Source organism: Ruegeria sp. CDSB113 (genome assembly GCF_059611045.1).
The window spans coordinates 173,014-227,832 of the sequence record NZ_JBXWOU010000006.1 but is presented as its reverse complement, the minus strand read 5'-3'; the positions used below and the strand labels follow the sequence as shown (position 1 = coordinate 227,832).

The window sequence follows — 54,819 nt, the reverse complement described above, 5'->3', positions numbered from 1 at the left end:
GCAGTAGATAACAACTGCACTTTGGCACGTTCGATGCCGGTGGTGCAGGAGCCATCCACCTCATCCAGATTGGGCCGCCCTTGTTGGTGCGGATAGCTTTCCACGAGTCAGATAGTGCGGTGCATCCGAGGTCTGGAAAGAGCACAATCTACCGGATGCTGCGCCTCGAACGAATGTCCGCTCAAAGGCCATGAACGATACCAACGCCCATGGCTTACCTAATGAAAGCTGTGGTCGATTAACTCGCAGATTTGGCGAGCTCCGCTGCCGTATCGGCGAAGACTCCAGCGAAGTCTGTTGCTTCGCGTTCGGTCTGACCGCCACTTTTCAGGAAGGCCTTGATAATCGTTTGAGTCTTTTCTTCGGCCGCCCGCTCAAGGAAATAGCGCAGCTCGATTGAGGCACCCGCTGCTTCGTCACGGATCGACGCATTCACAATGTCCTTGTACATGGCCACATCGCGCAGGTCTCTGGCTCGAAGAGTATTCAGGATGCCTTCAAGATACTCATCAAGTTCGGCTTTGGGCACATACTTCGTAATGATCTTCAGCGCTTCTGCTTCCGGCGCAGAAATGTCTTCACCAGTCAGCAGAACCTGCATCGCCTTCTTACGACCCAATCTACGGGCGAACTGGACACCGCCTTGCCCACCGGTTGGAATGTTGACGCCGATCTCGGGCTGGGCAAACGCCGCATTTTCTGTGCCATAGGTGATATCGCAGGCCATAGTAAACTCGTTGCCGCCGCCCCGCGCAAAACCGTCCACGACGGCAATCGACAACTGTGGAAGGGCTTTGACGTTATTGATCATTTCAGCGAACGCGTGGATGCCTTCTTGACCTTCGGGAGTGCCGTTAATCGTGTTCAGGTCCAGATGGGCCACAAAAAACTGCGGGTTTGCCGATTTGAAGACTATGGCTTTGGTCTCATTGTCATGTTTCAGCGACTGAAAGAAGTCGTTCATCTCATTGATGACATCCATCGTCCAGATGTTGGCCGGAGGGTTGTCGATGATAACGGTTTTGATGCCGTCTTCGGTCGTAATGTGCAGCTTGCTCATGTCTGAGGCTCCTTAGAAACAAGTTCGATTACGTCGGGCTTGGCACAAAATGTGACCTGATTCCCCAACCAGTATCGCCTGTACGCGGCAGGCATATTCAAAAATTATACAACTGTAAAGATTTTTATTATACGTTTGGAAGCATACCGCCAACCGTTACGTTTAATGCTATGGCCGCGGAGGTAGTTGAAATATCTGAGACTGACTTTACTACGATAGGGAAAAAGGGACTGGCCTATGGCTGAAGCAAAGAGTCGACTGGGTGCTGCAAGCGAACGCGCACAGGCAAAAGTCGACAAATTTGAAGCACGAAGAGTGGAACTCGCCGGCGCAGCTTTGTCGACGTTGTCGAGCTTGGGTTACGCCCGGACTTCGCTGCGAGACATTGCAGAGAACACGGAATTCTCCCATGGCGTGCTTCGATACTATTTTGATGACAAGATAGACCTGATCACCCAATGCATCAGGCAATACAAAGCCGTGTGTGTTCGGCGCTATGACGTCGCGACAACAACCGCTGCAACACAAAATGAATTGCTTTCTGGTTTCATAGAGCAGCTTTCCGAAACGCTGTTGACTGAAACTCATCTACATCGGCTTTGGTATGATCTGCGCTCACAGGCGTTGTTCGAGATAGCGCTGCGAGAAGATGTGCAAAAAATTGATGGCGACCTGGAGCAAATGATCTGGCGCGTCGTCGCACGATATGCCGAATTGGGAAACAACTCACCAAAGCTCTCACCTAAAGCGCTCTATGCTCTTTTTGACGGAATATTTCTGGCCACGTTGGCACAGGTGATCGCGGGCGAGGACAAAGCGGTATCGGAAATGGAAAAGGAGTTACGCGCGCTGTTTCCAACTATCGCGTGAGCCAGTCGCTGCCTTGCCTTGCGGTGCAAAGAAGATGTTCCAACTGACCGGCTGAATGGTAGCTTTGTCCCACATTGTGTGAGTTCAGCCAGCCGTTGAATTTGCGCTTGCAGCGAACGGCAGGTTCGACGGGCCGCGTCGCAGCACCGGTTGCCGACGGTCAATGGCAGCTTTGGGCCGTCCGTTTCAAAAAGAATTTGTGCTCAAGATGCTGGCGGGTACACAACTTCGATCAAGAAAGGGCCGTCACGTGATAGCCCCGCAGAAAGGGCTTTTACAAAGCCATCGGTGTCTTCAATTCGTATCCCGGGAACACCATGCCCTTTAGCAAGCGCAACCCAGTCAAGCGTTGGGTTTTCCACATCAAACATTGCCTCCGCATTCTTGCCAAAACTCTCAACACCGACATTTGCCAGCTCATCCCGAAGTATTTGATAGCCGCGGTTGGCAAATACAATCACCGTAACATCCAGGCTTTCGCGCGCCATCGTCCACAAAGATTGCAATGTGTACATGGCGGATCCATCGCCTGTTAGTGCAATTACTTTTCTGTCTGGACATGCAATTGCTGCGCCAGTTGCGCACGGTAGGCAAAGCCCTATCGCCCCACCGGTTCCCCCAAGCAAGTCATGTGGTCGCGCTGCTGCAGTCGGAGGAATGACGTGGAACCCGGACGTCACGGATTCATTGCAAACGATAGCATTTTCGGGAATGAGGGCCGCTAACGTCTGGCCGACTTTTGCTAAGGTGAGATCTCCGGTTGGGATTGGAGGCAGGTCGAGAGCGTATGTGTTCAGCTGTGTCTTGCTCGAAACACCAACCGCGTCTGCCAGTGATTGAAGAGTCCATGCAATATCATCCCTCGGAGCGCACAGGCTTGAAACCGTGCAACCGGCGGGCTCAGGTGTGCTCGGTTTCCCCGGGTATGCAAAGAAGGCAACGGGTTGGTCGGCGCCGATCAAAGTGATTGACGATGTCTGTTCAAGCTGAGCGATCTTGGGTGCAATTGGATACACAAGTTGATCCAATTTGGCAGCCCCGGCCCCCTTCGAAATTCGAGGGATTAGAGTATCCGCCAACAGGCGGCATCCGGTTTTGACGGAAATTTTTCCAGCCAGTACATGAAGTGAACCAAAAAGCGCGGACCCACCTATCATCAAAGCCGCGTTTGCAGTCTTCAGACGCATGGCTGCGGCCTCGATGTCTTCCAAAGACGGACGATAAAGTGGTTGGGCCAGAATGCTATTCGTCGCAGGGCCAGTCGCTGCATCCCAAGCAGTATCGGCGGGAAGAACAAGAGTGGCGATCTGGCCGTTTTGAGATCGGGCGACCTGAATGGCTGCGGCCCCGTCCGATGCGACGCTTGTGGCGTGATCAGAAACTCGTGTCCAATGGCTTATGGCCTGACTTACGCCAATAATGTCCCCTCTGAGTGGGCTTTCATAACGCAGGTGATGTGTTGCGTGATCTCCCACCACATTCACGATCCCGGACCTTGATTTTCGGGCGTTGTGTAGATTGGCAAATGCGTTGCCTAGCCCCGGTGCAAGATGCAGCAGAGTGCCGGCGACGTCCCGTTTCATGCGGTAGTAGCCATCAGCGGCGCCCGTCGTTCCACCCTCGAACAGGCACAGAACACAGTTCATCTCGGGATGTCTATCAAGAGCCGCAACAAAGTGCATTTCAGACGTGCCTGGATTGGCGAAAACTGTATCCACGCCGTTGTGAAGAAAGGTTTTGACTAAAGATTCTGCGCCGTTCATTCGATCACCGCCAACTCTGATTTCGACGAACTTTATGGGAGAGACAATCCAAAAGTAACTGAAAAAGCTTTCGATGATGTGCAGGTCGTCAATCGTCATCGATGCCCTCGCCCGCAAGACTTGCCATGTTGAACAACGCGGGATCGTGGTGGTTTTCGGCCAGTTCAAGTAGAACTCGGGTCGCCCAGACATGCTTGGGTTTTAGCCGCCGCTTCTGACCGACGATACGTCCTTTGTTCCAGGTTGGGCGAAGCGCGCGAATGGCAGGTAAGTTTGGGTTTCTATGACTGATCCTCCGATCCGCCATACCCTCCCACAACGACAACCCGACATTGACGAGAGGCAATATCACAGGATGCTGAGACCCAATGAGGCATTTCAATTTCAGAACGGGCCGTTGGTAGTCTGTGCTATCGTTCAATTGCCTGCGATTGATGCACAGATTGGATTTGGGGGATTATGTGATGACGAGCGACATTACGGTTGTAGGTTTAGGTGCCATGGGATCTGCATTGGCGGCAGCCCTTTTGGACGCCGGGCGAGGCGTGACTGTCTGGAATCGTTCGCCAGACAAAATGAAGCCTTTGGTGGAGCTCGGCGCACGAGACGCCTCCGACTTGGGTGAAGCAATTTCCTCAAGTCCGAAGACGGTCATCTGCCTGTTAAATTATTCAACCACGAATGCCATGTTTGGAACACCTCAGGTCTCGAAAGCCGTTTCCGGTCGCAGTATCGTTCAGCTTGGTACGTCATCTCCTCAGGAATCCGAGGACAGTAAAACCCAATTCAATGACTGGGGTGCCGCTTACCTTGACGGGACCATTATGTGTTGGCCCGGAAATATCGGAACTCCGTCAGGCCGGATCGCGGTCGCGGGGGACAAAGCCGCCTTTGATGAGTTCGAAACTGACTTGAAGATACTCGCCGGTGATATGCGTCATCTGGGTCCGAATGTACGTTCGGCTGCGACTTTGGAACTTGCGTTTTTGTCGCGCCTCCTTGGTATTATTTTCGGGTCAATCCACGGCGCATTGGCCTGCGAAGCCGAAGGCGTGCCCGTATCGGAGTTCACGTCCATCTTACCACCAGGAGACAGAGCTATTCCGTTGACAGAGACAATACACGCCGATTCATTCGATCAGATTTCCAAAGGTGGTGCATCAGTCGACGTAGCCGCAGAGGCAGTCACTGGCTTATATGACCATGCGGTTTCAATGGGTATCAATAGCGAGCTTCCGTCCTTGATGCGTGATTGGGTGAAGAGGGCGCAAGATGCAGGTTTCGGAAAACAAGAAACCGCAGCGGTCATCAAAACACTTAGAAAGCAATGAGGCCTGTGCGGCCGCTCTGGAGGCAACTGACCGAAAGGTGCTGCAAAGGGAATTGTCACTGGGTGACTGGAGCACCGGGGCGTTCAGCCAGACTCTGTCTCGACCACTTCGCCAATTAGATCTTGTCTAAGACAAGCGAGCGGCCAATCATACTCTCCACAGAGACCGGCAGCGCTGAGCCGAGGGCGCCGTTCTTGGTGATCTTGCCGAACTTTTCCATTCCACCGCTGGACTTGTTGAGTGGCGTCAGGCCTTCGCTTTGTCCGTTTGTGAGTTCGAACGTACCAAGAGCTTGGCAGCGCAGCGAATGGCCGCTAAGCGGGCTGCGTCCGCAGCATTGGCACGACAGGCTGAGAGTCCGGAATGGGCCGCAATAGCGGGAACCCTGCCGAGGTCAGGAACGAGCGGATTTCAACTGGATGCGGTGAGGCTCTGGTCAAACCATAAGTTAATTGGCAGCCACGTGGGCAAGGTCACGCAGAAATTTGGCACTTTGGTCGTCGGCCGGAAAAAACAGCTCAATCTTCAAATCGTCCAGCGTGACATCCGTGACCGTGCTGAATTGTGCAATGACTCCAAACAGGGAAAGCCGCTGACCACCAAAGCGGTAGATCGTAGAAATTGTCGGCCCGATCACCGCGTCACTTCGGGCGTGCCCCTGTTGCGACAACGTGCGCGCTGCGGCGTCCAGTGCGGGTATGCCGCCTGCGTTGGCGCTTTCAGCGCGCAGCCGCAACATCGTGTGATGCGCGACCTCGGGCCAGTTTTCGACAGGCTCAGGCATCAGCGGACTGGTCAGCAGATCCAGCAGGCTTTGCCCCTCGCCGATCCCCAGTGGTTTGAACAGCCTTTGGGCACCGCTGTTGAGCATTACAACCGTCCAGAGCCGGTCCAACACCATTCCAGGGTAAGGGGCATGTTGCTGCAGAGTCCATTCGACCGCATCCCGAATGGGCGACATCGCCGCGTCATCAATCGGCGTTGCCGCAAAACGCGGCGCGAACCCTTCGGCGCGCATCATCTGATTTCGGGTTTCGACCGGAAGGTTCATGACCTCGGATAGGTGAAGGATCATGTCCGGGCTGGGTCGGGACCGCCCGGTTTCAAGAAATGAGATATGGCGCGCACTGACCTCAGCTTCGACCGCAAGGTCCAGCTGGCTCATCCTGCGCCGTTTTCGCCACTCTTTCAGCATGCCGGGATAGGGTGTCATGACATGAGTTTAGCAAGGGTCCGAACAGAATTCACTTACCTCTGAGGTAATTGATTTGCGTCCGCCGCAAGCTGCATGAAGAGCACTTATCGAAAGGAGAAGCTCATGACCCACCAACAGTCAGCAATGCGAATTTCAGGCGGTGTTCTAGTTGCAACCGGGGTGCTCTTTGTTCTGGCCGCGCTGCCGTTTCTGCACCCGGTAGCGCATATATTTCTGCAAATCGCGTATTGGCCAATTCACGCCGTTCCCTCGGAACTGACGGTTCCAGTGCCTTTACTGCTGGTGATCACCGGTGGCCTGACGGTTGGCCTGGGAGGAATGCAATGGGCTCTGGGAACATACGTTGCCCCGGTATCGGCGGTGGCCGCGACCAAGACCGCTCAGATTACGGCTTGGTCCTGGTTTTGCGTCGACAGTTCAGGCTCAATTCTGGTAGGGGCGCCATTCAACGTCGTACTAAACCTGTCCTTTCTGGTCCTGATCCTGTTGTCTTGCCGACCCGGCACGACAAGCAAACACGCAACATCCTGACGTGAAGTGGAATTCACTGGTTTTGAAAAGAATGACTGGCTATTCCAGAAAACTTTCAATGGTCGCGGCGACTTCAATGGCAGTTTTTGCATCGGACATGTTGGCGCTATCAAAGGCGCTGCCGCTTTCGACACATAGCCTGAGGCGTTCATGAATGGACAGGACTCACTCTTCCAGTTTGGCCGGCTTTTCTTCGGGCCAGCCGACCTTGGTATTCGCAGGTTGCAGGACGAGTACGAAAAGATTTCTCCGGCGGCCTTGAACACGCGTCTAAAGAAACTGCAGGCCGCAGGGTTCATTCATCGCGCGGAAAGAGGATATGCATCACTCCGAACACGGAACGATTGTTAAGAGCAAGGGCAGCTTAATGCCCTTGCTTGGTCGGTTCCTTAAAAGGGGAACCGATAATGCGAAGGAGGTGGGTGTACAACCTCCGGCGGAAGGCCGACGTCCCTCCTCAGATGAGCCGGCAACTCGGCACTTTTGCGCAGAATAGGCCGTTCCACACCGGGTCGCCGGGCGAAGATAGCTGCCAGCCGCAGTAAGATGCCCCGCGACCGGCTGATTGGTATGTAAAGTGATAAGCTTGGCATTGTTCTCTCCATAAAATGATGGAAAGCCGCCACATGAGGAAAACACAAAAAAGGCCGCTCACGAGGCGGCCTTCAGATTGGAAACCTGTCAGACCGCTTTAACGGGCTACTGCGCCTACCGCGCGAAGCATTGAGGTCTGACAATTCAGCATATCTGATCTCTCCTGTATCAGGGTTTCCGGTTCGTCTAGCTACCAGACGAGTGGTCTCAATTCAACAACCCAAACATGTATTGGTCGAATTCCGCCGGATAGTCAGCTCACAAGCGTTGGGAATAAACCAGCGTATTGTTCTATTTGCAACCAGTGGCGACGGTGGCGGCATTGGCATTTCTCAAACTCTGCGTTCGCAGCGAACGGCAGCTGTGCGGGCTGCATGCGCAGCATATTGACTAAGCAGTGATGGGCAGGTTTGGGCCGCTACCGATCTGGTGTTGCAAACAAGGCGGGCCCGCGCACGTGCTTTTGCCATGGAGAAACTCAGGTTTGTTTGCCAGCTAATCATTACCGATGAATTGGAACTCCACCTTTCAATCGGTGGCTGAAGCCCAATTGGATATCTGCATTGCGTTTGCTGGTATTGCCTCGTGTTGGCTGTAACTCCGTGAATTCGGCAGCCGGCTTTGTTTTTAACCGTCGAGCATCGCAAGAACGGCGTCGCGATCGGATAGCACTAGCAGCAAGGCAATATCGCCCGGCTCCAGCATTTCAAGTATCATTGAAGCAGCCTGTGAGGGTGACGTAGCTCTGAGTATTTGTTTCGCATCATACCTATGTTCCAACGCTGTTCGTTCGATCAGATCCGAAATTTCTCCTAATTCGCGACCTCTTAAATACGCTTCTAACTCGGTTGCGACGACCACGTCGGGTTGGAACTTCAGCGCTGTCGCAGTTACCTCCCGGATTTCCTGATCCGATCTGTCCCCAGCATGGCTAAGCATTATGAAACGCCGTTTTGCTGGCAGGCTCGACAACGCATCGCAAACTGCCGAAATCGAATGCGGATTATGTGCGAAATCCACGAAAACCCGGGCTCCGTTGTGCTGAAACTCGTTGCAACGACCTGGGTTATCTTTGGCGTCTGGCTTGAACCCGGCTAATCCATCCCGAGCCGCCTGAACGGGTAAATCCAGTGCCAAGGCAAGGCACAAGGCCGCCAGCGCGTTCAGGATATTGTACTTCGCAGCGCCGCCCATGGTCAGGGGAACATCGGAAACTGCGATCACCACCTGTTCCGCTACGCCGTCGAAAAAGACGATATCTCCCTGCCGTACATACGCGCAGCACTTGCCCGCGTCACGAGCCTGACGGATCAGGTCATTGTGTGAGTCCAGCGAAAACCACCAGATATTCGCAGATGTATTCTCCGCTTCGGCGCGGACATAGTTGTCATCGGCATTCAGGGCCAGCACGCCACCCTCGGCCAGTGTGCGATGTACGGCGAACTTGGCCTGAGCCAGTTCTGGCACCGTGTTGACCCCGTATTGCCCTAGATGGTCGTTCGCCACATTGGTGACCGCCGCTGCCGTGGCCGCGCGAGTCGGTAGACCCCGACGCAGAATGCCTCCCCGTGCGACTTCAAGACAGGCAACCTCCAGCCTTTTGTCGCGCAGCAACATGCGCCCGCCGCCGGGGCCTGAGTAATCGCCACGGTCCAGAATATCTTCACCCACGCGCACAAATTCGGTTGAGGTCAGCCCGGCGACCTTGCCCGAGGCGCGTGCAATCGCCTCAAGCAACCGGGTAGTGGTGGTTTTGCCGTTGGTTCCGGTGATGAACGCGACGGGGATATTGTGCAGAGCAGACCAGCCCACCTCATCAGCGGCCGGCAGCGCATCGACCGGCCAGGTCTGGCTGCCAGTACCGTGCCCGATCGACACCTCGTCATCATCGCAGAGGATATCCACACCACGCGCCTGTGCTGCTGCGATCAGGGCGATCAGCGCGGGGTTGGCTTCTTTCTCCATTACGCCTTTGACATCCGGAACAATCTGATCGAAATCTCCGGGCTCGGATGCAAGCAGGTCGGCGGCACAGAAATGCCAGGCGGTTTGCGCCGCGAAGATCGCGGAATAGAGCTGATCCATTGGCGCCGAGATCGCTAAATTGACGCCACCGGTAAAGATGCGATGGGTCAGGTCCTGATCCTGCCAGCCAAGCGCATCCAGCACACGACGCGCGTGTTTCTCCCACAGAGCGGTGACCTGCGTGGCATCAATTTCGGTGAAAAACACGTCCATCACTGCGCCGGGTCGATCCCACAGCAGGCCCGGCCCGGTTAGACGCCGGACGTCATCCACCTGAATATGGTCGACAGTCGCGCTTGCAATTGTCAGCGCGGTCTCAAGCTCATCAATCCGGTCCATTTCCGAGCCTCCGCTCAATCCGCGTCTTCGCTGATTTCACGGGCCAGACGCACGCCACGCTCATCCCGGATCAAGTTCTGATCGCCTTCGAACATGTCTTCGAATGCGGGTTCGGCAGGGCTTGCCACCGGCGCGGCTTCGGGTGCTTCACCATCAGAGTTGAAATAGATGATCTGTTTCCAGCAACGTGTCGTGTCGTCACCAAAGATCACCAGCAGATCGCCCTGTGCAGCCTGCTCCAACGCGGCGCTCACCGCTTCGACCTCGTCCGGGATTATCGTGATCGCTGCGGCGTCCACACCGTTGTCGATCATCGCCTGACGCATCAACTGCGGCACCTCGTCATGCCCGCGGCCGCGGCGGCGGTCATCCGCCTTGCAGATGTAATGATCAAAGTGTCCGGCCAACGCGGCGGCCCCGTCTACAATGTCCTCATCGCGTCGGTCGCCGGGCATCGCGACAACACACGATCTGCGGCCTTTGACCTCCAACTGATCGGCCAGCGCCGCCATCGCCTTCAGTGCGGCTGGATTGTGGCCATAGTCCAGGATCACCTTGAAGGGATGTTCGTCATAGACATTCATTCGCCCAGGTGCCTGGAAATAGCTGGTGTCGAAGGTCCGCAGCCCGTGACGAATATTGTCCAGGTCCACTCGGACACTATAGGCCATCGCGGCGGCGAACATGGCATTCTGGACGTTGAAAATCGCTTTGCCTTCCAGCGTCGCCGGGATCAGATGTGACCACAGAACCGGGATATGAAGCCCGTTGTCATAGATGGTCAGCATGTCACCATTCATGCCCTTTTCCAGCACGATGGCCTTGCCGCCGGCCTTGATATGTTCCTTGACCAGACTGTGCCCGGGATTGGTGGTGACATAGAATATCTGATCGGCTCCGGCGTAGTCGGCCATTTTCAGACAATTGATATCATCGGCATTCAGCACCGCCGTATCTGTGGCGCTTTCAACCACCACGCGCTTGACGACAGCCAGTTCCTCGACCGTGTTTATGCCACCAAGACCCAGATGATCTGCCGAGACATTCATACACGCCGCCACGTTTGAGCGTTGATAGCCCAGACCTGACCGCACAAGCCCGCCACGCGCGGTTTCCATCACCGCGAAATCGACCGCCGGATCGCGCAGGACGATCTGCGCGGATTTGGGCCCTGTCATGTCGCCCTTGACGCTCAGCTTGCCGTCCACATAAACGCCGTCGGTCGAGGTCATGCCAACCGTGTTGCCGCTGGTTTTCATGATATGCCCTAGCATCCGTGACGTCGTTGTCTTGCCGTTGGTACCCGTGATCGCCGCAATCGGTATGCGTGTCTCCTCGTTGGTCGGGAACAGCATGTCGATCACTTTCCCGGCCACGTCGCGCGGCTGACCTTCGGACGGGGCTACGTGCATCCGAAAGCCTGGGGCTGCGTTCACTTCGACAATCGCGCCGCCGATGTCTTTGTAGGATTTGGTGATGTCATCGATCAGAAAATCCACACCGCCTACATCCAACCCAACGGCCATGATAGCGCGTTCGGCCATGTCACGGTTGTCAGGATGCACCACATCCGTCAGGTCGATTGCGGTGCCGCCAGTGGAGAGGTTCGCCGTCGACCGGAGATAGAAAATCTCGCCATCCGGCAACACGGTCTCTGCGCTCACGCCCGCATTTTCCATCAGGCGTGTGGCCTGATTATCGATTTCGAGCATGGTCAGCACTCTTTCGTGCCCGATACCTCGGCGCGGGTCCTGGTTCACGATGTCGACCAGTTCGGCAATCGTGTGCGTTCCGTCGCCAGTGACATGCCCGGGAACGCGCTTGGCCACTGCAACCAGCTTGTTGTTCACCACCAGCATTCGGTGATCGAAACCGGTGATGAAACTTTCGACCAGAATGGCCCTGCTGCGGGAGTGCTCCTTCGCTTCGGCAAACCCGGCCTCGACCTCGGATTCTGAATTCAAGTTGATCGAAACGCCGCGTCCGTGATTGGCGTCGAGCGGCTTGACGACAACAGGAAACCCAATACGCCCCGCCGCTTTCGCTGCCTCGCGGGCCGAGTAAACCATGCGCTGCTGCGGCACCGGCAGGCCCAGATCGTTCAACAGATTGTGGGTATCTTCCTTGTCGCAGGAAATCTCGACCGAGATATGCTTGGTCTCAGAGGTAATGGTTGCCTGAATGCGTTTCTGATACTTCCCATGCCCGAACTGCACCAGCGAGCCTGAGTTCAGCCTGATCCAGGGGATGTCCCGCTCTTGTGCGGCCTTGACCAACGAACCGGTTGAGGGGCCAAACTCCTTGCGCTGCGCCCGCAGCACAAAGCTGCGCAGTTCGTCGTCCCAGTTAAAATCCGGGTCAAAATCATAATCCACCTGATCCTTCAAGGATTGTGGCAGCAGATGCATCAACAACCGCATCCCCAGCTTACCCGCGGCCAGGCCGACGTCGCGCTGCCGGTATTCATAAACCATGTTGTAATGGCCAGGTTCACCCGTACTGCGGGTCCGGCCAAAGGTTACATCCGTGCCGGCGACGTTCTGTACCTCGATGGCGCAATGTTCCAGTACGTGACCCAGCCAAGTGCCTTCATCTTCGCGCAGGCGTCTGATGAAACCGCCGGGTTCGCGATAGGAACACCCATGTTCAGCCAGACCGGGAAGTGCCGCGATCAATGCGTCAATATAATCGGAACCAATTTTTGCAGAAGGCCATTCTTCAAGAATACCCAAGTCAATAACGTGGCGAATAACCGGAAAAATTGCCCATACATTCGGGCCGACAAAGACGTTGGTCGAAATTATTTTCATGAAGTTCCCCGTTGGTTAGCTTTTTGTTATCCCCCGCCGGCAACGTCATCCCCGGACAGGTCCGGCAGTGTACAAAACGCCATATGCTCGTCGGGAGGGAAAGCTTGGCGAGCCGCCAGATCATAACGGCACCCTTCGCCCAGAACGTCAAGCCGAAGACCCAGAAGGCTCAGCGCCTCGCCGCGGCGGGCATCCCACATGGACGAATGGGTCAGATGGCTGGCATCCACTACAGTCACTGAACCGGTGCCGATCACTTCAAAGACATTGTCGGGACCGATGAAGGCAGCCGTGTCTTCGTCAATTCCCAAGCCAATCAAGAAAGGGTTGAAAGATGAGGCGGTTAGCAGGCGTCCAAGCCTGTTTCTCTGCGTGAAATGCTGATCGATGATGACGGCATTGGTCAGACCCATGCCTGGTGCAAGTGTGATGTTGCCTTCAGCCGGGGCTGAGTTGCTGCTGCCGCCCGCAACCATATGCTCGGACATGATCGAAGCACCTGCCGAAGTTCCTGCAACCGGCACACCGGTCGCATTCCGGCGGCGTATTTTCTGGGCGACTAGAGTACCACCAAGAATCGCTGACAGGCGCAACTGGTTCCCACCGGTCATAAAAATCCCGGTCGCGCGGTCCAGCATCTCGGCATAGTCAGGGTTGTCGCAATCGGCCCTGCGTGAGATCGGCAGGAATTCAACCTTGCCCGCGCCCAGTTCGGAAAAGATACGGTTATAGTCGGGCCCTGTTTCTTCCAGCATCGAGGCTGTTGGTATCACGACAATATCGGCTTCGGCACCGCCGGACAGTTCTACAAACTTTCGATGAATCTGCATTTCCTTAACGCGATCTTCACCGCCGCCAATCGGGATAATGAACCCGCGCGGGGTCTCTGCATCTACGGGTGCAGGGCACATGTCTCAACTACCTTCCGGTGCTATAGCGGGCAGCCACCGGGGACCGCGCGTACGCTCAAACCTGTTCATACATACCGCGCTGAACTATCAGGCCATCGCGGACATGCCATTCCCCCCGGGCCATCACATGCCGCACAGCCGTGTTTTCGTCAAGAACCACCAGATCCGCGTCCATGCCAACTTTCAGACGCCCTTTTCGGCGTAACTTCAGCAGATCGGCGACATTCGAGGTCAACGGAGCCAGCGCTTCGGGCAGGGATACTCCCCGATCTGTAAGGTCGCGCAGGGTTTCGGGCAAAGTGTCCGTCAATCCCACACCGAACCGTGTCAAATTGCCGTCACGGTCAAAGGCAGGCAGGCAACCGCCACCGTCAGAGCTGATCGTAAACCGGTCCGCATTACCGCCTAAATCGCGGAATTGGATGTAGGCCTCGGAGGCAGAGATGCCCGGTTCGATATGCTCACAGGGGAACGCGGTAGCGTCGATGTAACATCCGTGCCGCGCCAGCGCGACGGCCTGTTCGAAAAGTGGTCTATTGCGATTGACATGGGTTGGATTGAAGACGCGTGCGGGGATTTCGCAAGTCGCGATAGCCTGCTCCAACATTGACAGTCCCCGCTCGCCATCTCCCATATGGCAATGTACAATCCCCGCTTTTCCAGTCATCAATCCCGCGACATGCGCCTCGCTTGCAATCCGCAAGAACTCATCCAATGTCGGTTGGCTCGACCGATGATCACTGATCGCTAGTTCCCCAACACCGATGACCGGATCAAGGAAAACGATATCTCCACGGGCTGAACCTGTGAGAGTGGTTAGCGGGACATGATAGCCACCGGTGTGACACCAAGCCGAAAGCCCCTCTTCGCGCAACCCATAAGCCTGCTGCACCAGCGTCTGCGTGTTGCGGGTCAGGTCGTCGGTGCCCAAGACTCCAATGACCGAAGTGACGCCGGCACGGGTGAAAGAAGACAGGACCATCGGTGGCACCCGACTGGCTGGTCCGGTTTCACCACCGCCGCCAGTGATGTGCGCGTGTCCGTCAATCAATCCCGGAACAACCGCTGCACCGTCGACGTCAATGACCTCGGCCTGAAGCTGATCCGGCAATTCGGGCACTACGCTACCGAGGTAAATGATGCATTCACCTGCGGTGAGAATATGGCCCAAACCAAAAGGTGCAGGCGAATAGAGGTGCGCATTCTTGATAAGTTTCAACACGTTTCATATCCGTCGGTAGGAGCGAAGACATCCTTTTTTGCACTAAAAGACAGCAAAAGAACCATCCCCTATTTTGGAGAAAGCACGAATGCCGGAGTCTAAGCCCTGGCGGATATTGAGGAAGAGGACGGAAGAATTGTTGCGCAGATTGTGAGTTCGCCTAGCCTTGCGTCTTGCTGTTGCAGCGAATGGCGGCTTTACGGATTGCGACCGCAGCAATTCTAGAGGGTGTTGAGAGTCCAGTTAGGGCCGTCTGCACGATCAGCTGACGGCGGGGCAGGGGCCTGTGCATCTTCTGCACCGAGGTCTGCAGTGAGCCCAAAGTGACAAACGAGGTGATAGCCACGAATTGGAAGAAAGGGCGGAAAGCAGGACATATGATCTGTGACAACGCATGAGACGTTCACGGTGGTAAAATGCTGCGGTGACGCCACAGCAACTTCACCGTCCTTAGTGGACTCTTTAGTGACCTGTGTACACATTTTGCTTTGAACGAACCAAGGAACAACCCTATGCCAAAACGACTTTCCCAATCCGCGCCGTTTGTTACAGCCCTTTGCGTCGCCGCCTTGGTCTCTGGTGGCGCCGAGGCACAATCCACAAGCGCCGCGCTTGACGCGCTTGTCGACAGTCGGGAAATTCCGGTTACGGTTGATAACTTTACCCGTGCAGCGACGGATGCAGAGCTGGACAAATACGTCTCACTGGCCGGCGGCGTGAATGAATTTTTCCATTTCCGCACACCAACACCGGTGGAAAACCAGCCGACGATCCGCATGAACCGTGACACGCTTTACAGCACGGCCGTCGTCGACATTAGCGAGGGCGCGACTCTGACACTGCCCGAGGTGGGTGAGCGCTATATGACAGCGATGATTGTGAACCAGGACCACTATATCAACGACGTCATTTTCGGCGGTGGCACCTACACGCTGGACACAAAGACATTCGACACCCCTTATGTCATTGTGTTCATGCGCATACTGGTGGACGCGTCTGATCCGGAGGACGTGGCTGCCGTCAATGCGATCCAGGATGCGATGTCGATCAATGCGGCGTCGTCCAACCCCTTCATCGCTCCAGATTACAATGAAAAGGATCTGGAGGACTTGATCTCAGAGACCCTGAGATTGGGCCGATTTGCGCCTGATGCGACGCGCGCCTTTGGTGCCAAGTCCGAGGTTGATCCCGTGCGCCATTTCATCGGCACGGCGGCCGGCTGGGGTGGCTTGCCGGAAACCGAGGCCTTCTATGTAAGTGTCGAACCAAACCTGCCCGTCGGCTCCTACAAGATCGACGTCCCAGCAGACGTGCCGGTTGGGGCGTTCTGGTCTGTCAGCCTTTATAATGCGGCAGGTTTCTTTGAGGAGAACGCGAGCGATGCTTACAGCGTCAACTCGATCACCGGCACACCCAACGATGACGGCAGCATGACGGTACATCTGGGCGGCTGTGACACGGATACAGTAAACTGCCTGCCGGTCATGGACGGGTGGAACTATACCGTGCGGCTCTATCGTCCGGGGCTCGAAATTCTGGATGGCAGTTGGACATTTCCTGCCGCTCAACCCGTGAATTGATTAAAAAGGAACAGACCATGAAAGCACTATTTGCCTTCGCCTTGTGTGTGCCGACGTTGGTTTTGGCCGAAAACGTCACTGTTGAAAACTTTGTACGCGCCGAGTCGGATTTCAATATCCTGGGCAACATGCAGACCTTTGGCTTTAGCGTGGGTGAGTTGCATCACCTGCGCGAACCTACGACCACCGAAGACCAGCCAACCATCCGGATGAATCAGGATACCCTGTATTCCGGAATTGTGCTGGACCTGTCAAAGCCTGTGGAGATCACACTGCCCGACCTGGGCGGGCGGTATCAGTCTCTGCATTTGGTCAATCAGGATCACTATATGTTCGCTGAGGCCCAACCCGGAACCTACAGGCTGACCGAAGACAAAGTCGGTACCCGCTTTGCCCTCGTGGCCTTCCGCACATTCGTTGATGTCACCAACCCAGACGACATCGCAAAGGCCCATGCAGCGCAGGACGCGATCGTGACAAGCGGCGGCGGCAAAGGACCCTACGAGGCACCGGATTGGAATCTGGACAACCTTGGGATCGCGCGCAAGGCGCTGAGTGATGTCGCGGTGCTTGGCTTTGATTCAAGATATGCGTTTGGAACCAAAGACGAGACACGGCCCATTGACCACCTTGTTGGCGCTGCCGCGGGTTGGGGCGGACTGCCTTTCACTGCCGCGTCTTATGTAATCGCCAGCGTTACCGAAAATGATGGCGAAACCCTGCATGCTGTGACGGTCAAGGATGTACCAGTAGACGCGTTCTGGTCCATCACCATCTACAATGCCGACGGTTATCTGGAACCCAACGATTTGGGTGTGAACAGTTACAACAACTTCACTGCGACACCAGACGATGATGGGGCCTACCCGATCCATTTTGGTGGCTGTGACGATGGCCGCGTCAACTGTATCCCGATTTCGCCCGGCTGGAACTACACCGTCCGCTTGTACGAGCCACGCGCCGAGATCCTGGACGGCAACTGGACGTTCCCGGCTTTCGAATCTGTGGATTGAGAAAAGCTCGGCCCAAAGTCGTAGCTCAATGCTGACATTTTCGGCGTTCATCACCATGATCGGCCTTGGGCCGGAAGTGGTAGTTGGACTGGCTTGAATGAATGTCCGTTCCGTCCGCATTGCAGGCCTTCGACGTGTTTAGTTGCTCGCAGATGCAGCGAAAGGCAGCAAAGTCCCGCAGACAGTGAGTTTCGATCGTTCGAGATTTTGCACTTGCAGCGAATGGCGGCTCTGACGAGCCGCGCCGCAGCATCTCGACCGGTTGCCCAATGGCAGCAAAGGGCCGTGTGCGAATTCAAAACCATCTAGCCTAAATGGCCGATGCTGTGAGCGTGACGATTACCCTCAGGCCAACCTGCACTCGTTATGCTGTACAATCTAGGGCAAGATCGCTATTCAGCCTGTTCCTGCAAATCATTGCAAACTTCAGACTAGAAAGGTGGTGTAAACCACATGCAGGTTAGTGTTCGCGACAACAATGTCGATCAGGCCCTTCGGGTTCTTAAGAAAAAGCTCCAGAAGGAAGGCGTTTTTCGTGAAATGAAGCTCAAGCAACATTTCGAGAAGCCGTCCGAGAAAAACGCGCGCCAGAAAGCTGAAGCGATCCGCCGCGCCAGAAAGCTGGCACGTAAGAAATTGGAACGCGAAGGATGATGTAATCATTCCTCGACGCTGAAAAACAGCCCCCGTTGTCCGATGGCAGCGGGGGTTTTACGTTTCAACGGGCTATTCGAAATGAGAGCGCTACAAATTAGCTTCATGCAGCACGCGTTGCACATTGCCGAGAACGCAGACTGTGTTCACGGATGAAGCGCCATCCGCGAAAACACCCCACTTGCCCAGTCCTTTCTGCGCAGAGTCAGTCGAAGTAGTGCACCAGCGGGCGGGCGGCGCGGAAGATCTCAATCAGCAGAGCGTCTGGCAAGTCTTTACGGCATCCTAGGCCAGCCATTTTCAGATAGGGAACGGCGGTGTCGTTACTTGAAAAGCCTTCCGGCACAGTACCCAACGCCTTTCGCGTAACAATTCCGTCTGGGAAAGTCTTCTTAAACTCAAGGTCGTCCAAGATGGCTGTCAGGCCGCTCGGATCATCGATCAAACGCGTTCGCATTCGGACGAGCGCGGCCTTGGAAGGTTTGAAAAGCGCAGCTCCTGCGTAGCAGTTTTCTGGCTCTATGTGGAGATAGTATCCGAAGCTTTCTTCGGGATCACCAGCATTGGCAAAAACATCCACGTCCGAGCGGTATAGAGCACGCCCGATGCGGTCTCGTGGCTCCTGAAAGAACTTGGTGTAGCTTCGCTTCGGTTTGATCCCGGCCTCAGCGACGAAAGGATCAAAGCGATCAGCATAGTCGTGAAGTGTCATTGCGATACCAGTGAAATTGCGCAAGGCGTTGTCGCGTTCTTCGCGATGCTGGTCCATCCAGGCTTTGCGGTTGTTCATTCCGAGATCCGCAAGGAACGCAAATGTTTCTGGCTCTACCACGGGCGCAACTCCTGTTTCGCAGTTGCCAAGAGGCTCGACTGCGTTCCCATCGCACTCTTGTAAGGCTTATTCAGAGTAAGCACCGGTGCCAGTGAACTCGTCAAACGCTTCCAGCGCTTTTGCGCCAAAGGCGATCGAAGGGCCGCCGCCCATATAGCCGATCATCTCCAAGGCTTCGCAAAACTCCTCGCGGGTGGTGCCGAGCCGGACAAGCGATTTGGTGTGAAACCCGATACAACTGTCGCAACGCGTCGAGATCGCGATACCCAGGGCGATCAGCTCCTTGGTCTTTTCATCCAGCGCACCATTGCGTTTGGCGGCTTTGGACATCGAGTTGAACCCCTCGAACATACCTGGCGCCTGTTTCTGCAAAACGCCTATAAGTCCCATTGTTTCAGTGAGAAATCCGCTCCAAGACATCGTGTCTTTCCTTTTCTTGACTGGTTCTGTTAGCTGGCGATATGCGATTGGAAGAGATGACCTGGACCGAGGTTGAGACATACCTCAAGACCCGAAAGGGAGTTATTCTGCCGACCGGGTCCGTCGAACAGCACGGGCCCATCGGTCTGATCGGTACGGATGCCATTTGCGCGCGCGAGATCGCATGGGCTGCGGCCGATATCGCCGGCGCGGTCGTGGCACCCGAACTGGCTTACGCCCCTGCGCCGTTCAACATGAGCTTTCCGGGCACCGTCTCGCTGAGCACTGGCCTGTACTGCGATCTGGCGAGAGAGGTTATGCAAGGGCTGGCCCATCATGGATTCTCGATGATCTATGTTTTGAACGGCCACGGTGCCAACCTTGAGCCTTTGCGGAAAGCGGCACACGACGTAGGTGCGACAATCCGAATTCGGAGCTGGTGGGACTTTGACCGGGTCAACAAACTCCGACGTGGCTACTACGGCGACTGGGAGGGTATGCACGCCACCCCATCCGAGGTCGCGATCACGCAGGCCACCCATCGCGTTGTTCAGGCCGAAGACACGAGTCCTCCGCGCAAGCTTTCTGCCGAGTACATCGCGGCCCACGCGGGTGATCGCCATGGGCCGCCCGATGAACATCGGCGCGACTTTCCCGATGGACGCGTTGGGTCCTATTCTGAACTGGCCCGACCCGAACACGGGCGTGAACTTGTCAATGCCGCGGCGCAGGCCGTCGCCGCGGATTTCGCCAGCTTTGTTCATTGATCAGCGGCTTTCGTCCGATCTCATTTTTCGTTCCAGCCAGCGTACGAAGAAGCTGATGATCAGGACGAGAACAAGATATTCAAAGATCAAAAGCGTATAGATCTCAAGCGGACGGTATTCCGTTACGACCAACTCGTTGGCACGGCGCGTCAACTCCTGCATCCCGATCACCGAGGCAAAGGCGGACATCTTTACGATATAGATGAACTGGTTCGCCAACGGTGGTAGAATCCGCTTGATCGCCTGCGGCAGGATTACATACAGCATCGTCTGGCGGTAATTCAGGCCAACAGTCTTTGCTGCTTCGGTCTGGCCCTTGTCAATCGACTGGATGCCCGAGCGGTAGATCTCGGCGGTGAAGGCACTATCCGAAATGGCCAGCGTGATGATCGCGCCCCAGAACGCGTCGATGCTGATACTGATGCCGATTGATTTCAGAACAACCGGGAATCCGTAAAATACCCAGAACAACATCGGCAGGAGCGGTATGGCGCGGATGAATTCAATGTAGACCCTGCTTGGTAACCGCAGCCATCGGTTTGACGACATGCCCGGCAGTGCAACCAGAAGCCCGATGGCCATTGATAGAACGGCGGCAATCAACGACAGGCTGATCGTCGACCAGAAGCCCGACAAAAGAAATCGGATGTTGTTCTGACCCGTTTCTGTCGAGGGGTTGACGACGTACCATCCCCAGTTGCCCGAAGAACTACAACCGGCGAGAATAACAAGCGCACAAAGAGCGACAAGCGTTGTACGTTTCATGTGATACCCCTTAGTGCTGAAGGATCTGGCTGAGGAAAAGCTTGCAACGTTCTGATTTAGGTGCCTCAAAGAAATCTTCGGGTGTACCTGTTTCAATCACTTCGCCCTGATCCATAAAGATCATCCGGTCCGCTGCCTTTCGCGCGAATCCCATCTCGTGGGTAACGCAGATCATCGTCATTCCCTCTTGGGCAAGATCCACGATCACGTCGAGCACTTCCGAAATCATTTCGGGGTCTAGCGCCGAGGTGGGCTCGTCAAAAAGCATGATCTTGGGCTCCATGCAAAGTGAGCGTGCGATGGCGACCCGTTGTTGTTGACCACCGGAAAGTTCGGTTGGCCGTTTGTGCGCCTGATCAGGAATCCGGACCCGTTCGAGATATGTCATGGCGCGTTCTTCCGCGTCCGATTTCGACAAGCCACGCGCCTTGATTGGTCCTAGCGTCAGATTTTGAAGAATTGTCAGGTGGGGGAACAAGTTGAACTGCTGAAACACCATGCCAACCTCGGATCGGATTTCCTCGGCGGCCTTTTTGTCCGTCATTTTGATCCCGTCGACCGTGATCGAACCGGAATCATGCTCTTCCAGAGAATTCACACATCGGATGAGGGTTGATTTGCCGGATCCCGAAGGTCCGCATACAACAATTCTTTCCCCAAGCGCGACATCCAGATTGATGTCTCTGAGCGCGTGATAGTCTCCGTACCACTTATTCAAGTCGCGGATTGTGATGACCGGCGATGCATCTGACATAGACCTGCCCCTTTGAGATTGTTAGCGTAAGACTAGCTTTGCCTTCAAATTAAAACTATACAAAATATGATAAATACAGACATAAATCTGGTTGCGAACGCGCGAACAAAAGGGGAGGAAGCGATGAAGCTGTTGAAATCAATGGGCCTGGCCGCGGGTCTTGTACTTGGAATGCTCACAGGGGCGGCCAATGCCCAATCGGCTCTGAATGACATACTGAACAATGGGGTGCTGAAAGTCGGGACAACCGGCGACTGGAACCCGATGTCCGTTCGGGATCCGGCGACCAATTCCTACAAGGGATATGATATCGACGTCATGACCCAACTCGCCGAAGATCTGGGCGTGGAGCTTGAATTCGTGGCAACGGATTGGAAGACCTTGGTAAACGGTGTCGTTGCCGGGAACTATCACATTACAGGTTCGGCCTCGATCAGCCCGCCCCGCCTGAAAGCTGCCGGATATTCGAATAGCTATATCTCAGTTGAAATCTATCCCTTTACCACTGAAGAAAACGCCGAAAAATTCTCGGATTGGGACTCGATCAACAACGGGGAAGTCAAAGTTGCGACCACCTTGGGGACGACATTCGAGAAAAGCGTCCGCGAGTGGTTCCCTGACGCTGATATCAAGGTCGTTGAGGCACCGGCACGTGGGTTCCAGGAAGTTCTGGCAGGGCGCGCTGATGTTTTCATCACATCGAATATCGAAGGTTCGACCTTGCTCGAAAAATTCCCGAACCTGCGTCAGATTGAAGTAGCCGAGGCGCGTGCACCGACACCGATTGCGATGCTGATGCCCCAAAGCGATCAGGTATGGATCAACTACGTGAACAGCTGGATCGAACTGCGTCAATCGCAGGGATTCTTCGCGGCGACCGCCGCAAAATGGGGCCTGTAACGTTCTGACTTTGACATTGTAAAAGGCCCGCTGCGATAATCAATCGGTGGGCCTTTTCTGTGCGCTACGTCAGTAATCGAGATGTCAGGAGAGACCAATATGCGCATTGACATGCATTCCCATTACTACGGTGGTGGGCTGGTCGAGACTTTGCGCGCCCGAAAGTCGCATCCTCGCCTCAGAACACGCACAGATGGTGTCACTGTGATGTCAGCGATGAATGGAGAATTTCCGTTCACCGATGCCTATCATGACCCGCAAGTGTGTCTGGCCGAAATGCGAAAGCAGGGACTGACGCACCGCTTGCTGACCTTCCCCGGAGCACTTGGCGCTGATCTGTTGCCCGCCACGGAAATTGCACCGGTTATCTCTGCCTTTAACGATCACCTTGCCCAGTTGGGAATTGATAGCGATGGTGCCCTGATCGGGCTGGCCGGAGTGCCGCTGGATGATCTTGATATTGCCTGTGCAGAGCTTCGCCGTGTTCGTCGCGATCTGGGTTTGCCGGGAATTATTTTGCCGTCGAACTATTTCAACTCTCTGGCCGAAGCTGTCTCATTGCGACCGCTATTTGAAGCGGCAAACGAATACGGCTGTCACATCATGCTGCACCCTGGTCTGAAAGTCGGGCAAAACCCGCCGTCGCGCCCCGCGGACCTGATGCAATACCGACTGTCCGCAGTGGAATTGCAATCCAGCGCTTCTCAGGTCGCTTTGACCATGATCATGTCAGACCTGTTGGATTCTTACCCGGCTGTTTCCTTTCAGATAGTCAATTTGGGCGGCACGCTCCCCTTTATTTTTGAGCGGTTAGAAAGCATTGCGCGGCATCGCAACCCGGATGATCCGTTCCCGACCCAGCGTCTGCGTCGGCTCTGGTACGATTGCGCTTCGCTTGGGCCACGTGCGTTGGAGGCAGCTGTTAAGCTTTTGGGCGCAGACAGAATTATGCTGGGATCGGATTATCCGATCTTCACGGACGATCCTTATACGCATGCGGTTGTTCCGGCAGCACTGACGGGCAAAGAAAAGGAGCAGGTGGCCTGGAAAACAGCGAACGCATTGCTGAGCCACCTGTCGGAACTTCGCGCGCAAAAAATGCACTCCGGGTTAATTTCAACGCGAGACGGCTAAGTAACTTCCCATAGTAGATTGAGGTTCTCTTACCCGCTATCGATACGCGAGGCGCGCCAATAATGTAATGCTGTCCTCAAAGCCGATGGCTGTGAAATTGCCATCCCTGAGGACCGCTGCCTCAGTGGGCTCAACCCTATGTCCGTCGATGGAGCAGCCTTTGTACACTGAAAACAGACACATAATTTCGTTCGGACCCGCTTGGAGCTTATGAGTATTCTCACCGGTCAGGCAATCTACGGATGCAGCACACTGAACAGGATCAAAGATTACATTAAAATTGCGCACTGGACCCGCTTCCAGCCGGCACCACAATTCCAGATCGCCTGAAAACCTGAGTGGATCGGAAAGCCGCGCGTTCAACGGTGTCGCAGGGCCAACCAGATCAAAGCCATCTCCCTCGACAACGGTCAGGATACGAGACATGCCCGGAAATGTGGAAAATGGCCCGTCAGCCTCCACGTCAGCAAGGCTCACACGCCAGATGACGCTCTGCTCGCCACTTGCCCGTGCAATTTCTCGCGTGGTCCCCATGCCGTTTTTCCACGGGATGGGCTCCAGGGTTCTGGTTCGGACATGTTTCATTGCAGCTCACATTTCGGATTGGTCATAGGAAGGTTGCGTATGCTTGCGGTTGTTCGAATTAGGCGCGCCGGCGGTTGCAATTCCTCGCCGCATACGAGTACAAACATTATGCAATTAATTTAGACATATTATAGGCCATTTGTCGTGCGGGTGAGCTATCAGGATATAAAATCAAACATCCTAGGCCGCATCCGCGATAACACCTGGCCGCCCGGCGCGGCAGTGCCTGGTGAGATTCAGCTTGCCAAGGAATTTGGCTGTGCGCGGGCCACGGTAAACCGTGCAATGCGCGAACTGGTTGATGATGGCGTTCTTGAGCGTAAGCGCAAGGCAGGAACACGGGTTAAAACAGCCCCGACGCGCCAGGCCCGGATCACAATTCCGCTTATTCGGGAAGAAATCACCAACCTCGGGGCCGCCTATCGATATTCGCTTGTAGAGCGCGAGGTCATCGCCGCCCCCGGCTGGTTGCGCGCTCAGGTCAAAATTCCAAAAGGGGGTGAGGTTCTGCATCTCAGATGTATGCACTTTGCCTCAAACAGAGCCTTTCAGTTCGAAGAGCGCTGGATCAATCTTGCGACCATCCCTCAGGCACGCGATCAGTCGTTCGAAGAAATTGGGCCAAACGAGTGGCTTGTCCGGAAGGTTCCGTTTACCGAGATCGAACTGACGTTTTCAGCGACCAACGCCAATCTGGAGGTTGCGGAGTTCCTGGGGGAAAACGAAGGAACGGCCTTGTTCACCGTCGAAAGAACCACTTGGCTGGAGGAGAACAACGTGACTCACGCCAAACTCTATTTTCCTTCTGGTTACAAAATGACGACCAAGCTGTGACGGCATTCGCATTGGGTTGGTTGGCAACCTCGGAAAGGTATCTGTTGCAAACTTTAGACCATTGACCTGGATCTGTTGCAAAGTTTCTTGCTAAATGCCGGTATCGCGCAGCAGCTAAGCTTTAAGCGGCCAGTTCCGCGAATTGGCGAAACGGACAGGTTCCAGGCAGGAACTGACCTGCGATGAAAAAATCAGTAAGTTATCAACCATACACGCGCGACTGACCTCTTGCGGTGAAAGAACTGCGCGCCTGCAGCGAATGTCTGGATTGTACGAACTGTGAGTTCGATTGCCGCTGAATTTTACACCCGCAGCGAACGGCAGGTTCGACGGACCGCACCGCAGCAATATGAGTGGTCGTTGGACGGCAGCTATGGGCCGCCCCTTACCCAGCAGGGCGATCAGAAACCAGTAGATGCTGCAGTGCATCCGAGGTCGGCGATGAGCTCATTGATTTAAATGCTGCATCTTGATCGAACGACCGCACGGTACGCAAAGTCGAAATTTTCGGAGAGATACCACCAGCCCAGTCGCACTCCACCTCGTCGCATTTCAATTCCGCGATGCCTTTGTACAGCGAACAGGGCGTGGTTCTTTGTCTGTCGGGATTCAGCGGATCAGAGGCGCTCTCATCAGCTTCTTTCTCTCGATGTCCAGCTCATCGATTCCTGCATCTCGAAGCAGTCGACGCGTCAGGTGGACCGGGTCGTGACCCGCTTGTATCGACGGCTTGAGAATGCCCAGAAGCTTTGCCTTCAGATCAAATTGGCCAAAGTGCTTTGGAGCAGCCTTAGCTTCGTGAATCTCAAACTCGTTTTTATCAATGGGTTTCATAGTCGCCTCCAGAAATTGTCTTTCCTCGACCATGCATCGCTGCGACCTTCGCCCTCAAACGTTGATACTTGACACCTATTGTTCCAAAAAGTCACAAAGGGTCGTGCCGAGACTTTTGCCCCCCCTAAACGCATTGCGCGCCTTTGAAGCGGCGGGTCGATTGGGCAGTTTCACCAAGGCCGCCGCAGAGTTGGGCGTCTCCCATTCCGCTATTTCCCGGCATGTAAGAGGGTTGGAGGCGCGTTTGAACGTTCATCTTTTCCGCACCCAGAACAGCGGCGTTGCACTGACCGATCAAGGTCAAACATACCTGACTGAGATTACGCCGGCCTTTGACCGGATCGCTCTGGCAACGGAGGTACTTTCGGTCCCACCCAAAGGCACCGTTACGCTGACGACAGAAACCACCGTTGCTCAGAAATGGCTAATCCCACGACTTGCGAGCCTTAAGGCCCGTCACCCCGAAATCGATCTGAAACTGTCTGTAACCACTAAGGTCATGGATATTGAGGCCCATGATTTCGACATAGGGGTGAGATATTTGAGAACCGGATCGGTTGATGGATACCAACTGCTGTTTCAATCTGAAGTTCGGGCTTATGCGGCACCTGGCTTTGCGCCGAATTCAGATGGCAAGTTGGATATCGAGGCGCTTGCTCGCGGCCCTTTGATTGAAGAAGCTACATTCAGCCTGTGGTTTGATTGGTTCAAGCGGGCCGGACTTAATGAGGTCCCTGAACTCAAACTACCCCATCCACTTGGCGCATTGTTGGCAATCCAATCGGCAGTCGCCGGTCTTGGAGCAGTGCTGATGGACAAGAATTTGTGTGAACCTGAAATTCAATCGGGCGTTTTGGTTGAGCTCGCGGACATCGAAATCCCATTCGGTGGCTATTACCTGGCAGTAAACAATCGCGCCGGACGCCGTAAAGCCGTACGCGCCGTCTGCCAATGGCTGCTCGACGAATGCGCAAGCAATTGAGGAATCGAAGGGCTGAAAGCCCGTGCCAATGATAAATCGCAAACTGGAAAATGGTGAGACGATCCCGTTGACTGGTATTGCATTGTCGATATTCCAACGCAGTCACCCAGCGCCAAAAGCTAACCTTGTGCCAAGTATCTGGAACGCGGGAAAAGTTTCGCTACTTTGCACCTGTGGCGCCTGATAACTCGCAGACACAGCGAATGTCTCCTATGACGGGCCGCGTTGGAGAAGCCATACTATACAGTGATCGGCAGCTCAGGGCCTTCCTCATCGAGGCGGTCCGGGCCCAATTGCAAGATGCTGCGGATGCTCCGATGGCGGCTGCGAGGCCAAAGGGTCATGGGCAACGCCGCAAAAGTCTGCGGAAATGTGCATTTGTACGGCATTCCCAGAAATGTGTTGTGATGATCTTTCCCAAAGTTGAATATGACCTCCTATTCAGAGGTGTCATTCTTGGAACGCAAACTCGCCGCCATACTCGCCGCTGACGTTGTTTCATACTCTTCGATGATGGACGAAGACGAAGACGCAACATTGATGCAGCTCAAAATCCACCGCGAATGTATTTTTGATCCGAAAGTCAAGCAACACAAAGGACGAGTAATCAAACTAATTGGGGATGGTACACTCGTTGAGTTTCCCTCCGTCGTGGATGCAGTTCGGTGTGCCATCGATATTCAGAAGGAACTGGCGGTCCAGAACTCGACGATAAAACTGCGCATCGGAGTACATCTGGGCGACGTCATTGTCGATAACGGTGATGTCTATGGGCACGGCGTCAATCTGGCTTCGCGCCTTGAAGCCGCAGCAAAAGTGGGCGGCGTTTGTATTTCATCTATTGTTTATGAAAGCTTGGGAAACCTGATTGAAGAAATCTTTGAAGATGGCGGTGAACAGCACCTCAAAAACATAACAAAACCTGTCAAAACATACCACTTGGTTCAGGAAGCTTCTGTAAAACCCGAGCCCAAACTACCTGGGCGGGATAAGCCTTCTATCGCGGTATTGCCGTTTACAAACGTGAGCGGCAATGCCGAGCAACAGTTTTTTAGCGATGGGATTTCTGAAGACATCATTACTGGATTGTCCCGCTTTCGGACCTTGTTTGTCGTCGCGCGCAATTCATCCTTTCAGTTCCGGGACCCAGACCTGGCGATAGGTGAAATCGCGGCAAAACTTGGTGTGCAATACCTCGTCGAAGGTAGTGTTCGGAAAGTCGGGAACAGAGTTCGAATTTCTGCTCAACTCATCGCTGCTGCAACCGGAAAACATATCTGGGCGGAACGCTATGACCGTGAGCTTGAAGACATCTTTGCCGTTCAGGATGAAGTGACGCAGAGCATTGTCGCGGTTCTTCCCGGACGCGTTCAAAGCGACGTGGCCGAAAATGTTGTTAACAAGCCAACAGAGAAGATGAAGGCGTACGAACTTTTGTTGCGAGGAAAAGCACTTAGAGACGGGCTGAATGCTGCTGACAATGCCACAGCCAAGGGCTATTTTGAAAAAGCCTTGGCCATCGACCCCAACTACGCTCGGATTTATATGTACTTGGCCGATACATATGTCGTCGATCTATGGCTCGGACTTGCGGACGCCGATGCGCCGTCTCAAGCATTGGAGATCGCACGCAAAGGCGCCGCTTTGGACAACAAGGACGTCTACATTCAGGACCAACTTGGGTATGCGTATTTATGCGCTGGCCTGTGGGATCAGGCCGATACGCAATTCCAAAAAACGTTGTCGTTAATTGAAAATGAAGCTGAATCGATGGCGTGGTGCGGATATGGGTTTCTGCTACTGGGGCAACATGAAAAGGCCCGTGACATTGTTGTTGAAGCAATGCGACTTGACCCTCTTCACCCACCGTCCCTCGATTGGATTATTGGGCAGGTCTATTTCTTTTTGGGCCGGTACGATGACGCCGTCGGCAAGCTTATTGGTGAGGCGCGTCTGAACTCTTTGGCTTCCGCATTCCTAGCTGCCGCATATGCACATTCAGGTCGACAAAAAGAAGCAGAGTCCTCTTTGCAATCATTTGTTCGTCACCGTCAGCAAGAACTCACTAGTCGCGGATTGGCTGCTCCCAATAACACGCTAATGGCTTTGGCGGGTGGCTTTCAGCATATGTGGCGCAATCCGTCAGATTGGGAACACCTTGCTTCTGGTCTTCGCCAGGCTGGTTTGCCGGATTAAGCAATTCCCAGTTCGCTATGTCTTGTTTTCTTTACCATTGCCGATGGCGGCTTTGTCCGCGTGTGAGTTCGAGCAGCGCCAAAATTTGCACTTGCAGCGCATGACCGGAATGCGGGCTGCGTCCGCAGAATGCCAGCAGCGTGTCGAATGTCTCTTTGGGGCGGCCTCATCAACACGCGCTGAGCAAGTTAGGTCGATGCTGCGCCGCCTCTGAGGTCAGCGGTGAGCCCATATTTTGCCCTACACACGTCCGCTCACCATAGGCGCCTACCTAATTAAGGAGCCTTTGGGCACGTTCAACGATATCTACTCGTGAAAGGACACTCGGAGGTTCCAACAAGTGGGTAACACTTACACTTAAGCGGTGAACTTCGGCATCTGTCTCAGCCAGTTTTCGGATTGCCGCTCCCATCTTCCAACGGTTTTCGATATCTGCGGGGCGCTCGCCGACCGTACTTGGGTGTTCCAGGTCACGGGTTTCCATGACAGACCAACCAACTTGATTGAGCGCTTCAGATGCTTCGAAGTAGCGCGGTGCCAGACGATCCAAGCCATCGGTCATCCCGGAACGCAACGCCCGCGCTTGGCCTGCGGACAAGCTTATGCCTTGTCCATACATTGGGTTAAAGCTTGTCACCGCTTCACCCATGGGAATAACCCCCCGAGGAAACCGTTCCATTCGGTCATAGCGAAGCCAAAAACCCTTTGGGATTTTGTAGGAGCGAAAGTCGGAAACCGGCTCGGCTTGGCTCAGCTTTTCGTGGATGATGGGGTGAGAAAGACCCTTCGACCATTCAACAAATCCTTCTGCCTCGCGTGGCGCCATGTCGCCGCCCCGGCCATACATGGTCGCAAGCCAAAGTCCGCCGTCGACGGGTGTTAGGTAGGCCGCGCGCGTGTTGGGCGGTATTGCGAGCATAAGGCAAGCCCAGGTATCATCTGCAAGATCAGGAGGTGGGCGGAATAGTCCGGACGAGTACGACATACCGATGCCCAGTTCCTGACGTTCGACGTCACCATAACCGTGGTCGACGAGCCAGCGCGGAAAGGTCGTCGCGCGACCGGAACAATCAACAACCAAGTCCGAAGCGATTTCCGAACCGATGTCGCCTGTTTGAATTTTCACACCAGAAACATCGTTATTATCATCAATGCAAAACTGCGTAAATCTAGTGGCTTCCTTGATTGATACATTTGGCAACGCTAGAACACGCTGGCGCGTCACGTGCTCCAACAAAGGTCGAGTTACCGACGGTGTAAGGATACCTACATCTCGAATTGGAGTCGGGCCAGCTGCATCGTGGAACCAGACATCCTTGTTTCTGCGAATTTGAACGGCACCCGCCTCATAGAGTTCGTTCATGATACCTGGCAGAAAGTCCTCCATGGCTTCAACAGCATATCCAAGGAACGTATGTACGTGTGCGCCTTGAGGTACTCCTTTTCGAACTTGAGGTGTGCATGGCAGGTCATCCTTTTCGATGATTATGACCTCAGCAAATTGGTCTGCGAGCATAGCTGCTGCCATCAGACCGGCCATGCCTGCCCCAATTACAATTGCTCGTTGCTGTCGTCGACTTGTCATTAACTGTGTCCCACATTTCCGTTCGAAACGAAGACTAGCATATTCTTGATTTTATTCAGCCGCCGCCGTTTTCACTCAAAAGTTGGGTGTTCGAATTTTCTGCCTTGCGGTTTCTCATGTACCCAAAATGCTGCACCGTCGTCCAATGTCAGCTTTCGGGAAACCGGCAGGAGAAAATTGACAGGTGTCGAATGTCTGCTCTGGGCCGTCCTCGAGATCCGACTAAGTTGGGGCAGGGGCAATGCTGCACAGCCTCCTTTGACGGCTACGAGCCCATCATGACCAATGCTGCACCACAGTTGAATGGCAGCTTTCTTTATCACTTGGGAAGGAGCGCCCGGCGGAGATAAAGCCAACTTCCAACCTTGTGAGCAGAAGTCGTGTTCAGTTTGACTTTGAAGCAGCGCTACTCAAACGGGAAGCTGTCCAGCCGTTCAGCCCCTGTTTCGGTCACGAGGACCTGGGTTTCCAATTTGATGCTTTCCGAGCCCTCCTCAGCAATCAGACTCTCCACGCAGACAACTTGACCAGGCTCAAAATGCCTTGACATCGCACCTGCGCCCCAGTCCACATGCAGCGGCACCACCGGCCATTCATCGGCCATGCCAACGCCATGGATCGCCAGTGAATAGCGGTACGGCACATGGGCCTCCGGGATGCGCCAGCTTTTGTCGTTGAATTCATCAAAGCTCACTCCTGGGCGCACAAGGTCCAGATTGTGATGAATCTGCTCCAACGCTGTGTCATAGAGCCGCCGTTGCCTGTCATTCATCTGGGTGTATCCGCAGGTCCAGGAGCGCGACAGATCGGCACAATAGCCATAGGGCCCGATCATGTCGGTATCGAACGAGATCATCTCACCTTCCTGGCACACTCGGTCTGAACATTCCTGATACCACGGGTTGGTCCGTGGGCCGCATGTCAGCAACTTGGTTTCCAACCAGTCACCACCGGAGCGGGCGTTTTCAAAGTGGAGATGCGCCCACAGCTCGCGCTCGGTGACACCGGGATGGGAATGGTCGAAGATTCGGGCCATCCCGGCCTCGCAAACGCGGACGGTCCAGCGCATCAGCTCAATCTCGTCGGCAGATTTGATAGACCGCGCGATTTCGGTCATTTGAGTGCCCTCGACATAGCTCAGCCCGCGTGCCTCAAGCGCGTAGACCCCGCTGCCATCCAGACGGTCACAGGCAATACGCGTGTTGCCGCTGCCAAATTCCCGGACAAGACCGGCAATCTCATCGGCCCAAGCGTCTGTAGCGGCACCAACTTTGTCGCCCGAAGCCATGAACATCCAGGTCCTGGCAACCCGAACTTCATCAATGCCAGACAGGCCCTCGCATTGGTGCAGACAGCCCTTGAATTCGAACATGATAGCCGGACCATCTGCCAAGATAAGCGCGTAGCGCATCGGGTTATGCAGCGTCCAGACCTGCATGTTCGAACAGTCAAACGCATAGCGGATGTTGCAGGGGTCATAGAGCAAAAGCGCCGCACAGCCCGAGCGGTCCAGTGCCGCGCGTAAACGGGCCAACCGATAAGCGCGCGCGCGGGTCAATACATCATCGTTGACCGGGCTTTTCAGTGGTTTGCCTGCGCCCTCGGCGTTTAGATAGGTGAGCTTGCGATCGTCCTTAAAGGCAGTGTTCGGGCTCATGCGGCGCGACCGTAAAAGCCGATGCGTTCCTGTTCGGAGAACTCCACGCCCGGGCGTTCGTAAAAGGAAAAGACGGCAATGATCCTGTCCTGATCGCCTTTCACGGGCGTCACGCGATGGGCCGTGTTCTTACCCTTGAAGATGTTGAGCGTTCCCGGCTTCAAAACGATGCGCTTGGGGCTGCGGTGTCCTTCCAGTAAGTCGGCCACACCGGCATAGTTCGGATCATCCGCACTGCGCAGATCCTGATCATATTCAAACTCACCGCCGACTTCAGGCGCTTGCAACAGCAGGGTGGTGGTGAACTCGGAGCGGTCAAAGTGCCAGTTCAGCGCCTGTCCTTCGTGATACCCCATCACATTCACGCGCGCCAAAGGGTCCTGCATGGTGAATAGCACCGACTTGTCCATCACCGACGCTAGGAATTTCGCAAAGGGCGGCCACTCATATAGCCGGATCACCGCCGCCTGGCCCATCTGATCTGCGCAGATCGTGCGGTTCGAGGTTTCGTATTCGGTCAGCGCCGGATGGTCGGCGGGCAGCCCTTCGATCTCTTTCTGGAAGTAAATGTTGTGCTTGCGGGAGTGAGTGAAAGACTGCGTCTCCAGAACGGGTTTCAGCTCTGCCACAGCCTCGGGCAGCGCATCTGCGTTTATGAACCCCGCCAGGTTGAACAGGCCGTCCTCTGCAAGCTTCGCCTTGCAGTTATCGACTAGGGTCACCCAGTCCGGGCTGCCGGGCCGGTCCAAAGGATAATCCTGCAGATTGATAAGCTCGCGCATGGCAGTCCTCCTCTTGCTCGTGAGCAAGTTACGTCCGTACCCCTTTTCAACAAACAGTATTTCTATTTATGGTGCATAAGGAAAACTTTTGGAGAACCTGTGACTTACAACGCCCCCCTAAACGCTCTCAAAGCCTTTGAAGCGGCTGCCAGAACCGGGTCGTTCACGGCCGCCGCGGCCGAATTGGGCGTCAGTTCCCCTGCAGTCAGCCAGCAGGTGAAGCTGTTGGAAGCGTTTTGGCAGCAGGCTCTGTTTATCCGCCAGGGCAATCGGCTGTCTTTGACTGATGCCGGGCAGACTGCCTACCCGCAGTTGGCCCAGGCCATGGGAAGCCTTGCGGAACTATCGGCCAGAATGCAAAGCGACGAGATCAAGAAAACCCAGCTGGTGCTTAGCGCGCCGCACTCAGTTGTGGAAACCTGGTTGCCAAGGAAACTTGCACCACTGATGCTTACCGATGACTATTCACCGATTGACGTGCGCATTGACGACGACCCCATCGATTTTGTGCGCGACAAGATAGACATGCGGATTTTCTTTGGCCATGATCTGTATGGCGATTTCCAGACCGAAAACCTGATTGCCGACAGCCTGATCGCCGTCGCCAGCCCGGATTTCATTCGCCGTTTCGGCTCCCGGGCGCAGGATCTGCCGGATCGCTACTTGATCCACACACACTGGGGCAGCGGTTTTGCATCATCGCCAAACTGGGAAACCGTGCTGCCGGTCGGCAAAACCGTCAATCGCAGTCTGGGCATGTCGGTCAATTCCAGCAGCACCGCCTTGAACTTTGCGCGCAGTGGTTTTGGCGCAGCCTTGATACCGGCAGAGATGGCGGCGGATGATCTTTATTTGCAGCGAATCCTGCAGATGGATACCGAGGCTAAGGAACTACCCCGAAGCTACCGTATTGCATATCCCAAGCGGCTACGCTCCCACCCAACCATTGTTTGCGTTTTACATGCTCTGTCACACAGGCCAATTCAATCGGAGTGAGCGACAATCTTTATGCTCCAATGACGACAAAGCTGCCGTTCCTAAATCGAAGGCTTAAGTCTGCTTCGTCCGGAGGCTGTGTGAAAACTCTGGACCAGGTTCTCTCTCGTCGCGCTTGTTTTCAACACCTGTGCAAAAGCTCTCTCAGTAGCGCGAGAGAACGCATACAAAGGGTGTTTTGAGCCTATTTCGCGGGACGGCCAGAGTTTTCACACAGCCTCTCCGCGTTGTGTGAGTTCGAGCGGCCTCAGACTTTGCACGCGCGGCGAATGTCGGCAATGCGGGCTGCGACCGCAGCACATTTATCCATTGGCCGACGGCCGCTGTGGGCTGGGCCGTCTTCGATGGTAGCCTTAAGCTCCCACAATGCAGATGCTGTATTGGCTCCAATTACCGCAAAGAGCCCAAACTAACCGATGCTGCATGCAGCACCAATGTCCGCTTCAATCTGAGTGGATTTAGCAGCACACCCAAAGGGTGATTGTCTTGCAAGGCAATATTACTTAGGCATGAAAACAAGTACATTTTGGTGGTTTTTTATGTTCGTAAAATATTCGGCTTCGATCTCAGTCTTAATTTGTGTCGTTGGACTCATTCTCACGTTGGTTTTGTTCTTCGATCCCATTCGTGCGAATTGGATGGGCGCTGAAAACTCCAGCACTACAACTACCGCAAATACAGTTATCGAGGTCGGAGCCCAGCCAGTTGCCGGAAAAGTTGACCCGCATCTAATCGCATATGTACGTTATCGGACGAGTGGCAAAGGAACTCAGGAGTTTTCATACCAGTTACGGATGCTTGAAGACTTCAAACTTGTGGGTGAAAATCCCCAGAGCCTCTGGCTCGAAACAATGCGCCCTGACTTACCCCAACACCCCGATGTTTCGCCCATCATAGGAAATTCGTGTTTAGAACCGCACCGTGGCGAAGCACTGACCAACGATAAAGACCTCGCGCTCGCTTATTCAAATTATGTGGTCTGCCGTGTTGTCGCCGAGAAACCTGATGGGTTTGATGGCGTCTATGACCAAGATGCGTCTCCAAAAGCAGTTATTGGGTTCCTCTGGGGTACACCTAATCATCAACCAGTTTCGTTGTCGCGAGAACGCTGTACTGCTGAAGCACGCGTTTGGGCAACCACGATTGCGCAACCCGATGACAGGTTCATTTTATGTGTCATGGTTGTGGATGCCGCTGAAGGTGTCGTTGAGAGTTATGCCTACGAACTGTCATCCGATTACGTTTTTGCCTTGCCACAAAATGGGTCCGAGATGACATCGCGGTGGCGGCGCAATCCGACCAAGCGGCGAGCTTCGGCCACCCTGCAAACGTATCTTCAGATTCAGGATTGGATCAAAAATGATAGTGGCCGAGAACATGCATTAAAGGAAACTGGTCCAAGCATCTTGACTGCGGTCTCAGAAACGCGACCGTCGCAAGATTTTAGCTTTGTCGAAGGCACCATCTCAGATCAGATGATCACACTGACGATTGAAGTTCGAAGACCAAACGAGTTTCGGACTTGGACAGGCAACATGGCGGCTCGCAAAGCAGCAAGCTGGCTTCGTAAACCATTGTGTAATTCGGAACATGGCGCGGCTCTAGTGGCGTACCAGCAGAATGTAACGAGCTTCCGCGTGACTTTTGTAAAACCGGACCAGTCTCTGCTAAGGGAAACATGGCTACCGCCAATACCCTGTATCTGAGGCTCGATGTCATTACCAGACCTTGAGGTGTTTTAAGCGGACGGCAACTTCGTCCGCCATCTGTGAATTCGCATGGCGAACGATCTTGCGAGCGCAGCGAAAGGCGGGTTTTCACAATTACCAGGTCGTTTGAATTGGCTTTAACTGCATGGATATCTTTGCACTTACGGTTTAGGCACGGAGTTCGGGCAGTTGCTTGACCGATAGAAAATCCTCACTGTCGCTTTTGGAAAAATTGAGAAGCGTCTGCGCTTCGGCAAGCGGAAGATCCAAGTCACGGCATTTTTTAGAAACCTAAGCCGCCCAACATCGTTCGCGAAGTACACCCGTCGAGTGTTCGATGCTTGTTCCGGCTTTGGCACAAACCCTTCACGCAGTATCGGATGGATACGACACCGGCGTCACTTTGCCGTGACTCTTCCCTAGTCGCAATCATGTGATCTTTCCTGTCTTGCTCCTGTAGTTGCTACAGAAGTTATATGAGAGACTGCCATTTCGGCACCTTCAACTGATAAAAGGAACGATATGCAGAAATACCTTAGCCTCAGCTACTTGGGATCGCTTTCAGCACTTGGCGTTGCGGCTTGCTGTGTATTGCCCATCACAATGATGTTGTTGGGAATGGGCGGCAGTTGGCTGGCGATCTTCGGGAAGATTGCGGCAACTAGCTACTACGTTTTGGCGATTTCGACGACGCTCGTCGCGGTATCGTGGCTGGTATCTTATCTGCATGGTTCCTTGCCAAGGCTGAAATGGTGGCTTTCGGGAACGACTGTAATCACCGGCTTTGCTTGGATCGTAGTCTTCTACGAAGCCCGGATTAACGACTACTTGATTATGCGGATGTGAGATTATGACAGATCAAACAGTAGTGCTTGAAAGCACTTTGACTTGCCCAAAATGTGGCCACAGCGAAACCGAAAAAATGCCAACGGATGCTTGCCAATGGTTCTACGAATGCAAGTCATGCAAAACAGTTTTGAAGCCTTTAGAGGGCGACTGTTGTGTCTACTGCTCATATGCCACAGTACCTTGCCCACCAATTCAGTTAGGCGATAGCTGTTGCGGGTGAACTGACGGGCCGTTTTGTCCGCTCCGTAGTTGTGGAGGTGTGGGGAAAGTAACCGGACACCACTTTACTCTGTTCATCCAGCGGATTTTTCCAAAGGGGTGGCTCAGAGATTTGCTGCATAAGTGGCCCGGCTAAATCGCCTCTGAAGGTGAAAAATGTTTACTTGATGAGCGCGCAAAGAAACGCGCAACCAGTGTTGAATGAGGAGACCGGATCGACGTTGCCCGTATTTAGAGGAATCTAGGAAAGCCTCAAAACTTGATCCGAAAACTGGCGCCGTACTTTGGAGTCATTGCTTCGATCTTTGCTCCGGCTTGATTTAAGACGGCGGCGACAATGGATAAGCCCAACCCAGTGCCGCCCTGATCCCGTCTGGTCGTGAAGAATGGGTCTGTGACACGAGCGCTATTTCGCGAGGAAATTCCCGTGCCGTTGTCGGCGACAATCAGGCAGTTTGAAGTCGCATCGTAGGTTATGTCGACACGCGATGCCCCGTGTTGAAACGCGTTTTGAAAGAGATGATGCAGAACGATATGGCCCTGATCTTTGGACAAAGGCAGGTGTGTGTCGGACGGCGCGAGCAACGCGATCTCTTGTTCCGAAAACGCGGCTGACGCAGCTTGAACGATATCCGCCAGTGGCGTTGGGGTCGGATCGGATTGAATGCTGGCCCGAGCAAGTTCGCGAAGACGAACCAGCAGAGCGTTCATGCGCAGACCTTCTTCTTGAATGTTGCGAACCAATTTCTGATTTCGATCACCGGAAACCGCAGACGGCCCATCAGACAGCAACTCTGCCGCACCCAAAATTGCCGTGACCGGCGATTTCAACTCATGCGTGACGTGGCTCGTGTAGGTCTCGATAGCTGTGGACCGTTCCGACAAGGTTGCAGCCATCGAAACCACGTTGTTACCCAGATCCGCCAGCTCCTTCACGCCATAGTGCTGCACGGGATCCGGAATCGGTTTCAATCCGCTGGCGACATCCTGGCTTTGACAGCTGAGATCGCGAATTGGCTTCGAGATCAGCCGCCACATCATCCAGCCGACCACAGCTGCAGACACCAGCATGAACACCACGACAGAGCCAAGCGTGAACCGTTCCTGAAACAGGAACTTCCGAAGGTCCATTGGCGTGCGCGACAGGTAAACGGCCCCGATGACCCTGTCATTCAACACCACCGGGTGGGCGACAAACACGCGGTATGAGGTGTCGCGACTGATCGAGTTCAGCAGGTGCCGATTGGACGTGTCATTCCGGTGCCGCAGCAATGAAACGGTTTCACCATGCAGCGCTTGCGACACTTCGGGTACATGCAGAAAAGACCCGCTGGCTGATCCACTGCTGGCGATGATCCGCCCAGAGTGATCCATGAAAACATACCCCGACAGAGTGGTTTTCTTAGCCGACCTCGCCAGCTGTGACAGTGATTGAGAGATCGCCGAATACGGCGCGTCCAGCGGTTCATCACTTGAAACCGGGTCGGGACGCGGCGGCGAGACCTGACCGCGAAACAGGTCCAAACTGGCTGGGATGGGATGAAAGTCCTGAGTAAGGCGTTCCATCTGCTCAGTGGACAAACTGTGGCCGACATCGGGTGCGGCCTGGATCTCAGAAAAGGCCGTGGCATAGATTTCGGCAAAGATAACGGCCTGAGACAAAAGACTGCGTTCGGTTTCGCGTGCAAACTGGTTGCTGGACAGGCGGGCACCCAAAACACCAATGATCGGAAGGGTCACAAGGGCGATGCAGACCAGCGAAATCACCAGCGCAAGCGGCGGTCGCCATTTTTGCGTTACGGTCAGCACTGGCAAACGCCCAGCTTCACCCCGACCCCGTGCACGGTTTGAATCAAATCTGGATATCCCAAAGTGCGCGCCTTCTGACGGATATTACGGATATGGCTATCCACCGTGCGACCGGACAGATAGGTGTTGTGGCCGTAAACCAGCTCGATCAGTTGCGCGCGCGCATAGACGCGGCTTGGTGTTTTGGCCAGGATCGACAGGACCGCGAATTCGATCCCGGTCAGCTGGACCTCGGCCTCGGCAAGGGTGCAGCGATGCGCGCTATGATCCAGTTGCAGATCCTGAAAGACCGTCACGACGTCGGGCGATTTTGTGTCGGCCGAGCGGGCAAGGATGGCCTTGATCCGCAGCACCAGTTCACGCGGGCTGAAGGGTTTGGTGACATAGTCATCGCCACCAAGCTGAAACCCCAGAATGCGGTCAATCTCATCATCTCGTGCCGTCAGAAACAGGATCGGCACGGTTGAGCTTTTGCGCAATTCCTTGCAGGCCTCCAACCCATCCATTTCGGGCATTCCGATATCCAGCACGACCAGATCGGCCGGGGTATTGCCAAAAACCTCCAATGCGTCCTGACCAGTGGATGCTTCGGTTGTTCGAAAGCCGGAATCTTCCAGCGCAAAGCGTACGACATCGCGAATACGGGCATCATCATCTACGATTAGGATGTTGTTCACTGTATGCGTCCGCCGTCGAAGTTTTACCGAAGTCACGATCAGAGATCATACAGCTATTGTCCGGGTCAAGTGGAGCTTGCACCTGTTGTCTGCGCCAGGTGAAATCATCCCCCAGCCACCAGGCATCGGTGCGCAGTTTGTAGGGTATCGCTCTCATGCCGAAACCCTCCGGCCTTGGCTCAGGCGCAGCGCGCCCAAAGCCATCAGCATTATCAGTCCGAAAATCGTTTGCGGCTCGGGTGTCGAAGACCCGCTGAACGCTGTTTTGGGATATGCTGCTGGGCCAACGCCCGCCACCTGCGGCAAGGCCACCGGCTTGGCATCTGCTGGCGCGTCGTCGGGGTTAACGACCATTTTTGACACCGCAACAAAAGAGGTGAACTGCGTCTGAAGATTGAATTTCAGCCCTAGATCGGTGATTTGCGCTTCAATCGTTCTGGGATCGCCAGCCCGCACCGCCATGGCGCGGTCAAGATCTGCGATTTTGGAACGTGCCCAAGTCAGTGGGATCGCAGTGCCCTGATGCGTATCACTTTCTGGACCGGATTCTGTAGGCAGGACTGTCGAGAGTGGCATCTGTGCTTTTCTACCTTGGACCAGGCCATTGATCGTGATGTCTGCAGGCCCGCCACCTTCATACCGAGCCATAACCCGGATTGAGCCGCCATCGAACAGGTCGGGAATATGTTGTGGCACCACTTCGGTGACATTCAACCCGCCCCAATCAATGGATACATCCGTCAGCACCGGCGATTTCAGATCCCGGGCCAGTGTGTCAGCGACATCCGAGGCGTGCTGGGTCGGATCAACGTAGCGGGCATAACCGCGCCCTTCTTCGGCCATCGCGTCCAACAGATAGCGATTCACCGCAGTGCCCACTCCAAAGGCATAGATACGCGCATCGCCGATCTGTTGCCGGATTGTGCGCAACACGCGGGATTCCTGCCCAATATACCCATCGCTAAGGAAGACGACGATGCGCAATGTGTCGGCAGGTTGCCGCGTTGCAAAGGCATGACGGATTGCGTTGTCGATTTCTGTACCACCCCCGGCGCGTAGACTGCGCACGTAGCGCAAACCGGACTGGATGTTACTGCGTGTGGCAGGAACGGCTTGGGACGCGAACTCGGACGCGCCCGAGGAAAACCGGATCACGCGGAAATAATCCTCGGGGCGCAGACCTTTCAACGCGGCCTCCATAAACCGCTTGCTGGCATCCAAAGGCGCGCCGCCCATTGATCCCGAGGTGTCCAGCACAAAGACCAGCTCTCGTGCAGTTATCTGATCCGACTGCGGGATTTTTGGAGGCTCAACCAGCACCGATACAAAGCCACCCCGGTCATCATGGTGGGCCAGCACTCCGGCTGTCGCTTCATCACCACCAAGCACGTAGCGCAGAACAAGATCGCGGTTGTCGATCACCCGCCCGTGCTTAAAAGTGGCGCTGATTACCCCCTCTGTCTCCTGGACTTGCAGATCATGCGTGGCGCTTGTCAGATTGGAAACGGGAACTGCTCCGCGCAGATTGAGGTTCAGCGAGACCCGCGCGGGTTCAATTGTATCAGGGTTCGTCAGGCGCGGAACCAGAGGGTATTGCGGTAGCTCGGAAACCGTCCAGCCATCGACTTCGGTTACGGTAGAAGTGACCGGTTCTTCACTATGGAAATCAGCCAACTCAACGCCCTGAGACGTTTGGTCAAAATTCACCGCCCCTTGATAGCGCGGCCCGACAATCAGAGGGAGTACCAGCTCAAAAGCCTCGTCTATCTTAGGGACGGCCTGCACATAACTCAGCGTCACAGTAATCGGCTGCCCCGGCATCAGATTGGCGACGTTCTGCGTGAACATGTTGGGACGATGCTGGGTCAAAAGGGCAGCGGCTTTGCCCTCTTGCTTTGCTATCTCAAAGGTTTGTTCGGCCTCGTGCTTTTGTTGGATCTGCGCCTCAATCACTTCGTCGCCCACCTGCATCTGCATCGCGTAGACGGCGGCTTTTTGGTTGAGGGGGAACAGATACTCCGCCGACATCGGACCGTCCGACGGGTTTATGAACACCTGCCGCACCTGAACGGTTGCCATATCGCCCTGAATATCAACGGAAAGGTCTGATTTCAGCAGGGGCAGGTCCAATTGACCAGCCGTTCCATTGCCGATCAATCGACCCGCGATGTCGTCTTCGGGTTGGGCGTACGCAGCCGCGGGGAATAGCAGAAAAACAAAAGCAAAATGCCGTATCATATGTCCGTTCCTTTGATTGTGTGTATGTCGAGCGCTGCAATCGCGGCAGCGTCGAGTTGGGCGCGCAAGCTCGTGTCTAAGGCCCATGGGGTTATCCTTTGCACGCTGCTCCAGGTGCCGCCTGATCCGTTCAGCCAGCGCCAGATCGCTTCGCCCACGCTGGGTGTGACTTGCCCGTTTTGTGAGACGTAGCTAACCGCAACCAGCCATTGGTCCCCGTCCGGGCCGGTGGCCCGGTAATAGGCGCTGGGCGCGCCGTCATAGCGTGTGCCCAGAAACCGAACCTTGTAGCCAAGACCCCGCAGGCAGATTTCAGGGGCGTGCAGATGTCGCAGCGGCGCGCGCGTGCTGACCACATTCAGCCCCAGTGGACCGAATTGAGCCTTTTGCGCGTGTCCGCCATAAGCTTCGAAATAATAAGCTTCCATCTGTGTCAGGGGCACTTTCTGCCCCAGATATCCTTGGATTTGTGCGGGTAGATTCGGGGTTACGACACTGCCTGAAACATCCACTGGGTTTGCCTTGAGAGACACGATCGCAATGCTGCCGATCAGGCATGCAAACCCCGCCAGTGCCCTGATGGGTTTGGGCAAAATGAACTGCTTGGGATGTGTGTGGCTTTTGTGCGTGTTTCTGCTGCGGGGCCGATAGAACAAGGCAAAAGGCGCAACTGTCAGGCCAAGGGTCACAAGCCCGATAAGGCTGTGCCAAGGCTCGGCCATAACATCCAGACCACGTGCAAGCCCAATCGCCAGCAACGAAATGCGCAGGCTATTGCCCAAGGCGGCGCATCCGATCACGGCCAACAGGCTAAGGCCACCGACATGCCGTCGCGGGCGCATAACTGCGTTTTGCGTAACCACGAAAGCCAGCGACAGCAAAAGCCCCGAAGCTCCGGAACACGGCAAATCCACCAGAATATCTCTCTGTTCCAAGGTGATGCGTACGCCGTCGCAGACAACATTCGAGAACAGTGCGCTGAGCATGTGGCAGGACAGTTCCGCGGAAACCATCTGCAACGGGAACCCAAGTGTGCGCTGCAAGACCATTTCGGTCGGTAAGGAAAACAAGAACAGCGTAGCCATCCAAAACGGCGACAGCGCAAAAGGGCGCCGATTCAGCTGCAGCAACCCGACCAGCGCAAAAACATCCAAAGCAAGCGCAAGAGCGCTGAGAATGTTGATCGCCAAAACCTGCCCCAGAAACCGGATCAAAGCCGCCAAGAGCAACAAGGCAATCGCTGGAACGTCAGAGCCTGCCTCTTTCCGACGGCCGCTCAGCAAACTCATCCCGGCCAGACCCAAAATCAGCAGGACATAGACATACCCAAAAGACCCATAAGCCGGGCTAAGCCAGCTTCGAACAAGCCATTGCAAAGGTTGCGCGGCCAGAATTGCAGAGGCAATCGCGAAGGCACCCCATGACAGTGTATCTGCGGTCAAGTGTTTCATGCCGCCAGAAGTGACGGGCAAATGCGCATTTCCTCTGTCCAAGATGTGCAGATTTTGATGAGGTCCTCTTAGCTGAGGTCCTTGCCGCGATTGTTATCACGGCTGAAATGCGAGGCGGTCCACCAGCCTATCAGTCAAAGCGTCATATTTTGAATTAAGTGAACTCTATCGCGTATAGCAAAATACCCCTTTTTTGCCGTTTACGATTCGAGTTCAGGTGCTTTAAAGGTGCAGCTGGATTTAGGCGCTGCCTGTCCGAATTGCCTGAGAGTTTGCTCTTTTGCACGTCGCCTCTTGGATCACTCGTGCCCTGATCCATCAGGTCGACGATCTCAGTACTGATTTCCAGATCTGCCATAGCGCTCTCAACCAAGGGCCTTGTCAGCTCTGCCAGGCAGGGTCGCGCACCTGCATTTACGTTGTCATGTTCTCGCAGGATCGCGCGGCACATGACACCGGGAACAAAAGGACCGTGCCCCTTTTCCGCGATCAGCTTCCATTTTCGGGTCAAGCTATGCCCGGCGCGCTTGCCGGAAACACTCACCTGCATACCGCCTCGGTCACTCCCGAAGGGATAAAGCGCTTTTGAAAGAACGTAGAGCGCCGAATAGGCAATGTCCGGTAATTCAAAGTGCCCGTACTGCCTGAGTTTAGCCAGCAGATGTAATGCCCAGTTCATCAACGGAAGTTCCAGACCCGCACGAAACATGACGCTCTTCGCGCCTGTCTTTTCCGGCAGCAGTGCGATGTCGGGAACGTCGACGCTGTATCCGGCGCGCCTCATACCTGGTTCCAACTCATACAGCTTGCGATCCGTCCATCCGCTAGTTGTTTGCCAGGCACCATTGCGCCACACCTGATGCCGCCGTCCGACACCGCTGACAATACTCTTGATAACGGACATGCCTCGCGGTGCCCGGTTACCTGGCAGGATTGCGATGTCGATAACATCAACTTCATCCATACCTTCGTTCAAGTTTTCGACGATACAGGAGGACAGACCGGGCACGCTGGATGCACCGGAAAGGGCGAAAACACCTGCGACCGTCGCTTCGGTGTTCAAAGCAGCGATACCCTTCGTGAACGTGGCGCTGTCCGACAGATCGAGATAGTGGCAGCCATGAGCGATGCAGAGTTTCGGGACCTTATAGGGATCGTCACCATAGTGTTGGAACGGTCCTGCCGCATCAATCACAACGTCTGGCTTAACCTCGAAAACAGCCTCTGGTGCTTTGCCAATGTCCAACTTCAGGGTTTGCGCCCCGAGGTCCTGAGCCAGAGAGCGGCCTTTTTCAGGGTGTCGCCCGGCCAGCCAAAGCTGATGCCCATCACGTGCCAGCAATCGGGCCGTCAGGGATCCGAAAACACCGTATCCGCCGATAATCACGACCTTCATGACGGGACACTCCCGATAACCTCAGCATCATGAAAGGTTGCGTCCTGCCAGATCAGCTGACCAAAAAGCGGATGCACCAGTTCCAGAGTGAACCGGAACTGCCCACCCCCAAGTTCTTCGTGGCCGACCACAAGCCCCCCAGGACAGACCCACCGTGGCAGAGCCAGTCGGTTTTGCCCCAGTTTCAGGAAGTAACGGTCGCTGACGAAATAGAGACCACTCGCTGTGCTTTCAAGCTTTAGCGAGATGCCGATCCCAAAGCCGATATATTCTTCCAATCCGGTTGGCCCGGCAAATCGTTTGGAACTGCCAACCATCTGAGGAAACCCGGCGGCCCGGCCGTATTGTCGGATCCAAAACTGCCCGCCCGTTGCTGCATCTTCGGTGACGGTGACCACGGCGGATCGCCCTACAGAGGTACGATCAAATGGCAGCGGCGCCCCGATAACACGTAAGGCAAAGGCCAGTGCGCGCCCAACAGGGTTCATCCGCATTTGGGTCACGTGGCCCTGATAGGCAAGGCTGGCATCCCCCCGCAGACGCTTGCTGAACCGGCGTTGAATTGCCTTGGGCAGGCGCGACCATGCCGAAGCCCCCAGTAAGTTCTTGAAGCGATCATCCAGACTGCTGACCGCATCGGATTGCGGTTTTGCCGGCTTTGGGCCTGGCGGCGCTATCTTTTTGCTAATTTCGATCATTCTGTTTTTTCCGTCAAAAGAGAAATTTCGCGACAAATTTTTAGCTGCTTTTTTTGCCTCCGGTGAAGCTGAGCAGGGAAACGACTTTGGTTCCCATTTTCATCAACATCACCAGTTTTGGACGGGGCACCGTAAGCATGTCGCTGAACCACGTATCGGCGGTTGCCAGAAACTCTTGCATGTCCTGCATGCGCCGCAACGCTGTTGGGTCAAGACTGCTTTCGGTTTCAGCCTGGGCCACGCACGCGCGCAGGGCTTGTGTCGCCGGATCAATCTCGCGTTCCTTGCGCCCTTGGGCGATGCGGACCCCCATTTCCCAGACATCTACTTCGGCCTCATAATGCTCGCGCCGGTCGCCTGGCACCGGAATGCGACGAATGAGGCGCCAGCTCACCAATTCTTTGAGCGAGTTGGACACGTTGGATCGCGCAATACCCAACGACTCGGCGATCTGCTCGGCATTAAGGGGTTTAGAACTAAGGTAGAGCAGCGCGTGAATCTGCGCCACAGAGCGATTGACGCCCCATTGGTTGCCCATATCACCCCAATAGAGAATGAATTGGCTTGCAGCGTCAGATTTCGTTATGTCATAAATTTCTGTCATGACAGAAATATCAGTTACAATGAAACCAAAATCAAGACCTATGTTGATTTAGTGACAAATAATCTCTTTCGGAAGCGACGACCGAGCTTATTTACCAACGGATATGACCAGATATTCACTTTGAAATCTTGAGCTGGCTATCCCTCAGCGGATTCAATCTTCCAGGCGTCGAGCAACCTGGGAAGTGCTACATCCCAATCCATGACGCCTGTTTTCTTTGCCCAACTATTGTATTGACCAACCAATTCAGCCTCCAATTCAGCGTTGCGTCCTCTTTGGTTTCTCAGTTCCGTGCGATCTGCTTCGATGTCATAGAGTTCCCAGTCCTGCCCATGCTGCCTGACCAGTTTGAACTGACCAAGCCGGACGGCCGCGTTGCCTTCATGTTCGAAAAAGATGGGTTCGTCGCGCGACCAGTCCTTGCCGCGAAATAGGTCCAACAAGGATTGTCCCTGCATAGGCTGAATTTCGTGCCCGCCAACCTCGCCTTGGTACTGGCTTCCCGTTGCCTCCAATATTGTCGGTAGAATATCGACAACGTGGCAAGCCGCATGCGCATTTGCGCCCGGCGCGAACCCTTTGGGCCAGTGTGCTATGAGAGGTGTCGAAATGCCGCCCTCATGGACATAGTGCTTGAACAGCCGGAACGGCGCATTCGACACATTTGCCCATGGTTTGTCGTAACTCTGATAAGTCAGAGCATCTCCCGGCATCACGTCAGCACGGTTTCCCATCTTGATGTGTCGACCATCATTCGTGGTATCCGGAAAGAATTTTGCCCACCCGTCTTCGGCCATGAACTCAGCGCATCCACCGTTGTCGGACAGAAACATGATCAGCGTGTTTTCAAACTGTCCCATGCGCTTCAGCTCAGAGATAAGCCTGCCGATAGATTGATCCATCCTGTCCACCATCGCGGCGTAGGTGGCCATCTTGCGCGCTTCCCAATCAGTGTTCTTCTCTGAGCCCCAAGGATGAACATCGCCGTCGCGTGGTGAGATATCCCAGTTTGTCTGAAACAGATTCATGTCATTCATGGTTTCATGTCGCGCCGTGCGGATAGCGTCCCAGCCCGATGTGTATACGCCGTCATAGCGCGCAATATCCTCGGGATGGGCATGCAGGGGCCAATGCGGTGCAGTATGCGCGAGATAGAGGAAAAAAGGCTGATCGTCTGGGGTTTCTTCGATCATTCCAATGGCTTTGTCCGTGATTGCATCCGTGAAATAGAAGTCATCCGGGAAGGTCATAACGCGGCTGTCGTCTTCGAGCATGTAGTGAGGCGAAAAAAAGTGGGTGACGCCGTCGACAATTCCGTAAAAACGATCAAACCCGCGCTGTCGCGGCGTTGGATGCTCAACATCTCCAACACGCCAGCTATCGATTTCGCGGGCCATGAAGTCCCCGGCGACATGCCATTTGCCTGACATCAGAGTCCGGTAGCCATTTGCCTTCAGGTGCTCTGCAATCGTGGCACTATCATTGCGCAGAAACCCCTGGTACGCGGGCGTTCCCAGATGCGCCCCCATGTGGCCCACGCCTGCGTTGTGTGGATACAACCCGGTCAAGAGAGATGCCCGCGTCGGGCAGCAACGGGCGCAGTTATACATGGCTGAAAGCAGCACGCCGTTCCGGGCAAGAGCATCGATGTTCGGGGTCCGGATTTCTGATCCGGTTGCACCTAAATCGGCAAAGCCCAAATCATCTGCCAAGATTAATATTACGTTCGGTCTCAACTTTGTCTGCATTCGCCAACCCCATCGCTACGCTAAGCAGTGTAGCTCAAATTCGGCTGCGTGCTTGTCCCAAATCGACCCAAATGCACTGTGGTGTGCATCGGGCTGTGTTGGAAAATCCGACAAGGGGATGCTCAAGGGAATTCGATAGCCTGCAGATGGCTGAAAAAGAAGCTGGTTGGCAGCTGGTGGAATTCAGGACTTGCGTCGAAAAGAAAAAAACCTGTTGATGACGAAGCGATGCGACAGCAGGAAAAAGTTGACCTCAAGTATTGGCTTTTCCGAAACATAGTTCGGATCCGGAGTTGAGCAGACATTAACGGGAACAGGAATTGTTAAGTGCCATAATCAACGCAGCTTCGCAGCGTTTCATGGATATTCGTCTGGGTATTCCTGGCGGATACCACGTACGCATTGTCGAACGCCCCGGCCTCTGGATGCCGAGCGAGGAGCTGGACAATCTGGTCGCGGATTTGCGGAGCGTGGCGTCGAAAACGCTGCCTGCCGGGGAACTGGCGTATGGCGTCTTCGCCGGGGATCGCGACCGGCTTGGGCATTCGGTAATCACTCTGATTTCGCGCCGGGATGACAATACGCCTGTTGCCTTCAATGCCTTGGCCCTGATGGATGTCGATCTCGGGCACCGGTCCGAACAGGTGTTGCATCTGGGATTGGTCATGGTTGATCCGGATCTTCGCAACCAGGGCTTCAGCTGGGTTCTCTATGGGCTGACCTGTGTTCTGCTCTTGTTTCGAAATGGTATGCGCCCGCTTTGGGTTTCGAATGTGACACAAGTCCCTGCAGTTGTGGGGCTGGTTGGCCAGGGCTTTGCCCATGTGTTTCCGACGGCACAGACAGGGCCGCAGAACCGACGCAGTCTTCTTCATCTGCATTTGGCGCGAAGTATCATGAAAGATCACCGCCATGTTTTCGGCGTCGGACCTGATGCAGGGTTTGACGAAGACCGCTTTGTGATCACCAACGCCTATACCGGCGGGTCGGATCATCTGAAGAAAACCTTCGAGGATGCGCCGAAACATCGGGATCAGGTCGTCAATGCGTTCTGTGAAAACCAGCTCGATTATGATCGGGGCGATGACATCCTGCAATTGGGGCAAATGGATATGCCGACCGCCCTGTCTTATGTCGGGCGCGAAGTTCCGCGCGGGTCCTTTGCTGCACTTGCCCTTGCCGTCATAGCCGCGGTCTTGCAGCGACTGGCGATGCCGCTTTGGCAATGGGCGGACACGCGGCACGAATTCGGCATCCTCAGGCCAAGAGAGCAGAATAAATGACGGAGTTTACCTATCAGGACTTCACCACCCGCAACCTCGGTTTTGTGTCCGGGGATGAACAATCACACCTGCGCAACGCCTGTGTGTTCGTCTGCGGCACCGGAGGAATGGGGGGCAGCGCGATCATGACCCTGATCCGCGCCGGGGTGGGCCGGTTGATCCTAGCCGATTTGGATGCGTTCGAAGTGTCCAACCTGAACCGACAACTGTTTGCAACGCTGAAGACAGTCGATCAGGACAAAGCGCAGGCAACCCGGGATCAGTGTCTACAAATCAATCCCGAAGCTGAGATTGAGGTGCTTGGTGCGGAATGGTCCGACCATGTGGATCGTCTGGTTCAAAGCGCGGATGTCGTGATCAATGGCACCGACGATCTTGGTGCCAGCTTGCTGTTATATCGCACGGCGCGGGCCAAAGGGCGCGCGGTGATCGATGCCTATGCGTCCCCGTTGCCGTCAGTCTATGTCACAACCCCCGACGACCCCATGCCCGAGGAGCGTCTGGGCTACACCACACGCGGCACCAGCTGGAACGCGCTGACCCCCGAGTTGCGGGATGCGGCGGCCAAAGCCGAGGCCGAATATGTGCTGACCCATTCCTCATCCCGGCACCACGTTGATCTGGCTCTGGCAGGTGAGGTGATTGCCGGAACCCGCAGCCGCATGTCCTTTGCGCCGATGGTCATCATGGCGGGGACATTGATGGGAGGAGAGGCGCTTCAGTCTGTTCTGGGCCGCACGCACGGCGCGGATTATCGCGGTTGGTTTCTGAACCCACACACTGGCAAGGTTGAGCGGCCTTTACCGCGCTTTCTTGCCGCGCTGATGCGTCCGCTGGTTCAACGGCAGATGAAAAGGTTGCTGACGTCATGATGGATGCTGCGGCTTTTCTGGCGGATGCCTGGGTTTCGCTCTGTGCGGCACTGGGTGCGGCAACTGTGTTGCTGCGTCTTCAGGACCTGGTGCAGAGGCCGGAAATCGCCAAACGGTTTCAATTCTGCTTGTGGGTGTTGGTCGTTCTGATGCTGGCGCGGATTGGTCACTGGGGCGGCTGGGGTTGGCTGTTTTCGGCGGTCACAAATTTATGCGCGGCACTGATACCTTTGGCTGCACTTGTTCTGTCCGAAGGGCTTTCGCGCCGCCACGCGCCGCCGGTGCTGAAACAATTCTGTGCTTGGGGGGGCGTGATTTTCGGGCTGTTGGGTCTTTTCCAGTTCAGCAGTATCGAGATCACCCGGTTGGCCGGTCTGCTGCTGTTTCAACTGTTCGGTTTGGGCGGCGTCGCTCTGTTTGTGTTGCGGCGTGACAAAGACAGCCTGTCATCGGCGGAAAACAGAACCATAAATTGGATAAGCCTGTCCTTTCTGCTGATCCTGCCGTTTCTGGCGACAGATTTCATGCGAGGTACGACGCTTGACCTGCCGGTCAGACTGGGTGGCGTGGCCGTGCTGGGACTGTGCTGGTTGTCGATCGGGATGAACCGTTCCGGATTGCGGCCGTGGGATACGCTGAGAGGTTTCGGCATCGTTATTGTCATGGCCGTTCTGCTACCGCTGATCTTTTCGGCGATCGTGCCGGTGGATATGCGGTCTGGCGTGCAGGTAATGGCGATCACTTTGTCCACGCTCATGCTATTGGCAATTTGGCAGGCAGCGATTGCCTTGCGGATTGAGGATCGCCAGCTGATCGCTCTGCGCGAGATTGCGGATGTCAAAGGGCAGGGACCACAAGCCAGCCTGACATTGCTGCGCCGGGCTGCCGGATCTCCGGACGTGATACTGGTTGAAGAAGCAGATTTGATGGACATGAATCTTGATGATTTGCGCGCCAGCTTCACCACAACACCCGTGCAACAATTGGGGGCAACGGATGACGAACAGGTCAATTGGCTGTTCGCCCGTTTTGATGCGACCCATGCGGTGTTCCTGTCCGGGACCCCGATGCGGGTGGTCATGCTCAACAGTCCTGAAATCGCGACGCTGGACAGTACTGGCGCAGCCTTGCGCGCCGTACAGCGCATGGCGCGCGTCTTGGTACATGAGGCTCAAGCATGATTGAGTTGCTCGAACGGGATTTTGCAAGTTTCTTCTCCGCCCCGTTTCACGCCTATGGTGCCGACACTCCGTATGTTTCTCCCATGAAGGCGGATCTGAAACGTTTCCTGTCGATCAAGAATCCGTTGTTTTCAGATGCATCGGATTTCACCTATTTCTCGGTGAAACGCCAAGGCAAGCCTGTGGGTCGCATCACGGCCCATCTACATCGGGGATCGAACGACCTGCATCATGAGGCGCGGGGATGCTTTGGCTTTTTCGATTGCGCAAATGATCCCGAGGCTGCTGCGCAATTGCTGCAGGCGGCGGAAAACTGGTCCCGCGCGAAAGGCATGACCCGGCTGACCGGCAATTTCAACCTGACCGCGATGCAGCAGGCCGGAATCATGACGGATGGTTTTGATCGGGCCCCTTTTACCGATCAGATCTGGGGGCCTGCACACCTGCCAGGGCTGCTTGAGGCGAACGGATATCAGCCACATTTTCCGATGACGACGTTCGAGCGGCGTCTGGACTCAAACCCGGCCCCGCAGGTTTTGCCCGACGAGCAGCGCGCGCAATTGTTAGAGCAAGGGTTCTCTTTCGCGCCTGTCACCCGTGCGACCATCGCCGAACGACTTGAAGACGCCCGTGCCATTCTGAACCGCAGCTTCAAAGACAATCCAATGTTTGTTCCGGTGACGGCTGAAGAATTCCACTTTCAGGCCAAAGACATGAAATGGATCATGGACCCGCGGATTTCAAAGGTTGTGCATTATCGTGGTCAACCTGCGGGCGCGGTGATTGCCATTCCCGATCTCAACCCGTTGCTCCGGCGGATCGGATCGCGGTTGCGCCTGTCGCTCCTGTATCACTACTTTAAGTACAAGGCCCGCCGTGACCGTGCAGTGGTCATCTTTCAGGGCGTAATGCCCGAGTTTCAGGGCCGTTCGGTCAATCCATTGATGCTGAGCGAGATGACACGGGACATGATGGCCGCCGGATATAAAACGGTTGGTGGCACGTGGATTGCTGATGAAAACGCGGCCAGTTTGCGCCAAACCGAAAAGGCGGGGGCCGTGCCGCTGCACAGGTTGCACCTGTTTTCCAAGGAGCTGACGTAGTGGATCGCGCAGAATTTGAAGCAATTGTTGCACAGGCGATGCTTGCCCCTTCGGCGCATAACACGCAGCCAGCGCGATGGCGGCTGGATGGCGCGTGTATCGAGGTCCATGCCGATCTGTCGCGGCGCCTGCCTGTTGGTGATCCGGACAATCGTGATCTGTACGTTTCCTGTGGTGCGGCGGTCGAGGGCACGGTGTTGGCCATGGCGGCGCGCGGAGTTGGTGCCGACGTAACCTTGCCGGAAGGTTCGGTCGAGGCGGGATTGCGCATGATTGCCCGCATTGTCCCCAAGACAACCGCCGATGTTAGTGACGTTGTGCTGGCCAAGGAGGTTTCAAAGCGTCTGACGCATCGAGCGGGTTTCATACCTGCACCGCAAGAAGCCTTCCTGAATTGGCGCGCCGACCACATGACATTGGTGCAGGATGCGTCCCAGATCGAATGGCTTGCCGGGCAAATCGACATCGCCTCGGCCCGTGTTATGCGGTCCAGGGACTTTCGGTCCGAGTTGCTGCACTGGATGCGCTTGCGCGAGGGCGATCCCAACTACCACACCGACGGTCTGAACCGAGAGGTACTTGCTATGGATGCGGCTACTGCAAGGATTGCACCACCCATTCTGGGTGGCAGGCTTTATGATTTGTTATCGTTTCTGGGCCTTGGCCCGCACCTGTCGGGCGAGGCTGCGCGCAGCCGTGGTGCAGGTGCAATCGCACTGTTTCACTGGCCTGAAAGTGGGTCGATGGTCAACGCTGGCCGGGCGTTCTATCGGTCCTGGTTACAAGCTACCGCCCCTGGGTTAGTGGGGTGGCCAGCCGCGGCACTAGCGGATGACCCACTTACGCGCGCCGTTGTTTCGCATCGTTTTGCCATACCAGCCGACAGGGTTCTCTTTAACGCGTTAAGACTGGGGGTCGCCAACGGTGCCACCCCCAGTCGAACGCGCCTGTCGGTGCGCGAGGTTATCGTTTAGGCGGCGATGTTCTCGCCCACCTCTTTCAGCAGTTTCTCGGTCTTTGCGTCTTCGATCCGATTGTGCAGACGTTGCGATTCCTCACGGTCGCGCAGGGTTTTTGTGATCGAAACGGTGGTATGCACCAACATCAACGCGGACATGGAGTAGAACCCTTTTGCCGCAAAGCTGGCTTCCAGGAAGTAGATGCCGCCGGCCATCATCGCTGCTGCGACAATAAACGAAATAATGGTGAACATGTTCCAAGCGTTGGATTGCGGCAGGTTCAGGTTTTCTTCGGTATTCATGGATCAATTCCTTTCAGTTTCTCTGTTGGTTCAATTCAGTTCGGTCGTCAGCTCGATTTCGATTTGTTGGGTTTCTGCGCCTTCTTTTTCAGGCGATCGAGAACGTCGTCAGCGTTTGACCGCAAGGGCTTGCCGCACCCTGCTTCGGCCAACTTGTCGCGAATGTGCTCGGCCGAACCCGTTGCTTCCAGCTCGGTCATGGCGCGCGCGGTGGCGTCCATCTCGCTTTGACGCTCTTGCAAACGCTGCAAGGTGTCTTCCGCCTCGCGGAGTGTGGACAACCCACTGTCGGGCGCGACTTGCTGAAGGCGCTGCGTCTTGTCCGTGGCTGTGGCAAGGCGCTGACCGCGCTGTAACTGCCTTAGCCGGGTTTCGGCCTCGCGCAGGACAGTGCGTAGGCGGCTGATCTCGGTTTCAAACCGTGCTTGCGCCTGCGTTGACACGTCACGCTCTGCCTCAAGATGGGCGATTGTCTCGGCAGCATCCCGCGCCAGATCCTCGCGGTCTTGTTGCAAGGCATCCAGCGTGCGCGTTTCGAGGTCTGCGATCTGTTGGGTCAACCTCTTGTGCTGTTTGATCTCTTGTTCGTTCTGCGCCATTGCGACGGCGACCGCCTTGCGCGACACCTGAATGGCATGGGCGCAATCCCGGATTTGCTGACGCAAAATGGGCAGAGCGTGACGATCCGTAACAACGGTTGCCGCCTCAAAGGCCCGGCCTCGTAACAAAGTGGCAAACTGTTTGAACATCTTTGACTCCTCGTTTATGAACATTGTTCATGAAGGGACTATGCGATGATTCTGAACATCGTTCAACAATAAAAATGAACGATGTTCATATTTTTTGAGCTTGTGAGGTTTAAGTGGCAGAAAGTAAAAGAGAAATTCTGAAGAAAAAGATCTTGGACGCTGCGGAAAAGCGTATTGAATCGCAAGGTTTGGCCGCGCTGCGCGCCCGTGACATCACAAAAGATGCCGGATGTGCGCTGGGCAGTCTTTATAATGCCTATGAAGATCTGGACCTTCTGATTCTGGCGGTGAACTCGCGCACACTGGCGCGTTTGCATGCCTCACTACAAAACGTCCCCGCATCACAAGAGACGCCCAAGGCAAAGCTGCTTGCACTTGCGTTGGCCTACCTGAATTTCGGTACCGAAAACCGAAACCTATGGGCTGCTTTATTCGATCACCGGATGCAGCCGGGTGTACCGGTCCCGCAATGGCACCTTGAGGAACATGCGGTGCTCATCGCCGAGATCATCGCTCCGTTATCGCAATTGAACCTTCAATTGGATGACGACACATTGGCTTCGCGTGCACGAACTGTGTTTTCTGCCGTGCACGGCATAGTAAAGCTATCGCTGGAAGGTCGGTTCGTCGCGTTGGACCCGGAAGCGGTACAGGCTGAATTGTCCGAGTTCATGTCCCAATATCTGCAGGGGTATCAGTCAGGGTAAATGTCTTCGTTTTCTCGAAAGTGATTGCATATGGAATTGACATCAATGCCACCGCATTGCGACGCTGCCAAACAAGTTAAGAATGCGGAAAATCCAAAAACACGACGGAGGAATCATGCGTAACATGTTTAAGGCGGCGTTGGCTGCAACACTCATCGTGTCGGCTCCGATCATGGTGCAGGCCGAAACAATCATCCGAGTCACGTTACAGTTGCCTGAGACGCATTCGTTGGGGCAGAACTGGATCGCGTTCAAGGACATCGTTGAAGAGAAGTCCGGCGATGAGCTAACGGTTCAACTGTTCCCGTCAGCGCAGCTTTATA

The 54,819-nt window shown here is 55.0% G+C and carries 50 protein-coding genes (1 of these 50 only partly in view); 23 read left to right on the top strand and 27 right to left on the bottom strand.

Annotated elements, in window-relative coordinates; all coding sequences use genetic code 11:
• Positions 1–238: 238 nt before the first annotated feature.
• Positions 239–1,060 carry an enoyl-CoA hydratase/isomerase family protein gene (locus tag AC2FIS_RS13265; RefSeq protein ID WP_496773810.1) on the bottom strand — a complete coding sequence of 274 codons (822 nt, stop codon included), beginning with the start codon at positions 1,058–1,060 and terminating at the stop codon, positions 239–241.
• 237 nt (positions 1,061–1,297) lie between these two features.
• Here AC2FIS_RS13265 and AC2FIS_RS13260 point away from each other — a divergent pair, with 237 nt between their 5' ends.
• Positions 1,298–1,930 (top strand): TetR/AcrR family transcriptional regulator, encoded by a 633-nt coding sequence (locus AC2FIS_RS13260; RefSeq protein WP_496773809.1) that lies wholly within the window; start codon positions 1,298–1,300, stop codon positions 1,928–1,930.
• A 203-nt stretch (positions 1,931–2,133) separates the two neighbouring features.
• Here AC2FIS_RS13260 and AC2FIS_RS13255 read toward each other — a convergent pair whose 3' ends face one another.
• Positions 2,134–3,693: an acetolactate synthase large subunit gene (locus tag AC2FIS_RS13255; protein WP_496773818.1), complete on the bottom strand. Its 1,560-nt coding sequence runs from the start codon at positions 3,691–3,693 to the stop codon at positions 2,134–2,136.
• Positions 3,694–3,781: 88 nt separating this feature from the next.
• The gene (locus AC2FIS_RS13250; protein ID WP_496773807.1) at positions 3,782–4,045 is read right to left on the bottom strand and encodes a hypothetical protein; all 264 of its coding nucleotides are present in this window, start codon (positions 4,043–4,045) and stop codon (positions 3,782–3,784) included.
• A gap of 91 nt (positions 4,046–4,136) precedes the next feature.
• Between AC2FIS_RS13250 and AC2FIS_RS13245 the strand changes: the two genes are divergently transcribed.
• A complete protein-coding gene (locus tag AC2FIS_RS13245) occupies positions 4,137–5,024 on the top strand; it encodes an NAD(P)-binding domain-containing protein (protein ID WP_496773806.1) in 888 nt (295 codons plus the stop codon).
• A 448-nt stretch (positions 5,025–5,472) separates the two neighbouring features.
• On the opposite strand, the gene AC2FIS_RS13240 is transcribed toward AC2FIS_RS13245, so the two are convergent.
• Positions 5,473–6,237, bottom strand: a complete 765-nt coding sequence (locus AC2FIS_RS13240) for a helix-turn-helix transcriptional regulator (RefSeq protein ID WP_496773805.1) — start codon at positions 6,235–6,237, stop codon at positions 5,473–5,475.
• A gap of 105 nt (positions 6,238–6,342) precedes the next feature.
• On the opposite strand from AC2FIS_RS13240, the gene AC2FIS_RS13235 reads away from it, so the two are divergent.
• Complete coding sequence (locus AC2FIS_RS13235) at positions 6,343–6,771, top strand: hypothetical protein (protein ID WP_496773803.1); 429 nt, start codon at positions 6,343–6,345, stop codon at positions 6,769–6,771.
• Positions 6,772–7,992: 1,221 nt separating this feature from the next.
• Here AC2FIS_RS13235 and AC2FIS_RS13230 read toward each other — a convergent pair.
• The 4 genes from AC2FIS_RS13230 to iadA are packed head-to-tail and all read right to left on the bottom strand — an operon-like array spanning position 7,993 to position 14,672.
• Entirely contained in the window at positions 7,993–9,729 is a 1,737-nt protein-coding gene (locus tag AC2FIS_RS13230) for a Mur ligase family protein (protein ID WP_496773802.1), read from the bottom strand.
• A gap of 14 nt (positions 9,730–9,743) precedes the next feature.
• Positions 9,744–12,539, bottom strand: coding sequence for a cyanophycin synthetase (cphA, locus tag AC2FIS_RS13225; protein ID WP_496773801.1), 2,796 nt, complete (start codon positions 12,537–12,539; stop codon positions 9,744–9,746).
• A 26-nt stretch (positions 12,540–12,565) separates the two neighbouring features.
• Positions 12,566–13,450: a cyanophycinase gene (locus tag AC2FIS_RS13220; protein ID WP_496773800.1), complete on the bottom strand. Its 885-nt coding sequence runs from the start codon at positions 13,448–13,450 to the stop codon at positions 12,566–12,568.
• Between the two features lie 55 nt (positions 13,451–13,505).
• Entirely contained in the window at positions 13,506–14,672 is a 1,167-nt protein-coding gene (gene iadA / locus AC2FIS_RS13215) for a beta-aspartyl-peptidase (protein ID WP_496773798.1), read from the bottom strand.
• Between the two features lie 512 nt (positions 14,673–15,184).
• On the opposite strand from iadA, the gene AC2FIS_RS13210 reads away from it, so the two are divergent.
• From AC2FIS_RS13210 to rpsU, 3 genes are all read left to right on the top strand, one after another.
• Complete coding sequence (locus AC2FIS_RS13210) at positions 15,185–16,252, top strand: DUF1214 domain-containing protein (protein WP_496773797.1); 1,068 nt, start codon at positions 15,185–15,187, stop codon at positions 16,250–16,252.
• A gap of 17 nt (positions 16,253–16,269) precedes the next feature.
• Positions 16,270–17,265 carry a DUF1254 domain-containing protein gene (locus AC2FIS_RS13205; RefSeq protein WP_496773795.1) on the top strand — a complete coding sequence of 332 codons (996 nt, stop codon included), beginning with the start codon at positions 16,270–16,272 and terminating at the stop codon, positions 17,263–17,265.
• A 453-nt stretch (positions 17,266–17,718) separates the two neighbouring features.
• Positions 17,719–17,919 carry a 30S ribosomal protein S21 gene (rpsU, locus tag AC2FIS_RS13200; RefSeq protein ID WP_040700433.1) on the top strand — a complete coding sequence of 67 codons (201 nt, stop codon included), beginning with the start codon at positions 17,719–17,721 and terminating at the stop codon, positions 17,917–17,919.
• 205 nt (positions 17,920–18,124) lie between these two features.
• Here the strand turns inward: rpsU and AC2FIS_RS13195 are convergent, their stop codons facing one another.
• Positions 18,125–18,751, bottom strand: coding sequence for a DUF2461 domain-containing protein (locus tag AC2FIS_RS13195; protein ID WP_496773794.1), 627 nt, complete (start codon positions 18,749–18,751; stop codon positions 18,125–18,127).
• A gap of 66 nt (positions 18,752–18,817) precedes the next feature.
• Positions 18,818–19,171: a carboxymuconolactone decarboxylase family protein gene (locus tag AC2FIS_RS13190; protein ID WP_496773793.1), complete on the bottom strand. Its 354-nt coding sequence runs from the start codon at positions 19,169–19,171 to the stop codon at positions 18,818–18,820.
• Between the two features lie 41 nt (positions 19,172–19,212).
• On the opposite strand from AC2FIS_RS13190, the gene AC2FIS_RS13185 reads away from it, so the two are divergent.
• Positions 19,213–19,938, top strand: a complete 726-nt coding sequence (locus AC2FIS_RS13185) for a creatininase family protein (protein ID WP_496773792.1) — start codon at positions 19,213–19,215, stop codon at positions 19,936–19,938.
• Here the strand turns inward: AC2FIS_RS13185 and AC2FIS_RS13180 are convergent, their stop codons facing one another.
• Both AC2FIS_RS13180 and AC2FIS_RS13175 read right to left on the bottom strand, forming a co-directional pair.
• Entirely contained in the window at positions 19,939–20,703 is a 765-nt protein-coding gene (locus AC2FIS_RS13180) for an amino acid ABC transporter permease (RefSeq protein ID WP_496737582.1), read from the bottom strand. It abuts the gene before it with no gap.
• A gap of 10 nt (positions 20,704–20,713) precedes the next feature.
• Positions 20,714–21,457, bottom strand: coding sequence for an amino acid ABC transporter ATP-binding protein (locus AC2FIS_RS13175; protein ID WP_496699188.1), 744 nt, complete (start codon positions 21,455–21,457; stop codon positions 20,714–20,716).
• A 123-nt stretch (positions 21,458–21,580) separates the two neighbouring features.
• On the opposite strand from AC2FIS_RS13175, the gene AC2FIS_RS13170 reads away from it, so the two are divergent.
• Together AC2FIS_RS13170 and AC2FIS_RS13165 are read left to right on the top strand one after the other, a co-directional pair.
• A complete protein-coding gene (locus AC2FIS_RS13170) occupies positions 21,581–22,357 on the top strand; it encodes a transporter substrate-binding domain-containing protein (protein ID WP_496756784.1) in 777 nt (258 codons plus the stop codon).
• A 99-nt stretch (positions 22,358–22,456) separates the two neighbouring features.
• Complete coding sequence (locus AC2FIS_RS13165; protein WP_496773790.1) at positions 22,457–23,491, top strand: amidohydrolase family protein; 1,035 nt, start codon at positions 22,457–22,459, stop codon at positions 23,489–23,491.
• Positions 23,492–23,527: 36 nt separating this feature from the next.
• On the opposite strand, the gene AC2FIS_RS13160 is transcribed toward AC2FIS_RS13165, so the two are convergent.
• Positions 23,528–24,076, bottom strand: a complete 549-nt coding sequence (locus tag AC2FIS_RS13160; protein ID WP_496773789.1) for a HutD/Ves family protein — start codon at positions 24,074–24,076, stop codon at positions 23,528–23,530.
• Between the two features lie 150 nt (positions 24,077–24,226).
• Here AC2FIS_RS13160 and hutC point away from each other — a divergent pair, with 150 nt between their 5' ends.
• Positions 24,227–24,910, top strand: a complete 684-nt coding sequence (gene hutC / locus AC2FIS_RS13155) for a histidine utilization transcriptional repressor HutC (RefSeq protein WP_496773788.1) — start codon at positions 24,227–24,229, stop codon at positions 24,908–24,910.
• A gap of 609 nt (positions 24,911–25,519) precedes the next feature.
• Here hutC and AC2FIS_RS13150 read toward each other — a convergent pair.
• A complete protein-coding gene (locus AC2FIS_RS13150; RefSeq protein WP_496773787.1) occupies positions 25,520–25,744 on the bottom strand; it encodes a hypothetical protein in 225 nt (74 codons plus the stop codon).
• A 103-nt stretch (positions 25,745–25,847) separates the two neighbouring features.
• Between AC2FIS_RS13150 and AC2FIS_RS13145 the strand changes: the two genes are divergently transcribed.
• A complete protein-coding gene (locus AC2FIS_RS13145) occupies positions 25,848–26,726 on the top strand; it encodes a LysR substrate-binding domain-containing protein (protein ID WP_496773786.1) in 879 nt (292 codons plus the stop codon).
• Positions 26,727–27,182: 456 nt separating this feature from the next.
• Positions 27,183–28,922 carry an adenylate/guanylate cyclase domain-containing protein gene (locus AC2FIS_RS13140; RefSeq protein WP_496773785.1) on the top strand — a complete coding sequence of 580 codons (1,740 nt, stop codon included), beginning with the start codon at positions 27,183–27,185 and terminating at the stop codon, positions 28,920–28,922.
• 271 nt (positions 28,923–29,193) lie between these two features.
• Here the strand turns inward: AC2FIS_RS13140 and AC2FIS_RS13135 are convergent, their stop codons facing one another.
• The 3 genes from AC2FIS_RS13135 to AC2FIS_RS13125 form a co-directional block, all read right to left on the bottom strand.
• A complete protein-coding gene (locus AC2FIS_RS13135) occupies positions 29,194–30,507 on the bottom strand; it encodes an FAD-dependent oxidoreductase (protein WP_496773783.1) in 1,314 nt (437 codons plus the stop codon).
• Positions 30,508–30,913: 406 nt separating this feature from the next.
• Positions 30,914–32,164 carry a M24 family metallopeptidase gene (locus AC2FIS_RS13130; RefSeq protein ID WP_496773782.1) on the bottom strand — a complete coding sequence of 417 codons (1,251 nt, stop codon included), beginning with the start codon at positions 32,162–32,164 and terminating at the stop codon, positions 30,914–30,916.
• Positions 32,161–32,946, bottom strand: coding sequence for a HalD/BesD family halogenase (locus AC2FIS_RS13125; protein ID WP_496773780.1), 786 nt, complete (start codon positions 32,944–32,946; stop codon positions 32,161–32,163). The genes AC2FIS_RS13130 and AC2FIS_RS13125 overlap by 4 nt, the downstream gene beginning before the upstream one ends.
• A 99-nt stretch (positions 32,947–33,045) precedes the next feature.
• Between AC2FIS_RS13125 and AC2FIS_RS13120 the strand changes: the two genes are divergently transcribed.
• The 4 genes from AC2FIS_RS13120 (at position 33,046) to AC2FIS_RS13105 (ending at position 36,720) form a co-directional block, all read left to right on the top strand.
• The gene (locus tag AC2FIS_RS13120) at positions 33,046–33,942 is read left to right on the top strand and encodes a LysR family transcriptional regulator (protein WP_496773779.1); all 897 of its coding nucleotides are present in this window, start codon (positions 33,046–33,048) and stop codon (positions 33,940–33,942) included.
• Positions 33,943–34,451: 509 nt separating this feature from the next.
• Positions 34,452–35,648 carry a hypothetical protein gene (locus tag AC2FIS_RS13115; protein ID WP_496773777.1) on the top strand — a complete coding sequence of 399 codons (1,197 nt, stop codon included), beginning with the start codon at positions 34,452–34,454 and terminating at the stop codon, positions 35,646–35,648.
• A 525-nt stretch (positions 35,649–36,173) separates the two neighbouring features.
• A complete protein-coding gene (locus AC2FIS_RS13110; RefSeq protein WP_496773776.1) occupies positions 36,174–36,497 on the top strand; it encodes a hypothetical protein in 324 nt (107 codons plus the stop codon).
• A gap of 4 nt (positions 36,498–36,501) precedes the next feature.
• On the top strand, positions 36,502–36,720 hold the full coding sequence (locus AC2FIS_RS13105) for a GDCCVxC domain-containing (seleno)protein (protein ID WP_496773775.1): 219 nt from the start codon (positions 36,502–36,504) through the stop codon (positions 36,718–36,720).
• A gap of 251 nt (positions 36,721–36,971) precedes the next feature.
• On the opposite strand, the gene AC2FIS_RS13100 is transcribed toward AC2FIS_RS13105, so the two are convergent.
• From AC2FIS_RS13100 to AC2FIS_RS13065, 8 genes are all read right to left on the bottom strand, one after another.
• Positions 36,972–38,528: an ATP-binding protein gene (locus AC2FIS_RS13100; protein ID WP_496773774.1), complete on the bottom strand. Its 1,557-nt coding sequence runs from the start codon at positions 38,526–38,528 to the stop codon at positions 36,972–36,974.
• A complete protein-coding gene (locus tag AC2FIS_RS13095; RefSeq protein WP_496773773.1) occupies positions 38,522–39,205 on the bottom strand; it encodes a response regulator transcription factor in 684 nt (227 codons plus the stop codon). Before AC2FIS_RS13095 ends, AC2FIS_RS13100 begins: the two co-directional genes overlap by 7 nt.
• A gap of 153 nt (positions 39,206–39,358) precedes the next feature.
• A complete protein-coding gene (locus tag AC2FIS_RS13090; RefSeq protein WP_496773772.1) occupies positions 39,359–41,443 on the bottom strand; it encodes a VIT and vWA domain-containing protein in 2,085 nt (694 codons plus the stop codon).
• Positions 41,440–42,894: an exosortase T gene (xrtT, locus tag AC2FIS_RS13085; RefSeq protein WP_496773771.1), complete on the bottom strand. Its 1,455-nt coding sequence runs from the start codon at positions 42,892–42,894 to the stop codon at positions 41,440–41,442. Before xrtT ends, AC2FIS_RS13090 begins: the two co-directional genes overlap by 4 nt.
• Positions 42,895–43,048: 154 nt before the next feature.
• The gene (locus AC2FIS_RS13080) at positions 43,049–44,290 is read right to left on the bottom strand and encodes a saccharopine dehydrogenase family protein (protein ID WP_496773770.1); all 1,242 of its coding nucleotides are present in this window, start codon (positions 44,288–44,290) and stop codon (positions 43,049–43,051) included.
• Positions 44,287–44,988, bottom strand: a complete 702-nt coding sequence (locus AC2FIS_RS13075) for a DUF4166 domain-containing protein (RefSeq protein WP_496773767.1) — start codon at positions 44,986–44,988, stop codon at positions 44,287–44,289. The genes AC2FIS_RS13080 and AC2FIS_RS13075 overlap by 4 nt, the downstream gene beginning before the upstream one ends.
• Before the next feature lie 40 nt (positions 44,989–45,028).
• A complete protein-coding gene (locus AC2FIS_RS13070; RefSeq protein WP_496773765.1) occupies positions 45,029–45,592 on the bottom strand; it encodes a GbsR/MarR family transcriptional regulator in 564 nt (187 codons plus the stop codon).
• A 137-nt stretch (positions 45,593–45,729) separates the two neighbouring features.
• Complete coding sequence (locus AC2FIS_RS13065; protein WP_496773764.1) at positions 45,730–47,340, bottom strand: arylsulfatase; 1,611 nt, start codon at positions 47,338–47,340, stop codon at positions 45,730–45,732.
• Positions 47,341–47,699: 359 nt separating this feature from the next.
• On the opposite strand from AC2FIS_RS13065, the gene AC2FIS_RS13060 reads away from it, so the two are divergent.
• The 5 genes from AC2FIS_RS13060 to AC2FIS_RS13040 are packed head-to-tail and all read left to right on the top strand — an operon-like array spanning position 47,700 to position 52,753.
• Positions 47,700–48,623, top strand: coding sequence for a hypothetical protein (locus tag AC2FIS_RS13060; protein ID WP_496723441.1), 924 nt, complete (start codon positions 47,700–47,702; stop codon positions 48,621–48,623).
• On the top strand, positions 48,620–49,495 hold the full coding sequence (locus AC2FIS_RS13055; RefSeq protein WP_496773763.1) for a ThiF family adenylyltransferase: 876 nt from the start codon (positions 48,620–48,622) through the stop codon (positions 49,493–49,495). The genes AC2FIS_RS13060 and AC2FIS_RS13055 overlap by 4 nt, the downstream gene beginning before the upstream one ends.
• Positions 49,492–50,676, top strand: a complete 1,185-nt coding sequence (locus tag AC2FIS_RS13050) for a hypothetical protein (RefSeq protein WP_496773762.1) — start codon at positions 49,492–49,494, stop codon at positions 50,674–50,676. Before AC2FIS_RS13055 ends, AC2FIS_RS13050 begins: the two co-directional genes overlap by 4 nt.
• Positions 50,673–51,779: a hypothetical protein gene (locus AC2FIS_RS13045; RefSeq protein ID WP_496773761.1), complete on the top strand. Its 1,107-nt coding sequence runs from the start codon at positions 50,673–50,675 to the stop codon at positions 51,777–51,779. Before AC2FIS_RS13050 ends, AC2FIS_RS13045 begins: the two co-directional genes overlap by 4 nt.
• Positions 51,779–52,753: a hypothetical protein gene (locus tag AC2FIS_RS13040; protein ID WP_496773760.1), complete on the top strand. Its 975-nt coding sequence runs from the start codon at positions 51,779–51,781 to the stop codon at positions 52,751–52,753. The genes AC2FIS_RS13045 and AC2FIS_RS13040 overlap by 1 nt, the downstream gene beginning before the upstream one ends.
• On the opposite strand, the gene AC2FIS_RS13035 is transcribed toward AC2FIS_RS13040, so the two are convergent.
• On the bottom strand, positions 52,750–53,040 hold the full coding sequence (locus AC2FIS_RS13035) for a YiaA/YiaB family inner membrane protein (protein ID WP_113790425.1): 291 nt from the start codon (positions 53,038–53,040) through the stop codon (positions 52,750–52,752). The genes AC2FIS_RS13040 and AC2FIS_RS13035 overlap by 4 nt on opposite strands.
• Positions 53,041–53,087: 47 nt before the next feature.
• A complete protein-coding gene (locus tag AC2FIS_RS13030; protein ID WP_496773759.1) occupies positions 53,088–53,789 on the bottom strand; it encodes a PspA/IM30 family protein in 702 nt (233 codons plus the stop codon).
• Positions 53,790–53,902: 113 nt separating this feature from the next.
• Here AC2FIS_RS13030 and AC2FIS_RS13025 point away from each other — a divergent pair, with 113 nt between their 5' ends.
• Positions 53,903–54,496 carry a TetR/AcrR family transcriptional regulator gene (locus AC2FIS_RS13025; protein WP_496773758.1) on the top strand — a complete coding sequence of 198 codons (594 nt, stop codon included), beginning with the start codon at positions 53,903–53,905 and terminating at the stop codon, positions 54,494–54,496.
• Positions 54,497–54,611: 115 nt separating this feature from the next.
• Positions 54,612–54,819, top strand: the 5' end (the start) of a protein-coding gene (locus AC2FIS_RS13020) for a TRAP transporter substrate-binding protein (RefSeq protein WP_496773757.1). 782 nt of this gene lie beyond the right edge of the window; 208 of the gene's 990 nt are visible here — the first part of the coding sequence; its start codon is at positions 54,612–54,614; its stop codon lies off the right edge, out of view.

Excerpts from the sequence above, each read along its gene's own strand:
- AC2FIS_RS13070 (WP_496773765.1), bottom strand. The coding sequence starts at position 45,592 with ATGACAGAAATTTATGACATAACGAAATCTGACGCTGCAAGCCAATTC.
- AC2FIS_RS13105 (WP_496773775.1), top strand. The coding sequence starts at position 36,502 with ATGACAGATCAAACAGTAGTGCTTGAAAGCACTTTGACTTGCCCAAAA.
- AC2FIS_RS13160 (WP_496773789.1), bottom strand. The coding sequence starts at position 24,076 with ATGAAACATGTCCGAACCAGAACCCTGGAGCCCATCCCGTGGAAAAAC.
- rpsU (WP_040700433.1), top strand. The coding sequence starts at position 17,719 with ATGCAGGTTAGTGTTCGCGACAACAATGTCGATCAGGCCCTTCGGGTT.
- AC2FIS_RS13150 (WP_496773787.1), bottom strand. The coding sequence starts at position 25,744 with ATGAAACCCATTGATAAAAACGAGTTTGAGATTCACGAAGCTAAGGCT.
- AC2FIS_RS13060 (WP_496723441.1), top strand. The coding sequence starts at position 47,700 with ATGGATATTCGTCTGGGTATTCCTGGCGGATACCACGTACGCATTGTC.
- cphA (WP_496773801.1), bottom strand. The coding sequence starts at position 12,539 with ATGAAAATAATTTCGACCAACGTCTTTGTCGGCCCGAATGTATGGGCA.
- AC2FIS_RS13135 (WP_496773783.1), bottom strand. The coding sequence starts at position 30,507 with ATGACAAGTCGACGACAGCAACGAGCAATTGTAATTGGGGCAGGCATG.
- AC2FIS_RS13125 (WP_496773780.1), bottom strand. The coding sequence starts at position 32,946 with ATGCGCGAGCTTATCAATCTGCAGGATTATCCTTTGGACCGGCCCGGC.
- AC2FIS_RS13265 (WP_496773810.1), bottom strand. The coding sequence starts at position 1,060 with ATGAGCAAGCTGCACATTACGACCGAAGACGGCATCAAAACCGTTATC.
- AC2FIS_RS13115 (WP_496773777.1), top strand. The coding sequence starts at position 34,452 with ATGAAAACAAGTACATTTTGGTGGTTTTTTATGTTCGTAAAATATTCG.
- AC2FIS_RS13030 (WP_496773759.1), bottom strand. The coding sequence starts at position 53,789 with ATGTTCAAACAGTTTGCCACTTTGTTACGAGGCCGGGCCTTTGAGGCG.
- AC2FIS_RS13205 (WP_496773795.1), top strand. The coding sequence starts at position 16,270 with ATGAAAGCACTATTTGCCTTCGCCTTGTGTGTGCCGACGTTGGTTTTG.
- AC2FIS_RS13130 (WP_496773782.1), bottom strand. The coding sequence starts at position 32,164 with ATGAGCCCGAACACTGCCTTTAAGGACGATCGCAAGCTCACCTATCTA.
- AC2FIS_RS13210 (WP_496773797.1), top strand. The coding sequence starts at position 15,185 with ATGCCAAAACGACTTTCCCAATCCGCGCCGTTTGTTACAGCCCTTTGC.
- AC2FIS_RS13255 (WP_496773818.1), bottom strand. The coding sequence starts at position 3,693 with ATGAACGGCGCAGAATCTTTAGTCAAAACCTTTCTTCACAACGGCGTG.
- AC2FIS_RS13260 (WP_496773809.1), top strand. The coding sequence starts at position 1,298 with ATGGCTGAAGCAAAGAGTCGACTGGGTGCTGCAAGCGAACGCGCACAG.
- AC2FIS_RS13055 (WP_496773763.1), top strand. The coding sequence starts at position 48,620 with ATGACGGAGTTTACCTATCAGGACTTCACCACCCGCAACCTCGGTTTT.
- AC2FIS_RS13080 (WP_496773770.1), bottom strand. The coding sequence starts at position 44,290 with ATGAAGGTCGTGATTATCGGCGGATACGGTGTTTTCGGATCCCTGACG.
- AC2FIS_RS13090 (WP_496773772.1), bottom strand. The coding sequence starts at position 41,443 with ATGATACGGCATTTTGCTTTTGTTTTTCTGCTATTCCCCGCGGCTGCG.
- AC2FIS_RS13165 (WP_496773790.1), top strand. The coding sequence starts at position 22,457 with ATGCGCATTGACATGCATTCCCATTACTACGGTGGTGGGCTGGTCGAG.
- AC2FIS_RS13230 (WP_496773802.1), bottom strand. The coding sequence starts at position 9,729 with ATGGACCGGATTGATGAGCTTGAGACCGCGCTGACAATTGCAAGCGCG.
- AC2FIS_RS13075 (WP_496773767.1), bottom strand. The coding sequence starts at position 44,988 with ATGATCGAAATTAGCAAAAAGATAGCGCCGCCAGGCCCAAAGCCGGCA.
- AC2FIS_RS13110 (WP_496773776.1), top strand. The coding sequence starts at position 36,174 with ATGCAGAAATACCTTAGCCTCAGCTACTTGGGATCGCTTTCAGCACTT.
- AC2FIS_RS13185 (WP_496773792.1), top strand. The coding sequence starts at position 19,213 with ATGCGATTGGAAGAGATGACCTGGACCGAGGTTGAGACATACCTCAAG.
- AC2FIS_RS13170 (WP_496756784.1), top strand. The coding sequence starts at position 21,581 with ATGAAGCTGTTGAAATCAATGGGCCTGGCCGCGGGTCTTGTACTTGGA.
- AC2FIS_RS13180 (WP_496737582.1), bottom strand. The coding sequence starts at position 20,703 with ATGAAACGTACAACGCTTGTCGCTCTTTGTGCGCTTGTTATTCTCGCC.
- AC2FIS_RS13235 (WP_496773803.1), top strand. The coding sequence starts at position 6,343 with ATGACCCACCAACAGTCAGCAATGCGAATTTCAGGCGGTGTTCTAGTT.
- AC2FIS_RS13035 (WP_113790425.1), bottom strand. The coding sequence starts at position 53,040 with ATGAATACCGAAGAAAACCTGAACCTGCCGCAATCCAACGCTTGGAAC.
- AC2FIS_RS13045 (WP_496773761.1), top strand. The coding sequence starts at position 50,673 with ATGATTGAGTTGCTCGAACGGGATTTTGCAAGTTTCTTCTCCGCCCCG.
- xrtT (WP_496773771.1), bottom strand. The coding sequence starts at position 42,894 with ATGAAACACTTGACCGCAGATACACTGTCATGGGGTGCCTTCGCGATT.
- AC2FIS_RS13190 (WP_496773793.1), bottom strand. The coding sequence starts at position 19,171 with ATGTCTTGGAGCGGATTTCTCACTGAAACAATGGGACTTATAGGCGTT.
- AC2FIS_RS13175 (WP_496699188.1), bottom strand. The coding sequence starts at position 21,457 with ATGTCAGATGCATCGCCGGTCATCACAATCCGCGACTTGAATAAGTGG.
- AC2FIS_RS13220 (WP_496773800.1), bottom strand. The coding sequence starts at position 13,450 with ATGTGCCCTGCACCCGTAGATGCAGAGACCCCGCGCGGGTTCATTATC.
- AC2FIS_RS13065 (WP_496773764.1), bottom strand. The coding sequence starts at position 47,340 with ATGCAGACAAAGTTGAGACCGAACGTAATATTAATCTTGGCAGATGAT.
- AC2FIS_RS13050 (WP_496773762.1), top strand. The coding sequence starts at position 49,492 with ATGATGGATGCTGCGGCTTTTCTGGCGGATGCCTGGGTTTCGCTCTGT.
- AC2FIS_RS13240 (WP_496773805.1), bottom strand. The coding sequence starts at position 6,237 with ATGACACCCTATCCCGGCATGCTGAAAGAGTGGCGAAAACGGCGCAGG.